At 47.4% G+C, this 57,671-nt stretch carries 55 protein-coding genes and 1 pseudogene (1 of these 56 running past the window's edge); 20 read left to right on the forward strand and 36 right to left on the reverse strand.

The genetic code is table 11. The features are described 5' to 3' along the window. The first annotated feature begins 590 nt into the window (after window positions 1–590). The gene (locus GVJ32_RS18460; RefSeq protein WP_353652900.1) at window positions 591–830 is read left to right on the forward strand and encodes a PaaI family thioesterase; all 240 of its coding nucleotides are present in this window, start codon (window positions 591–593) and stop codon (window positions 828–830) included. A 198-nt stretch (window positions 831–1,028) separates the two neighbouring features. On the opposite strand, the gene GVJ32_RS07065 is transcribed toward GVJ32_RS18460, so the two are convergent. The 28 genes from GVJ32_RS07065 to flgB form a co-directional block, all read right to left on the reverse strand. Beyond that, window positions 1,029–2,348, reverse strand: coding sequence for a hypothetical protein (locus GVJ32_RS07065; protein WP_159239361.1), 1,320 nt, complete (start codon window positions 2,346–2,348; stop codon window positions 1,029–1,031). 525 nt (window positions 2,349–2,873) lie between these two features. Further along, complete coding sequence (locus GVJ32_RS07070; RefSeq protein WP_159239362.1) at window positions 2,874–4,145, reverse strand: flagellar hook-length control protein FliK; 1,272 nt, start codon at window positions 4,143–4,145, stop codon at window positions 2,874–2,876. Window positions 4,146–4,279: 134 nt separating this feature from the next. Next, window positions 4,280–4,741 carry a flagellar export protein FliJ gene (gene fliJ, locus GVJ32_RS07075; RefSeq protein WP_159239363.1) on the reverse strand — a complete coding sequence of 154 codons (462 nt, stop codon included), beginning with the start codon at window positions 4,739–4,741 and terminating at the stop codon, window positions 4,280–4,282. 45 nt (window positions 4,742–4,786) lie between these two features. After that, window positions 4,787–6,127 (reverse strand): flagellar protein export ATPase FliI, encoded by a 1,341-nt coding sequence (fliI, locus tag GVJ32_RS07080; RefSeq protein ID WP_159239364.1) that lies wholly within the window; start codon window positions 6,125–6,127, stop codon window positions 4,787–4,789. Window positions 6,128–6,169: 42 nt separating this feature from the next. Continuing rightward, window positions 6,170–6,880 carry a FliH/SctL family protein gene (locus GVJ32_RS07085; protein ID WP_159239365.1) on the reverse strand — a complete coding sequence of 237 codons (711 nt, stop codon included), beginning with the start codon at window positions 6,878–6,880 and terminating at the stop codon, window positions 6,170–6,172. A 45-nt stretch (window positions 6,881–6,925) separates the two neighbouring features. Continuing rightward, window positions 6,926–7,945 carry a flagellar motor switch protein FliG gene (gene fliG, locus GVJ32_RS07090; RefSeq protein WP_159239366.1) on the reverse strand — a complete coding sequence of 340 codons (1,020 nt, stop codon included), beginning with the start codon at window positions 7,943–7,945 and terminating at the stop codon, window positions 6,926–6,928. Further along, window positions 7,932–9,563, reverse strand: a complete 1,632-nt coding sequence (fliF, locus tag GVJ32_RS07095; protein ID WP_159239367.1) for a flagellar basal-body MS-ring/collar protein FliF — start codon at window positions 9,561–9,563, stop codon at window positions 7,932–7,934. The genes fliG and fliF overlap by 14 nt, the downstream gene beginning before the upstream one ends. Before the next feature lie 39 nt (window positions 9,564–9,602). Beyond that, window positions 9,603–9,950 carry a flagellar hook-basal body complex protein FliE gene (gene fliE, locus GVJ32_RS07100; protein ID WP_159239368.1) on the reverse strand — a complete coding sequence of 116 codons (348 nt, stop codon included), beginning with the start codon at window positions 9,948–9,950 and terminating at the stop codon, window positions 9,603–9,605. A gap of 11 nt (window positions 9,951–9,961) precedes the next feature. After that, window positions 9,962–10,960 carry a sigma-54 interaction domain-containing protein gene (locus GVJ32_RS07105; protein WP_159239369.1) on the reverse strand — a complete coding sequence of 333 codons (999 nt, stop codon included), beginning with the start codon at window positions 10,958–10,960 and terminating at the stop codon, window positions 9,962–9,964. Further along, on the reverse strand, window positions 10,953–11,129 hold the full coding sequence (locus GVJ32_RS07110; RefSeq protein ID WP_159239370.1) for a hypothetical protein: 177 nt from the start codon (window positions 11,127–11,129) through the stop codon (window positions 10,953–10,955). The genes GVJ32_RS07105 and GVJ32_RS07110 overlap by 8 nt, the downstream gene beginning before the upstream one ends. A 343-nt stretch (window positions 11,130–11,472) precedes the next feature. Continuing rightward, a complete protein-coding gene (locus GVJ32_RS07115) occupies window positions 11,473–12,570 on the reverse strand; it encodes a sigma-54 interaction domain-containing protein (RefSeq protein ID WP_235035081.1) in 1,098 nt (365 codons plus the stop codon). A 254-nt stretch (window positions 12,571–12,824) separates the two neighbouring features. Beyond that, window positions 12,825–13,172 (reverse strand): flagellar protein FliT, encoded by a 348-nt coding sequence (locus tag GVJ32_RS07120; RefSeq protein ID WP_159239371.1) that lies wholly within the window; start codon window positions 13,170–13,172, stop codon window positions 12,825–12,827. A gap of 78 nt (window positions 13,173–13,250) precedes the next feature. Then, window positions 13,251–13,688 carry a flagellar export chaperone FliS gene (gene fliS, locus GVJ32_RS07125; protein ID WP_159239372.1) on the reverse strand — a complete coding sequence of 146 codons (438 nt, stop codon included), beginning with the start codon at window positions 13,686–13,688 and terminating at the stop codon, window positions 13,251–13,253. 103 nt (window positions 13,689–13,791) lie between these two features. Next, window positions 13,792–15,189 carry a flagellar filament capping protein FliD gene (gene fliD, locus GVJ32_RS07130; protein WP_159239373.1) on the reverse strand — a complete coding sequence of 466 codons (1,398 nt, stop codon included), beginning with the start codon at window positions 15,187–15,189 and terminating at the stop codon, window positions 13,792–13,794. 150 nt (window positions 15,190–15,339) lie between these two features. Continuing rightward, complete coding sequence (locus GVJ32_RS07135) at window positions 15,340–15,825, reverse strand: flagellar protein FlaG (protein WP_159239374.1); 486 nt, start codon at window positions 15,823–15,825, stop codon at window positions 15,340–15,342. A gap of 138 nt (window positions 15,826–15,963) precedes the next feature. Continuing rightward, the gene (locus GVJ32_RS07140; RefSeq protein WP_159239375.1) at window positions 15,964–17,451 is read right to left on the reverse strand and encodes a flagellin; all 1,488 of its coding nucleotides are present in this window, start codon (window positions 17,449–17,451) and stop codon (window positions 15,964–15,966) included. A 190-nt stretch (window positions 17,452–17,641) separates the two neighbouring features. Continuing rightward, window positions 17,642–18,610: a lipid A deacylase LpxR family protein gene (locus tag GVJ32_RS07145; RefSeq protein ID WP_159239376.1), complete on the reverse strand. Its 969-nt coding sequence runs from the start codon at window positions 18,608–18,610 to the stop codon at window positions 17,642–17,644. Window positions 18,611–18,968: 358 nt separating this feature from the next. Beyond that, window positions 18,969–20,162, reverse strand: a complete 1,194-nt coding sequence (gene flgL, locus GVJ32_RS07150) for a flagellar hook-associated protein FlgL (protein ID WP_159239377.1) — start codon at window positions 20,160–20,162, stop codon at window positions 18,969–18,971. Between the two features lie 56 nt (window positions 20,163–20,218). Beyond that, window positions 20,219–22,108: a flagellar hook-associated protein FlgK gene (flgK, locus tag GVJ32_RS07155; protein ID WP_159239378.1), complete on the reverse strand. Its 1,890-nt coding sequence runs from the start codon at window positions 22,106–22,108 to the stop codon at window positions 20,219–20,221. 10 nt (window positions 22,109–22,118) lie between these two features. Further along, window positions 22,119–22,565: a rod-binding protein gene (locus GVJ32_RS07160; RefSeq protein WP_159239379.1), complete on the reverse strand. Its 447-nt coding sequence runs from the start codon at window positions 22,563–22,565 to the stop codon at window positions 22,119–22,121. 23 nt (window positions 22,566–22,588) lie between these two features. Next, the gene (locus GVJ32_RS07165; protein ID WP_159239380.1) at window positions 22,589–23,722 is read right to left on the reverse strand and encodes a flagellar basal body P-ring protein FlgI; all 1,134 of its coding nucleotides are present in this window, start codon (window positions 23,720–23,722) and stop codon (window positions 22,589–22,591) included. 11 nt (window positions 23,723–23,733) lie between these two features. Further along, window positions 23,734–24,438, reverse strand: coding sequence for a flagellar basal body L-ring protein FlgH (gene flgH / locus GVJ32_RS07170; protein WP_159239381.1), 705 nt, complete (start codon window positions 24,436–24,438; stop codon window positions 23,734–23,736). A gap of 47 nt (window positions 24,439–24,485) precedes the next feature. Beyond that, on the reverse strand, window positions 24,486–25,271 hold the full coding sequence (gene flgG / locus GVJ32_RS07175; protein WP_159239382.1) for a flagellar basal-body rod protein FlgG: 786 nt from the start codon (window positions 25,269–25,271) through the stop codon (window positions 24,486–24,488). 12 nt (window positions 25,272–25,283) lie between these two features. Beyond that, window positions 25,284–26,027, reverse strand: coding sequence for a flagellar basal body rod protein FlgF (locus GVJ32_RS07180; protein WP_159239383.1), 744 nt, complete (start codon window positions 26,025–26,027; stop codon window positions 25,284–25,286). A gap of 34 nt (window positions 26,028–26,061) precedes the next feature. Continuing rightward, entirely contained in the window at window positions 26,062–27,279 is a 1,218-nt protein-coding gene (flgE, locus tag GVJ32_RS07185) for a flagellar hook protein FlgE (protein WP_159239384.1), read from the reverse strand. Window positions 27,280–27,335: 56 nt separating this feature from the next. Continuing rightward, window positions 27,336–28,001: a flagellar hook assembly protein FlgD gene (locus GVJ32_RS07190; RefSeq protein WP_159239385.1), complete on the reverse strand. Its 666-nt coding sequence runs from the start codon at window positions 27,999–28,001 to the stop codon at window positions 27,336–27,338. A gap of 13 nt (window positions 28,002–28,014) precedes the next feature. Continuing rightward, window positions 28,015–28,413: a flagellar basal body rod protein FlgC gene (gene flgC, locus GVJ32_RS07195; protein ID WP_159239386.1), complete on the reverse strand. Its 399-nt coding sequence runs from the start codon at window positions 28,411–28,413 to the stop codon at window positions 28,015–28,017. 3 nt (window positions 28,414–28,416) lie between these two features. Further along, window positions 28,417–28,836 (reverse strand): flagellar basal body rod protein FlgB, encoded by a 420-nt coding sequence (gene flgB / locus GVJ32_RS07200; RefSeq protein WP_159239387.1) that lies wholly within the window; start codon window positions 28,834–28,836, stop codon window positions 28,417–28,419. Between the two features lie 322 nt (window positions 28,837–29,158). On the opposite strand from flgB, the gene flgA reads away from it, so the two are divergent. The 3 genes from flgA to GVJ32_RS07215 are packed head-to-tail and all read left to right on the forward strand — an operon-like array spanning window position 29,159 to window position 30,669. Further along, a complete protein-coding gene (gene flgA, locus GVJ32_RS07205; RefSeq protein ID WP_159239388.1) occupies window positions 29,159–29,869 on the forward strand; it encodes a flagellar basal body P-ring formation chaperone FlgA in 711 nt (236 codons plus the stop codon). 60 nt (window positions 29,870–29,929) lie between these two features. Continuing rightward, a complete protein-coding gene (flgM, locus tag GVJ32_RS07210; RefSeq protein WP_159239389.1) occupies window positions 29,930–30,226 on the forward strand; it encodes a flagellar biosynthesis anti-sigma factor FlgM in 297 nt (98 codons plus the stop codon). Beyond that, the gene (locus tag GVJ32_RS07215) at window positions 30,226–30,669 is read left to right on the forward strand and encodes a flagella synthesis protein FlgN (protein ID WP_159239390.1); all 444 of its coding nucleotides are present in this window, start codon (window positions 30,226–30,228) and stop codon (window positions 30,667–30,669) included. The genes flgM and GVJ32_RS07215 overlap by 1 nt, the downstream gene beginning before the upstream one ends. Here the strand turns inward: GVJ32_RS07215 and GVJ32_RS07220 are convergent. Continuing rightward, window positions 30,666–31,271: a GNAT family N-acetyltransferase gene (locus tag GVJ32_RS07220; protein ID WP_159239391.1), complete on the reverse strand. Its 606-nt coding sequence runs from the start codon at window positions 31,269–31,271 to the stop codon at window positions 30,666–30,668. The genes GVJ32_RS07215 and GVJ32_RS07220 overlap by 4 nt on opposite strands. Window positions 31,272–31,486: 215 nt before the next feature. Between GVJ32_RS07220 and zwf the strand changes: the two genes are divergently transcribed. The 3 genes from zwf to edd are packed head-to-tail and all read left to right on the forward strand — an operon-like array spanning window position 31,487 to window position 35,470. Next, the gene (gene zwf, locus GVJ32_RS07225) at window positions 31,487–32,947 is read left to right on the forward strand and encodes a glucose-6-phosphate dehydrogenase (RefSeq protein ID WP_159239392.1); all 1,461 of its coding nucleotides are present in this window, start codon (window positions 31,487–31,489) and stop codon (window positions 32,945–32,947) included. Continuing rightward, entirely contained in the window at window positions 32,940–33,635 is a 696-nt protein-coding gene (gene pgl / locus GVJ32_RS07230; RefSeq protein ID WP_159239393.1) for a 6-phosphogluconolactonase, read from the forward strand. Before zwf ends, pgl begins: the two co-directional genes overlap by 8 nt. Next, on the forward strand, window positions 33,635–35,470 hold the full coding sequence (gene edd / locus GVJ32_RS07235; RefSeq protein ID WP_159239394.1) for a phosphogluconate dehydratase: 1,836 nt from the start codon (window positions 33,635–33,637) through the stop codon (window positions 35,468–35,470). Before pgl ends, edd begins: the two co-directional genes overlap by 1 nt. Window positions 35,471–35,474: 4 nt before the next feature. Here edd and eda read toward each other — a convergent pair whose 3' ends face one another. From eda to GVJ32_RS07250, 3 genes are all read right to left on the reverse strand, one after another. Then, window positions 35,475–36,095 (reverse strand): bifunctional 4-hydroxy-2-oxoglutarate aldolase/2-dehydro-3-deoxy-phosphogluconate aldolase, encoded by a 621-nt coding sequence (eda, locus tag GVJ32_RS07240; RefSeq protein WP_159239395.1) that lies wholly within the window; start codon window positions 36,093–36,095, stop codon window positions 35,475–35,477. A 589-nt stretch (window positions 36,096–36,684) separates the two neighbouring features. Further along, the gene (locus tag GVJ32_RS07245) at window positions 36,685–37,500 is read right to left on the reverse strand and encodes a hypothetical protein (protein ID WP_159239396.1); all 816 of its coding nucleotides are present in this window, start codon (window positions 37,498–37,500) and stop codon (window positions 36,685–36,687) included. Between the two features lie 259 nt (window positions 37,501–37,759). Then, on the reverse strand, window positions 37,760–38,059 hold the full coding sequence (locus GVJ32_RS07250; protein ID WP_159239397.1) for a hypothetical protein: 300 nt from the start codon (window positions 38,057–38,059) through the stop codon (window positions 37,760–37,762). A gap of 493 nt (window positions 38,060–38,552) precedes the next feature. Between GVJ32_RS07250 and GVJ32_RS07255 the strand changes: the two genes are divergently transcribed. The 11 genes and pseudogenes from GVJ32_RS07255 (at window position 38,553) to GVJ32_RS07315 (ending at window position 51,052) form a co-directional block, all read left to right on the forward strand. After that, the gene (locus GVJ32_RS07255) at window positions 38,553–39,290 is read left to right on the forward strand and encodes a hypothetical protein (RefSeq protein ID WP_159239398.1); all 738 of its coding nucleotides are present in this window, start codon (window positions 38,553–38,555) and stop codon (window positions 39,288–39,290) included. 103 nt (window positions 39,291–39,393) lie between these two features. After that, window positions 39,394–41,406 carry a TonB-dependent receptor gene (locus GVJ32_RS07260; RefSeq protein ID WP_159239399.1) on the forward strand — a complete coding sequence of 671 codons (2,013 nt, stop codon included), beginning with the start codon at window positions 39,394–39,396 and terminating at the stop codon, window positions 41,404–41,406. 195 nt (window positions 41,407–41,601) lie between these two features. Further along, window positions 41,602–41,763 (forward strand): hypothetical protein, encoded by a 162-nt coding sequence (locus GVJ32_RS18465; protein ID WP_353652897.1) that lies wholly within the window; start codon window positions 41,602–41,604, stop codon window positions 41,761–41,763. Between the two features lie 1,001 nt (window positions 41,764–42,764). Next, window positions 42,765–43,397, forward strand: a complete 633-nt coding sequence (locus tag GVJ32_RS07275; protein WP_159239401.1) for a hypothetical protein — start codon at window positions 42,765–42,767, stop codon at window positions 43,395–43,397. Between the two features lie 444 nt (window positions 43,398–43,841). Further along, window positions 43,842–44,885 (forward strand): annotated as a pseudogene (locus GVJ32_RS18335) (hypothetical protein). Next, window positions 44,882–45,172 (forward strand): MmoB/DmpM family protein, encoded by a 291-nt coding sequence (locus GVJ32_RS07290; RefSeq protein WP_159239403.1) that lies wholly within the window; start codon window positions 44,882–44,884, stop codon window positions 45,170–45,172. Before GVJ32_RS18335 ends, GVJ32_RS07290 begins: the two are co-directional and overlap by 4 nt. 23 nt (window positions 45,173–45,195) lie before the next feature. Then, complete coding sequence (locus tag GVJ32_RS07295; protein WP_159239404.1) at window positions 45,196–46,710, forward strand: hypothetical protein; 1,515 nt, start codon at window positions 45,196–45,198, stop codon at window positions 46,708–46,710. A gap of 28 nt (window positions 46,711–46,738) precedes the next feature. Next, window positions 46,739–47,758 carry an FAD-binding oxidoreductase gene (locus tag GVJ32_RS07300; RefSeq protein WP_159239405.1) on the forward strand — a complete coding sequence of 340 codons (1,020 nt, stop codon included), beginning with the start codon at window positions 46,739–46,741 and terminating at the stop codon, window positions 47,756–47,758. Window positions 47,759–47,970: 212 nt separating this feature from the next. Next, the gene (locus GVJ32_RS07305; RefSeq protein ID WP_159239406.1) at window positions 47,971–48,795 is read left to right on the forward strand and encodes an alpha/beta fold hydrolase; all 825 of its coding nucleotides are present in this window, start codon (window positions 47,971–47,973) and stop codon (window positions 48,793–48,795) included. A gap of 113 nt (window positions 48,796–48,908) precedes the next feature. Further along, window positions 48,909–49,739, forward strand: coding sequence for a polysaccharide pyruvyl transferase family protein (locus GVJ32_RS07310; RefSeq protein ID WP_159239407.1), 831 nt, complete (start codon window positions 48,909–48,911; stop codon window positions 49,737–49,739). Between the two features lie 251 nt (window positions 49,740–49,990). Then, on the forward strand, window positions 49,991–51,052 hold the full coding sequence (locus tag GVJ32_RS07315; protein WP_159239408.1) for a polysialyltransferase family glycosyltransferase: 1,062 nt from the start codon (window positions 49,991–49,993) through the stop codon (window positions 51,050–51,052). Window positions 51,053–51,090: 38 nt separating this feature from the next. Here the strand turns inward: GVJ32_RS07315 and GVJ32_RS07320 are convergent, their stop codons facing one another. Together GVJ32_RS07320 and GVJ32_RS07325 are read right to left on the reverse strand one after the other, a co-directional pair. Beyond that, entirely contained in the window at window positions 51,091–52,116 is a 1,026-nt protein-coding gene (locus tag GVJ32_RS07320; RefSeq protein WP_159239409.1) for a capsular polysaccharide export protein, LipB/KpsS family, read from the reverse strand. Window positions 52,117–52,381: 265 nt separating this feature from the next. Further along, window positions 52,382–53,155: a YrbL family protein gene (locus GVJ32_RS07325; RefSeq protein ID WP_353652898.1), complete on the reverse strand. Its 774-nt coding sequence runs from the start codon at window positions 53,153–53,155 to the stop codon at window positions 52,382–52,384. Between the two features lie 197 nt (window positions 53,156–53,352). Between GVJ32_RS07325 and waaA the strand changes: the two genes are divergently transcribed. Then, window positions 53,353–54,669, forward strand: a complete 1,317-nt coding sequence (waaA, locus tag GVJ32_RS07330; RefSeq protein WP_159239411.1) for a lipid IV(A) 3-deoxy-D-manno-octulosonic acid transferase — start codon at window positions 53,353–53,355, stop codon at window positions 54,667–54,669. Between the two features lie 104 nt (window positions 54,670–54,773). On the opposite strand, the gene GVJ32_RS07335 is transcribed toward waaA, so the two are convergent. After that, window positions 54,774–55,682 (reverse strand): glycosyltransferase, encoded by a 909-nt coding sequence (locus GVJ32_RS07335; RefSeq protein WP_159239412.1) that lies wholly within the window; start codon window positions 55,680–55,682, stop codon window positions 54,774–54,776. 275 nt (window positions 55,683–55,957) lie between these two features. On the opposite strand from GVJ32_RS07335, the gene GVJ32_RS07340 reads away from it, so the two are divergent. Continuing rightward, the gene (locus GVJ32_RS07340) at window positions 55,958–56,686 is read left to right on the forward strand and encodes a 3-deoxy-D-manno-octulosonic acid kinase (protein WP_159239413.1); all 729 of its coding nucleotides are present in this window, start codon (window positions 55,958–55,960) and stop codon (window positions 56,684–56,686) included. On the opposite strand, the gene GVJ32_RS07345 is transcribed toward GVJ32_RS07340, so the two are convergent. Continuing rightward, window positions 56,683–57,671, reverse strand: partial view of an NAD-dependent epimerase gene (locus GVJ32_RS07345; protein WP_159239414.1) — the 3' portion only. 49 nt of this gene lie beyond the right edge of the window; only the last 989 of its 1,038 coding nucleotides appear in the window; its start codon lies off the right edge, out of view; its stop codon occupies window positions 56,683–56,685. The genes GVJ32_RS07340 and GVJ32_RS07345 overlap by 4 nt on opposite strands.

Below are 57,671 nucleotides of genomic sequence, written 5' to 3' on the forward strand. Positions count from 1 at the left end.
ACTCCCCTTACTCACGGCGTGTCTAGGGTCTCGTGTGANGGGTNNNGNGTGNCGGGTGNCGGGTGTCGGGTGTTTGGATTAACCCCTAATTTGACAGAGAAGTTGAGCCATGTGCAGGCAAAAAGTAAAGTTTTCTCGGTACGCCTCCCCGTTACTAAAGGGGTTTTAGCTATAGCTCGTAATAAGGGTAAAACGTCAATCGCTGAATCGGTCAAACTCACATTCAGCAGCATTGCGTTCACAAATTCTGGAGAGATTCCGTCAAGCAATTGATTTTTATTGATATATGACTATGCTCAGAGCCTAGGTATTCCACATAGAATGCAGGATGCACACAAATAACGAGATCATGTCAGACTTATCTCCCCCCTGATTCAAATAGAATTCTGCTCAAGCACCTTAAGGCTTAGGCTCACTATGTACACGAGTTATAAAACGCAACGCATTTAAATTTACTGTTCTATAGGGCCTGCAAATCATGAGTGACTTGTTTGAGTTTGGGAAGACAATATTGGCGAGTCAGCCTTTCAGCGCCATGCTCGGTACTGAGCTTGAAATATTTGCACCGGGTACAGCTGCTTACGCTGCTTGTGCGTGATGAGTTGAAACAGCAACACGGGTTCGTTCATGGCGGTGTTGTCAGCTACCTTGCCGACAACGCATTAACATATGCGGGTGGTTCTGTTTTAGGTGATTCAGTTACTTCCGAGTACAAGATCAATTGCCTACGCCCCGCTCTGGGAGAAAAACTAGTGGCTAAAGCTACGGTATTGTCTTCGGGTAAAACCCAGGCAGTTTGCCAGTGTCATTGCAATTGGCGACGACGGTGAACGCACAGTTGCAGTTGCCCAAGGAACCATCAACAAGTCGAATCAAAAGATATAGCCACCAGCACCTGTATATGGCCGATGGCTGCGGGACATGCAGTAACCAGATACTGGCGATCCTGTTAAAGGCTCCAGTGGTGTAAGAGAGTTGCAAGGCAAGACCGGCATAATGCCGCTCCTGCCTTAGAGAGTGATTCCGATTCAATCACGAATAGTCACTGTCGTTTTCCAAACAGTTCCAGCTTTTGTTGCTTCGTTTGAAAAGCTGTTCGAACCTGGATAATGGAGACGAGTCATAGTGAATTGCCGATTGTCTCTATCAACGCCACTATCGTATCGATTCAAATCTTTGGCTGTGCAAGAAGGAAACCCTGGGCACGGGAAGCTCGAATCGCCTTCCGTGGATTGCTGGGCATAAGTGTAGGTATTCGTCTCGGACCGTCCCTGCTCACAAGTGCCTGCGTGTATGGTGTCAGTTCCAACTTGCACGAAATCATTCTCCCTAAAGGTCAATACATACCCCGCAGCATCATCCTCCGTACAATAGCTGGCAGTAATAACCATATCAGCCTTTTCTCCAGCAAGCTCAACGCGATAGTCTTCAAACGCCATGTAGTAACTAGTAACCCCTGCATTATTTACAAATGCCGTGGCATATTCACTTCCCATAGGATGTTTGATCGTAATCGAATACTCCCCATCCTCATAGGTTCGATTCAGTTCGGCAAAGCTGCATTCCGTGTCCCCACATCTCAGCGGATTGCCAGGGCGCGACATGAAATTGGCTACACTTAAAACTTGGTTTTGGTTTTGAACGACACAAAAGTCATCAACGGATTCAGGTCCCACGATAGTCACGCTCCCATTAGAGAAGCTATAAGTTGCGTAAAGATCTGCATCTGGGCATCGACTACTTTTTATACGCGCATAGACTTCTGTTCCAGCAAGATCTTTCTCGGAACCGTCGAACTCTTCGCCAGCAAAAGATATTTCAACATGAGCAGTTGCTTGCGCAACAGTAGGTAGACCACCATTAGAGTTTAACTGCACGAATGAATTTACATCTGCGTCATTGCCAAAATCGTCAGCGCTTTGATTGAAATTTAAGGTGGCCGTGACGTCAGGCAGGTTGATAGTAGTCAGATCACCATCAGTGTCTGCCGCCATGAGGGTACGAACAATATTAATCGCTTTATCTTGGTTATCGTTATCTTCGATAAAGTCAAAAGGAGTTATTATGCTTGAACCATCTACGGCATCAAAGGCTTGACCAAAAAGGGTGAAGGTTATTTTCTCACCTTCAACATACTCGAATTCTCCATTTGAGTTAGTTTTGCCACTTTTTGTTGGAGTACTGAAATCCAAGCCTGCAACCGGAGCATCAATAAAAACGCCAGTTTTGGTAATAACTGGATTGTTATTGCCTCCGGGCTCAGACGAATCGCCTGAGCTTGAGCCTCCACCGCAAGCCGTCAGTAATACAATAGAGGAACAGTACAAAAATTTAGTAACACAGTTCATATTTAATCATCCCTAAATAACCCATTTCTAAGCGAACAGTCTCCTATCCAAGCTTTCCTGCTCGAACATCGTTTGTGGATTTAAGATATTTACCCAAATGACCGCTGAGCACTATAGCCTGATGGCTAAGATATAATCAAAATTCCTTTTTTCATTATGATTCAATCCATTGACGCTAACAATGTCACGGTGAGCGAAAAATGTAAAATATCAACTACCTTTCTTTAAGGCTTGTAATTTCGCGACCTGAATAGGTAGGAGTGATATGAACATTGAGCATACATAAAAACCTAAGGCTTTCATTAGGTTTCGTATTACGACTGCCCGCCAATTATCAAAAAACTGCCATGCTATGGGTTAATCTACAGACGAGGGAGCGTGGAGCGTGGAGCGTGGAGCGTGGAGCGTGGAGCGTGGAGCGTGGAGCGTGGAGCGTGGAGCGTGGAGCGTGGAGCGTTTAAAAGTAAAAACCTAGGCTCGGAGACAGGCAAGCGTCAGACTTCCGACACCCGACTCAAAAAAGCCCTACGCATAATAATCCACACCACTACCATTCACCGAAATGCTTGCAGTTAAAGCCTGCTCATCATCAGCAGCCCCGTTAGTGTCGATGTTGTTTTGAGCTGTATTTCCACGGCCATTATTATTGGCGTTTGCGCGCTCTTCGGCAGATTGCCCAGCAAACTGCTGACCGTTATTTGCCGCAGAACCATCATTTAAGTTTGGGTTGTGAGTAACCTTTACTTCTTCCAACTTCAAGCCTTGATTTTCCATACCGCTATGCAAGCGCGGCATCATTTTCTCTACTAATTCGGACGTGTCTTTATTCTGGGCCTGTATTTGCACCGAGGTACTATCACCGTCTACCGATAATTGGACATGGATGCTGCCCAACTCCGCTGGGTGAAGCTGCATGGTGGCCGTGTGTACACCACTGCCCGCCATCCATGAAATTCGGGCAGACATTGCCTGAGTCCAGGCCGGATCAGTCAGGGCATTTTGAGTCACGGCGAATGTCACCGGTGCTTTTGGCGCAGCATTGTCTGACGCCTTTAGTTGTGAGCTAGCAGAAAACTCCAAGCCAGTTTCAGCCTCTGTCACAAGCTCAAGCGACTGACTCGCGGTCTTAACTGTAGGAGCCACAACAGCACTAAGCTGCATTGCGGTGGCGAACCCTGTCGTCGGTTTCGCTAAATCTCCAGCCGTTGTGGCCACGGTATTCGCCTGTAATTTCGCTTCTGCATTTTTATCATTGCTGGCTAACAAAGATGGGGGCATATCCCCTGTTTCATCACCCGCTTGAACATCAATGCCAACGCCATCTCCAATGCCAGCTTGAGTATTCAACGGAGTCACAAGCGCCCCGCTACTTGGTAAAGGCGACGAACCAAGCAAAGTCGATTTTCTAGACCAGTCAATTTGCGACTGCTGCCAAGTAACAAGTACTTCGCTTTCATCGCCGTCTTGTAACAGAGAAGCCTCATTTACATTTTCATCTATAAGCGGCAATTCCTCGCCGCTTATACGCGCATTCTTTCCGCTAAATCCCACGTCGGCTAGCGAATCAGAAAATATATCTATATCAGCGCTAAGTTGATCATTAGTCGAGGCATCAATCACCCCCATATAATCTATCGCTACAGCACGTTGCGCGGTGCCAAGCAGCGTATTGAAGGGTGTATCTGCCTGAGCCTCACCATCAGCTCTAGCGCTACCGGAGCCGCCAGCAACAGTGCTTTGATTCACTTTCGCGCCAGCATCCATTTTTGGCAAGGCCGGACTAATACCGTTCTGCATGATTGATGACCTATTTCCTACGTCAAGTAATGTCATTAAGGTCAATGAATACAATGACCTTTTGAGGAATTTTTAAAAATTCTTCTGCTATTACACGATGATTTTAATTCTTCAATAATAACTATGAGCAATGTTTATGCCATTGCATTACTTTGTCGCATAGACCAAACAAAGCGTTGGCTACTTAGGTCATCGGCTAAGCGTTGCTCCGTTGCTTCTGCCTGACACAATTCTTGATGAAGATAACGCTCGGTGAGTTTTTGCATACTCATGGCGCGCCGACGACTGTCCATCCAATGCTTGCGGGCCTCATTCATGAGTAATTCAGCCTTGCGTATAATTTCGCTTTGCTGAGATATCGCAGTAGACAATTTGGCCATAAAAGCGCGAGATTCCTGCAGACGACTGATATCTAAATATTCACCGCTCACCTTGCGGCTGGCATCAGCGTATTCTTGATAATATTGTTTTAATTCTGCTAATTTTTGTTGTTGGGCTTCGCAATGCTGCTGACTTTTCGCGAATTTATTAGCTTGTTCCTGCTCTTCTCGTTCCGCAAGACTATTGACGGTTTGCATGCGTTTGGATTTTTTCATTGTCAAACCTCGTGAAAACCTAAGCGAAAATTTTAAGTCGTTGCCTTATTCTTCTAGCAACACATTTAACTGATCTAAAGAACTATCAAAGCCTTCTGACTCGTCATAAGGCTGCTGCAAAAACTTCACCATTTTTGGCCATACCGATACCGCCTCATCTAAGCGTGCATCGCTACCACGCTGGTAGGCACCTATCGTGATCAAGTCTTTATTCTGCTGATATAAAGAATACATCTGCCGAAAGTGGCGAACCTGATCTTGATGGCTTTTGTCTGTCACATCATTCATTGCGCGGCTCACTGATCGCTCAATATCTATCGCCGGAAAGTGCCCTGCATCGGCAAGTGCGCGTGACAACACCACATGTCCATCTAAGATTGCTCTGGCTGAATCCACAATCGGATCGTTCTGATCATCGCCTTCTGCAAGTACGGTATAAAATGCGGTAATTGAGCCGCCACCTGCGGCACCGTTACCCGCTCGTTCTACCAATGCTGGCAAGCGCGCAAATACCGATGGCGGATAACCCTTGGTAGCGGGTGGCTCACCGGTAGCCAGTGCAACCTCACGTTGAGCTTGAGCGAAACGGGTAAGAGAATCCATAAGTAGTAACACCTGCTTACCCTGATCTCGGAAGTGCTCAGCCACCGATGTTGCCAACCACGCACCGCGCATCCGCATAAGTGGCGGGTGATCGGCTGGAGTGGCAATCACTACCGCTCGCTTCATATCTTCCGTACCAAGAATACTATCTATAAACTCTTTTACTTCACGACCACGCTCGCCAATTAAGGCCACAACCACAACATCGGCTTCGGTAAAGCGCGTCATCATACCTAGCAAAACACTCTTACCAACGCCGCTGCCCGCGAATAAGCCAAGGCGCTGACCGCGACCAACGGTTAATAATGAATTTATTGAGCGAACACCAACATCTAATGGCTCGCGAATTGGCTGCCGTAATAAAGGGTTTATCGGCACTCCAGAAATAGATCGGGTTTCGCTGCACTGCAAGGGGCCGCGCCCATCAAGCGGTTTTGCGGCGCCGTCTAAAACCCGACCTAACAGGCCGTCGCCAACAGGAAAATCTGAGCCTTTCGCAATGGGTATCACACGGGCGTTAGGCATAACACCACGCAATTCTCCGGTAGGCATGAGCAGAATTTTATCTGTTGCGAAGCCAACTACTTCGGTTTCTAACCACTCGCCATCAGCCGCCTCAACCAAGCAATAGCCGCCTACCGGCGCTTTACAACCCACCGCCTCTAACATAGTCCCTACCACACGTTTTAATTGTCCTTCAACAACAGGGCGGTCTGATCCACTAAGGCGCTGACGATACTGGGCGAACTTAGCGGTTAAAGGACTATGGTCAGATGGTGTCATTCGCTTCTCTTTATTATGGTGAGCTAGGTATACCGTCTACTATTACGTAGACGACAATTCAGACTGCTCACCGAGCATTTCGGCGGTAATACGCTGCATACGTGTTTCTAGTTCTTCGTCAATTCTGGAGCAATCATTGCTGATCCGACAGCCACCACGGCTAACTGCCTGGTCTTCCAGTAACACCCAAGAGGAATCGATGGCTTCTCCCCGTTCTTCGGCCAAGTTCCGTAATACCTCTACATCAGCAGGGTTAAGATAGATATTTAAGTCACCACTACTCACAGGCAAGGCCTCTATAGCTTGGTGTACTAAATTTTCTATTAACTCCGGCCTAACGCTTAATTCGTGTCGTAAAAGTTGACGAGACAAGCTCAATGTCATCGAAAACAACTCTCTCTCTAACTCGGTATCAATCCATTGCTTAGGCTCACGCAAAGCTGCCATCGCCAATTGCAACTGCTGGCTTTGCTCAGCAAGAATTCGCGTAGCCTCAGCCTGCCCCTCGGCCAAGCCTTGCTGATAGCCTTCGTTTTTCGCATTTTCACGGGCAAGTGCCAGTTCGTTCGCTAACTCGCTTTGGACTGATGTATCGTTTTTGGGGGTCGATTGATTAGCCACTGCATTGCTGACTCGCGGCGGCACCCAGCTTTTATAGGCAGGCGCCTCACTAGATTTAAGCAGCTCTGGTTCCGCCGCGATAAGCTCGTCTGAAATTACCCGGGGATTAAAGACCTGAAACACATCTGCCATGACCACCTCTTATTGCGACTTTCGCGTTAAAACTTTTTTCAAACTTTATACGTAGTCATCATCGCCACGACCTAAATCAATCTGACCGGCGTCTGCCAATTTTCTCGCCACTGCCAAAATATCTTTCTGTGCGGCTTCAACATCGCTAAGTTTCATAGGACCACGTGAGTCCATATCTTCTATGAGCATTTCTCGGGCGCGCTTAGACATATTGCCCATTATTTTTTCTTTTACCTGCTCGTCTGCACCCTTGAGCGCCAGCGGCAATACGTCTGAGCCGACTTCACGCAGCAGTAGCTGTATGCCTTTGTCAGGAATATTCACGAGATTACCAAACACGAACATAAGATCTTGTATGCGTTCAGACAGGGTTTGATTTTCTTTAGCGACCGCCTCTAGTATCCGCGTTTCGGAGTCTGGGTCGAGGCCATTCATAATACCGGCGACCGTCATAGCCCCGTCGATTTTGCGATTTTTAAACGTCGCCGTGACTGACAACTTTTTCTTGAGAACGGCCTGCAACTGACGCATGGCAGATTGCGGAATAGTTTTCATATTCGCTATGCGCAATACAATGTCGTCTTGCAATGCGGGTGGCATTTGCTTGAGTACTGCCACCGCCTGAGCCTGATCCATATGCGCCATGGTAATAGCAATAATCTGTGGATGTTCATCTTGCAGCATATGCAGCAAGGCTTCTGGCTCTAACCAACGCAGCGAACTCATTTCTTGAGTTTCTTCATCACCTAAAACCCGATCCGCCAAGGTTGTGCCTTTTTGATCACCCAAAGTTGAGGTAAACAATTTGCGAACATAACCCTGCACCCCAACACCCAGCGATGTTTCTTGATGCAATGCACTACGAAAATCGTCAACCACGGCCTCCGCCAAGCGATTGTCTACACTGCGGATAGACGCCATTGCCGTTCCAATTCGCTCTACCTCGTAAGGCTCTACAAACTTCAATACTTTAGACGCCTGCTCCTCGCCCAGCATCAGTAAAAATAAAGCCGCCTTCTCGCTTCCATTACCGCCGGAGTTACTCGCCATTTCAGGATTTGCCATTTTCTTCTGCCACCCATTTTTTCATTACTTGAGCAACTCGTTGCGGATTCTCGTCCACCACTGAGCGCACCTCGGTCATCTTGTCTTCAAAACCCATACGTCCGGCCATTGGCGGTGCACCTAGCGCCGCAATAGCTGGGTGTAAGACCTCGCCACTCACTCCGTCTGTACTACCATCAGGCAGCGCACGTGGCGCTGCCTGCGCGCCATTAACTTGAGCTTGCATTAGGCTGCGCATGCCTGGGCGCAAAATCGCAAAAATAATAAATAACACCCCAATTCCAACCAGAGATTGCTTAACCAAATTTGCAAACCACGGTAGCTCCCAGAATGCAGGTTCGCTCATGTCCATCTCGGCACTTTCTACCGGTCTGAAATCGGCAGATACCACGGTGACTCGATCACCGCGCGCCGCGTCAAAACCAATCGCATCACGTACTAACAAATTCAATTTCTCAAGCTCTACCGGCGACACCTCGACAGTGGCAGCGTTACCCTGTTCATCGGTACGTTGACGATTAGCCACGACAACAGCGACCGAGAGACGACGCACCATACCCGTCGGTGTAGATGAGTGATTTAAGATCCGCTCTATCTCATAATTACGCACAATAGATCGATTGCCAGCTTCTGTTTTGGCGTCTTCCGTCGTGGCGGCAGCACCTGGCGGCTGATTACTTAAGGCACCCGGAATACCGCTGGCATTGGCATTTACATTGCCTCCGGTCTGCTCATTTATTTGCTCGCTGCGTACAACCTTGCTGTCTGGACTCCAGCTTTCACGACTTTCTTCTACACTCGAAAAATCGATGTCCGCCGCAACTTTAACTCGGACCTGCCCCGCATCTGCTAAGGGCCCAAGTAATTCCTCAATACTTTGTTGATATGACTCTTCGATACGTTGACGATACGTAAATTGGCGAGAACTAAGGCCTAAATCATCCTTCTCACCTTGATACGACAACTGCTGCCCCTGTTGGTCAACCACCGTGACTTGCTCCGGCGCTAAACCGCTAATACTAGACGCGACCAAATTCACAATCGCACCAACGTTTTGCTTATCAATTACGCTACCAGGAAAAACATCCAACATAATTGATGCACTGGCAGCCTTGCGGTCACGCACAAATACCGATTGTTTAGGAATCGCCAAGTGAACTCGGGCTTTGCGAACTTGATGCATACTTTCAATTGTTCGTGCTAGCTCTTGCTCTAAGGCATAGTGAAATTTCTTAGACTGCATGAATTCACTCACGCCAAAACCTTGCTCCTGCTCTAACATCGCCATACCTGAACCGTCACGCATCACCCCCTGACCGGCCAGTTTTATGCGGGCATCGTGCAGTTGCTTTGATGGCACCATGATAGAGCCAGTACTGTCTTGAATCTTATAAGGGATACCCGCAGCGGTAAGTGCGTCCACTACACCGGCTGCGCGCTGCGGTTCCACATTGGCGTATAAGGTACGGAAGTCGCTACCTTGCGACCACATCACTGCTGCGACACCTACGGCAACACTCGCCGCGATTCCCACCAGTATCAACAATTGACGTAGTACATCGTTACTCGCCAGCTGAGCCAATAAATTGGCGGTCGGATTTGCTTTGGTTTCAGCCATGATGATTCTCCGGCATTTCTCTTACGCTAATCGCTGCCATTACATCGACATCCTCATCACTTCTTGATAGGCATCCACAAACTTATTCCGCACTTCTACCATGGCTTTAAAACTAACTTCAGACTTTTGCAGATTAACCATCACCTGCGTCAAACTAACGTTGTCATCACCACGTTCGAACGCTGCCGACATGGCACCTGCATTTTTCTGAGTTTCATTAACCGCATCAATAGACTGCTTAAGCATCGAACCAAAATCGACTTTCGGCGTAGCACCAACATTAATTGCGCCAAGGCTATTAACATCGCCTTCTGGCCGTGCAATCGCCGTCTGGTCGCGGAGCGAGCGAATTTGGGTGAGAATCTGATCTACTTTCATATCCGACATCATTCGTCTCCTTAACCTGCGATATAACTTTGTTCACGTAGACGCGCCAATTTGTAACGCAAAGTACGTGGACTAATACCGAGGATTTCGGCTGCTTCTTTTTTCGACCGACCAGCTCTAAGTGCATCGCTGATCACTCGACGCTCCTGATCTCGCATATAACCATTAAGCACACCACTACTGTCAGTAGAGATATGATCTTCAACGCTAGATCGTGGCGCGTCCATGCTATAGCACTCGTCATAATCACTGATAAAACTCAAGCCGGTTTCAAACTGAATATCGCGATCAGTAATGTGGTCTTGCTGACGAAGTATCAACGCGCGCTGAATCACATTATCTAGCTCTCGTACATTACCTGGCCACGCGTAGCCGAGCAGCTTATTCACGGCGTCTTCGCTTAACATCGCAGCGGGATCGATCACACTACTGTCGCGACTTAGAAAATACTGCGCCAAGGGAATAATATCGCCACGACGATCCGCAAGACTGGGAATAAACAAGGGGAAAACATTCAAACGGTAAAACAAATCTTCGCGGAAATCGCCGTCACGTACCGCAGCGCGAACATCGCGATTACTGGTAGCAATTACCCGGACATCCAGTTTCAATGTCTTGCGACTACCCAAGCGCTCCAATTCACGCTCTTGCAATACTCGCAACAATTTACTTTGCAGACCAAGATCCATCTCAGAAATTTCGTCTAGTAATAAGGTGCCGCCCTGCGCCTGTTCAAACTTACCCGTATGACTATTAATAGCGCCGGTAAACGCACCCTTCTCATAACCAAACAACATTGCCTCTAGCATGTTTTCTGGAATAGCAGCACAGTTCAGGGCAATGAATGGCCCATCAGCTCGACTTGACTCTGCATGAATATAACGAGCGTACACCTCTTTACCTGCGCCGCTTTTACCACTAATCAATACTGTGGCCTCGGTCTTTGCCACTCGAGCGGCTAATTCCCTAACCGATTTCGATGCCTTATCAGCCACTATCAAATCAGCCATTTTTACGACCTCCAACAACCACAACATTATTCGCAGCCATACTCTTTGCGACCAATAGTTCGGCAGATAGCCGTTGTGTGGCATAAATTACTTCTTGATGACAGAGATCTAAATAGCGACTACTTAAAGCCGCATCAAAATTACCGTTCTTGTTGTTGTCTCTGTTCATAACCGTAGACTCTTAATTATTACCTACGAACAGTAAAGCAATCGCCATGCCATTAAAAATAACCCTTAAAATACAACACCTTACAAAACAAAAAAGATGTTATGACGGTTTTTTGGCGGGTGTATTTTTAGAGATTTATAAATTCTGAAAATAATATTTTTTTCTTATACAAAATAATGATATTAATTTTAATACGCGAAGAATTCTGCAAACAGTTTTTGCATACCGTAGAATTATGCGTATAAAATTACGAAAATAAGGTAAGAGAAGAAATTACGTCTGCTTTGCACAAAGCGTCTATATTTGGCTAAGGGTTATTATTATTTTAATTGGCTTACTAGTATTACAATACGCCAAGCTTCTTCATTTTTTCTGCCAATGTTGTACGTTGCAATCCGAGCAACTGGGCCGCGCGGGTTATTACCCCATCTTCTTTGCGAAGTGCTTCAGAAATAAACCACTGTTCAATATCTTGCAGATACGATTTCAAATCGATGCCGTCTGCGGGGAGTGGTGGCTTGCCATTGCTAGACTCGACCGAAAATACCACCTCAGAGTCTTCTTCATGAGAAGGACGGGCTAGTAATGAGGTCATCAGTGCATCTTGATCTTCACGCTCTTCGTCGGCATCGAGATCAACTACACCCATAGTGCGAAATTGTTTCGGCAGATCATTCATACTCACCAGCTTACCGCTATGAGTAATAGCGAGGCGCTCCATCAAGTTTTCAAGTTCGCGAATATTACCCGGCCAACCGTAAAGCTTTAAGGCCCGCATAGCGCTGGCAGAAAAACGTGGCGTGCGCATACCTTTGGCTTCAAGCTTTTCCATAAAGATCGACATCAAGGTCGCCACATCTTCCGTGTGCTCACGTAGCGCTGGAACTTCGATAGGAAATACATCTAGGCGATAAAATAGATCTTCGCGGAAAGTACCCTCTTTAACCATTTCTTCAAGATTGCGATGCGTTGCCGCCAATATGCGAACATTGCAACGTTTTGTCTCGTTACTGCCAACACGTTCAAAACAACGCTCTTGTAAGACTCGCAACAATTTAACCTGCATCGGCAAACTCATATCGCCGATTTCGTCTAAAAATAAGGTACCGCCTTCAGCCAATTCAAAGCGCCCCTGACGGGTCGCAATAGCCCCGGTAAACGCGCCTTTCTCATGGCCAAACAGCTCGCTCTCAAGTAGATCGGCAGGAATGGCACCGCAGTTCACGGGAACAAAGGCTTTGGTAGCACGTGGCGATGAGTCGTGAATACGGCGGGCCACAACCTCTTTACCACTACCAGATTCACCGCGAATAAGCACTAAGGTGTCGAATGTCGATACCTGAGAAATCAATTCATCAAGATCGCGCATCGCTGGTGACTCCATCGTCTTCTTGGCAATCAGATCGTAACCATCAGAGATCAATTTATTATTCTGCTGCATTGAAGGTCCACTCGTTCAATGAAAATAGCACCCGAAACGTCTGTAAATGGGGCTCGAAACAATGCGTAAAGTGATGAATGCATTGCCAGTGCTGCTATGATGCAAAAAAAATGGCGGTGATGGGTATACGGGAATGTCCTAGGTTACTATTTTTCAGCAAGAAGATCGTGCAGGGGAATGTAGCGGAGATGAGGCCATTTACTCATGGCATACAGCCTACTTATCGATAAACGCAATACATGCGTGGGAATGTTTTACACCGAGCTGTTGCTTAAATAGCGATCTACATTGCGAATATTACGGCAAGACTGATTCGCTTCCTGCGACAAGGTGCCACGCTGGCGATACAACATGTCGGTCACGTCTTTATCTACCAGCAGCATGCTCTCAATTGCACTAGCAACGGCACTACTCTCAGCCGGACTGCAGGGCATTGCAAAAAATTTATCAATCATTGAACGGCGACGACGCTGCTCGCTAAGCGCCCCAGCCCAATCGTTTTGTTCAGCCAGCTCACGAATCTGCTCAGTAAGCATAAGCAAGGCCTGCAAACTCTGCTGCCTGACAGTAAGTGCGGTCGAGATATTTTCAATATTATTCATTATCCACCTTTGAAGTTGCTCCACCCGCAACCTGCGCGCCGCAGGCAGAGCAAAACTGAATCCAGCACAACGCCATTCTTACATCGTTAATGAAGCCAAACCGTTACTCATCGCTTTCTCACTCTGAAGACCATCAGGTATCGCATCCCATGCTTCTTTTAGCTCGCGCAATAGTGATGAAACCTCATCTATACCGGCAATATCATTATTTATGTTTGCCAGTAAAAGACGCCGATTCATATAATCATACAAGTTTTCTAGGTTATCACTCATTGCGGGATCAATATTGTGATCTAAACTCATCCGCAAACCATCAATTATCGACATTGTTCTATTTACCGCGTTAACCTTTTGCGGCACATCACGGCGTTGCATATGCCCCTTAGCGATTGCGAGACGATCAAGCGCGCCATCCATTAAAAGCTGAATTAAGCGGTGTGGACTCGCCGCCGACACCATAGATTGTGCACCTACTGATGCATATGCTTGAGTCGCCCTACCTGCTGAATAGCTCATATTATTTCCTCTTGATAAGCCCCTTTGCTTATCCTAATTGACGACTTTTCGGCGTTTTTCTTTAGCGTTTTATCCGCGTACTTATACGTATATAGCCGTGAAATTAAGAATCTTTATAAACTGAACCAGGTAAGTTGGCTAACTGCTGACTAAGAAAATCACCCGTGGCATTTAACTGGCCCAGCAAACTATCTAAGGCACTAAACTGAGCTTGATATCGCGCCTCAATACTCGCAATTCGCAAATCTAAGGCTTCACGCTGGCTGGCAATACGATCCACCTGACTCGACAAACCATCGGTACGATTTGCTAATACCCCATTACTACTTGTGAGATCGCCGATCAGGGTGTCTAGGCGAGTGGCATAGCCGTTCTCTCCAGAAAAAATTCCGCTTAGATCCTCAAAATCCGAATCGATAATGTCATCCAATTTACTCGAATCAATGACTAGCTTACCTTTATCACCCGTCGTCACACCAATTTCAGCTAGAGAAGCTAGCTCACTACCCAAACCACCAACAATCGTCCCCATTTCTTGGCGCAAACGGTTTGCAACACTTCGCATCGCAGAGTCGCCCTGAAGCAAACCCGCTGTATTTGCCTCGGGGTCATAAGCAGTCAAATCGTTAATCGTGGTCATTAGGGAGTTGTAGTTCTTCACAAAACTTTCAACTGCTTTTTTAACGACCCCAGTATCTTGGGTGATATTTAAGCTAAATACATCACCTGGTGATGCCTTAAGTAAGTTAAACGAGACGCCCTCAATCATATCGTCAACTTTATTGGTTGAACTAGTTTGAGTGAAACCATCCACAATCACTATTGAGTCCAAAGCCTCGGTCTTTTCCACCATACTACTCAGCTGATTTTCCAATCCGGTATCAAAGGCTAGCTGACTAAGGTTACCCGATGCACCATTAACGACGCTGATGTTAATGGCATTTTCGACACCCGTCTCCGTTGCAGAAAACACCAAATGAGCACCATCTTGATCATTAACAATAGAGGCACTGACACCACTATTATCCTCTGCCGAATTAATGGCATCTCGTATAGCTATTAAGGAGTCTTCGCCTTCAGCAAGGGTGATAGAAAACGCCTCGCCATTCACGCTCACCGTCAGTTCACCACTCCCGACACTGGTATCACTGTCTGCATATGCTTGAGACGCAATTTTATGGCCAGACGCAAGCTGCTCGACCTGAACAGAATAGCTCCCTGCAGAAGCACTCGTTGTAGAGCTAGCGGAAAATATGGTGGAATCGGATACCGTCGTCGTATGTTTAGAAAATGTATCTGCATTCTTGAGCGTACTAAGGCTAGACTGAAAATTAGTTAACGAGGATTTCAGTGATCCAAATGCAGAAAGCCTCGCCTGAATAAGCGATTCTTTAGAATTTAATCGCGTTTCCACGGGGCTGCGTTCGGCGGCAACCAATTGCGACACGATACTATTAATATCAAGCCCAGAACCAATTCCTGACGCGGTTACAGATGCCATATCAATTCCCTAGCGCTACAGCAGCAATAAGATTTAACCTCTTTTACTACGCAGCCGGTTAAAATATAAAACGTATCAATTAAGAGCCAAAAATACTATTTTTGATAACAAGCTCTGCCTATTCTCACAACAATGCAGGTATCGCGCCAATTAGGCTTGATCCTCAATCAAACTGCCGGTTCCTTCAATAAAGACCCGCGCAATATTCAATAATTCTTCTGGTGGTATTTGTCTAATCACCTCGCCTGACTCAGCGTGAATGACTTTTAAAACAGTTCGTCCCGTGTCTTCATCCACCGAAAACTCAAGGTCTCGCTCACGATCTTTAAGTATTTCATTTAGTTTTGCGACGGCTTGTTCGGTGCGCTCAATATTCCCTGGCGTACCCAGTTCAGTAACCAATGCAGCAGCAAGTCGGCTTAATTCGCTACCGGAACTCGGTTTCGAAAACTGCACCGCGCTTACTTTTTGATCTAACGACACCGGCAATCTCGCGGCATAATTCGTCTGCTGAGGCAAGGCATTGCCGGTCGCAGAACCAGCAGCCAACGCCTGACCATGAATGCCGCTTACTGTTCCGACAACGGTCTTAGCAAGACCCCCGGCAGATGTCTGTACGTTTACATTTATGTCCATAATTCAACCTATCACCCTTTCAAACAGCCATTCGGAAAACACAAATAGGGCCATTTGGCCCTTAAGTCTCTCCCTTTAACTCCCTTTTAGGGCCGAATAATCCTGCGCCCTAAAGCGCAGGATTATTCGGGTTTTAGCTTATTGCAGCAGACTTAAGGCAGCCTGTGGAAGCGAGTTAGCCTGAGCGAGGATGGCAGTACCAGCCTGCTGGAGAATCTGCGCCTTCGTCAGGTTTGCGGTTTCCGCGGCAAAGTCAGCGTCTAGAATCCGACCACGTGATGCAGACAAGTTCTCAGAGATTGTCTGTAAGTTAGTAATCGTAGACTCGAAGCGGTTTTGAATCGCACCAAAGTCACTACGACGATCACTAACTGTGGTCAGTGCCGAATCAATCCGACGAATCATGTCGTTTGAGTCAGCGACCGTCAGTACACTACTGCCAGACAAGCTACCTGATACAGCAGCGTCAGTTAGCCCCGCAGTTGTTGTGGCCGCAGTACCTGTAAAGGTGACTGCCTCATTAGCGTAGATGCTAAAAGTACCGTCTTCGTTTGCTTCGGCGGTGCCGTTGCTACCAAGCGCAGTATTAATCGCTGTCACAAGCTCTTCAGTAGATGCGTAGGTACCATCGGCAACCGCCACCGCGTCAGCGTCACCAATTGCAATGCTAAAGTCACCGTCAACCGTCAAACCTCCTGCCACAGCGGCTGTCAGATCAGTACCATCTGTTCCAACACCACCAGCAGGAAAGGTCGCTGGTGCTGTTGTAGAGTCAGCAACAGTATCTGGATCAATATCATAACCAGAGTTTGAGACTTCAGTACCAGCACCAGTCAGAGCACTAGTAACGGTGACATTATTGCCATCGTTTGTGACTACAAAATCAGCCCCTAAACCTGTCGACAAATCACTCACTAACGCATCTATATCGCCAGTATAATCTGCATTTAATGCCGCGGTGTTATCTTCTGTCCCATCTGTAAATGAGACCTCGATACCATCAGTGCCGCTTAAGTCAACCAACATACTGCTCGCATCAAAGGTAAATGAGCCTGATGTAGCTGCAACCTCATCGCTGCCAGCCAAACTTACTGACGTCGCCGATGCCGTTGCACCCACTGAGTCAAGACGCGTGCTAGAAGAGAGGTCAAGACTAATTGTCTCGCCTACATTGGCACCAATCTGGAACTGGGCATTACCAAACGAACCATCTAAGATCTTACGACCGTTAAATGAAGTCTGTGAAGAAATACGATCAATCTCAGACAAACGTTGCTGAACTTCCGCATCAAGTGCGTTGCGGTCAGAATCAGAGTTAGTCGCGTTAGCTGACTGTACCGCCAACTCACGAATACGCTGTAGGTTGTTGGTCATTTCATCTAATGCAGACTCACCGGTTTGCGCTAGTGAGATACCATCGTTAGCGTTACGTACCGCCTGGTTTAAACCATTAATTTGGGTTGTGAAGCGCGTAGAGATCGCCAAACCTGCGGCGTCATCTTTCGCGCTATTAATACGCAGGCCAGTAGAAAGGCGCTGCAGTGAAGTGTTCAATGTTTCTTGCGACTTTTGCAAATTACGCTGTGCATTCAGTGACGCAACATTGGTATTGATGCTTAGTGCCATGGTAAATCTCCTTTCCACTCTATGCGGTATAAAGACAAGTGTCTTTGATTAAGCACCAGCCTAAATGGCTGTATTTTGCTTTCACCCCATATAACGGAGTTTCAAGGAAGATCTTTAAGTTTATTTAGTAAGTAGATGTACGCATTTGAGTCGGTATTAAGCATCTGAACTTAACGGCAAATAGCGCCTTCTACAACTTATAGGCAAAGGTTAAACGTCCAAACTGCGTCAAATCCTGCAGTTCACTGTTCACTATATCTAGGTCGCTCAAGGCAAAAGTTAAAGAATATCGTTGTAGGGAATAGCGAACGCCAACGGTAGCTCCCAACCTACTATGTTCATACTTTATAGAACGACTATCACGAAAGGTGTTTCCATCGGTATAGATTTGATTGAATATATATTCCAAGTTTAAGCCGAGATATAGATTCCAACCGACACCAATTGCCCGTGGATTTGTAATTCTCGCACTATCTAGTAGCGTTGTGCCATATGAGCTCGCCAGCTGTGTTCCGTAACGAAGAAAACCGCCAAGATTTATTCCGCTGGAAATTGTTCCTATATTAATCTCATTGGTGGCGATAAAATCCCAATCCATACTATCAGCCACCCATAAGCGCCTCGCCCTGCCTCGGTCAAATTGAAATACTAATTCATTCTTAATCTGAGTATCCCAGCCTTGCGGCTGATCTGATGACAATAATTTATGAATGACTTTCTGCGAATTCTCTGCCATAGAAAGAGGCCCAACGAAGCCGAGAGACGTACTTACTTTTTCCACATACTTATCTGCGAACAACAGGTAGCTACTATTGACAAAAAGCAAGCCAGAGTATGGCAGTTCGTCTTCTGGAGGGTTCGGTTCTGATATATTTTGAGGCGTTATCATCGACTGCCCCACCGAGAGAATGCTAACTGCACTACTAAAATGCTCGTCAGAAATAGTCCACATTAATGGCCTCAACAACCATGTGGCCTTAGGATGCCGCCCGTCATTTCCTGTATCGTAGAGAGACAAATACAGTCCATTGGTATAGCCGCCGTCGCTACCCACAAAAAAATCATTATCAAAAGCAAAGGACACCCAGTCTGTCTCTGCACGCACAGAAAAAGCCAAAGACCCAAGGATAAGAAATAGACCACAAACAGATAAGCGCATAAACACCGTATTACATATACCGCCAAGAAAGCGTTGAACTGACAGTCGATAAAAATTATTCCGCCCCACGCAATACCCGACACCATATACTACTCAAAATCGTAGCAGATGACGGCCAGCAGCCATGGCAAAAGATATGAGTAATATACCACTTTTAAGAAATTCAGCACCGCACTGAATTCCAAAACGGATACTTATGAAGATACACCTAGAGGTTTTAGTGTAAGCAACGATGAGGGTATATATGGTATTAACTCGAAGAAAGTCCCGACGTGGCCATCCCTAATTTAAATAGCCGAAAATCAAAAGCCTAAAGCGCCAGCGTCGCCAGATCTAATGGACCGTCACCACTCCCTGTTTATATGTAATTAAACAACGACAAGCCCTGAGTTTTAGCAAACGCTTGCTGCGCAGCCTGCAATGCCGTTTGCTGCTGGCTAAACCGAGAGATGGCTTCAGCATAATCTAAATCATTAATCATACTTAGGTTTTCGGATATTTGCAGACTCGCGCCATCGTTAATATCGACTTGGCGTTGCAACGATTCCATTCTTGAACCGATATTCGATTGGATTTGAATTAAATGATCTAAGGCTCGATCAAAGCCGCTAAGGGCCGTATTTATCTCGTTGTGTTGTGCCGCTCGCTGGGTTTGATCGTTGCGCGGAGTTTCTAAAGATTGGGCGAGAGCTTCAACCATTGAGAATATATCTTGTCGACCTGACGGCGCCAGTGCAAATTCGTCTCCAGCAGCGGGGTTCCCTTTTATGCTAACCGCCATTCCGCCAACAAGAATATCGCCACCGCTTAGGTAGTCTCCACTATCAATTATCGCGCCGCCGTCATCAACAATGTCGTATTGGCTAGTACTACTAAACCGAATCGTGACATTGTCGTGATTAAACGCTTGTACATCCGCCACGCTGCCAGCGCTGATAATCCCCGTTCCGGCATTGGCACTTGCGGCGCTGGCAATAAACTTACCATTGCCATTAAGCATCCCCATGAAGACCTCTGAGCCTGGATCACCATCGGCCATCCGACGTGAGGGTCCAATTTGCAACTCTCGCCGACCATCATCGCCGTTATAAGTATAGCCGTTTGTGGTTTTAGAGAATGGTGCAACGTCTTCTTGATAACCCGCAAAAATAAAATGGCCGCTACTATCTTTGGTATTAGCGTAGCTCACTAAATTCTCTAATTGCTGACGCAATTCCGAGGCGATTGATAGGCGCGATTCGTTACCCTGAGAATCATTGTTAGCTTGAATAGTCAGCTCACGAATACGCTGGACTACATCTATACTACTATCGACAACACCCTCTTCTAAGCGAAGGCGACTATCTAGTAAATCGGCATTACGCAAATACTGTGTAGTTTGATCTTGGGCACGATTTAACTCAAGGCTACGCACTGCTCCAACAGGGTCGTCAGAAGGCGTTAATAGACGCTGTCCTGTCGACAGTTGTTGCTGAGTTGTTGCCAGTTTAGCTTGCTGATTTAGCATGCTAGTCAGACTATTACTGTACATTTGACTACTTGAGATTCTCATTTCATCGCTCTCAATTATCTACGCCTGTATTTACTTATGGTCGCCACGCTAACTATTTAGCGAAACGCGCCCATTAAAGCCTGAAATAAATCATTTGCCACACTGGCGGCCTGCGCCGCGGCTTGATATGCCTGTTGAAATTTTAATAAATTAGCAGCTTCTTCATCTAAATTAACACCAGAGACAGACTGATGATTACTCAGCGTTTGATTCAACAAATTTTCTTGTGACTGGTAGTTGATCTGCGCACTGCGCGTGGCTACAGCAATATCACCAACTAAACCATTCACAGTATCTTGAATACTAGCACTGCCACCATTGAGTACTTTACTGCTTTCTGCAGCAGCCATTTTTAACAAGTTTCGGTTGTCACCGATCGCATTGGTGTTTGCAGTAATACTAAATTGATCTCCTGCTACTGGAGAACCACTAATAACAACTTTATTACCGTTGATCGTAATATCGGCCCCAGATGTAAAGCTATAACTCCCCGCACCATTTATCTGGTACGTCGTTGCCGATAAGAATTGAACATCTATTGGATCTAGTAAATTAGGGTTATTACTATCAACCACATCGGTTTCTGATATTTGTCCCGAACCAATATTATTTAAATCAGTAGAGCTACGAGTTGCCGCCGCTGCCGCGATACCCGCTGGGTCAGTCATCACGACATTTAATTCGTCCGCCGCGCCTTTGGTAGAACGCAGTAAAAACTGGTCACCGACCGCCGCAGCGGAAGTCAAACTCAACGACACCCCGTCAACAATAAACGGATCTATTGCACTACCACTACCAGTAACCGATGTAAGCTCAGCGCCGCTGCTTTCGTCATAGAATCGCCAGCCGCTGCCATCTAAGCGAATAAGGGTATTACTGCCGGTCAGCGCCGACACGTCAGTTACCTCAGCATTAAATTGAGCATTACTACTATTATTCTTACTCCGATACACATCTGGATCTGGAACTGAAAATATATCCCCCCCCTGCACGCCGTTTAAATCCATTCCGGAGCGATTAAGACTATTTAGGGTATCGGCTATAGCCACGGTAAGGCGGCCCAATTCATTGTTGGTATCGCTAAGCACACCGTCTCGAAAATTTAAGGTGCCGCCCAAGCTACCACCGCGCAAACTATCGCTAATCACAGCGGGGTTACCGCCAAGATCGATGGCGACTTCTATACGGCTTGGATCAAATTCATTCGCCACTGCACGCATTGAGATTGCCCGATCCCCCAGCACTAACGCTTCGCCATTGCCAACAAATACGCTTATGCTGCCGTCGCTTTGCTCTACCGAGGTGGTACCTACAAGCTCGTTAAGCTGCAGTAATGCTTGATCGCGCATGTCCAGTAAATCATTTGCTTCCGTGCCAAACTTACCCTGGGTTTTGCTGATTTTTAGATTGATGTCTGCAATTTGTGCACTGAGATCATTAATATCACTTACAGTTGCTGTAATACGAGTGTTTACGTCACGATCTAAGCTAGCCATCTGCGATGACATATCGGCAAAGCGATCACCCAAGCCCTGTGCCTCAGCCAGCATCAGCTGCCGAGCTGAGATTGACGAGGGATTATCTGCAACATCCTGCAAGCTATTATAAAAACGCGATAGCGAGGCGCTTAATCCAAGTTCGGTGTCAGCCAAGGTATTATCTACTTGGCTAGTGAGTTGATAATACGTATCCGCCTGAGAGAATGCGGCTTGAGAGTAACGTAACTGGTCTACTGTAAAGCTGTCGTATACGCGACTTATCGACGATACTTTAACCCCAGAGCCAACGGTGATGCTCCCAGACTGCTGGGGTATACGAGTGGCAAAATCAACCCTCTGGCGGCTATAACCCTCGGTGTCCGCGTTGGCAATATTATGACTGGTGGTTGCCAAAGCCCGCTGATATGAAATCAGTCCCGACAATGCATTACCTAACATATCACCCATGACTTACCCCTTATTTACTGTAGGACTTATCGGCCGACAGACTAAAATCTTGAATACTGCGTTCGATACCACCGAGTTGCTGCAAGCGATTGCGCAGCGCCAAACCTTCACCGCTAAGCGCCATAGCGTCGTCGGAGAGTGATTCTGAACCTTGACCAGCGGGGCCTTGTATTTGTTTTACGATGGCATCTGCCATGCCTATGCCGCCCTGACCAGACAAAGTTACCGACAACTGGCTGTCGAGCATTTCTTCGTACATGCCGACACTACTTTCAGTAAACAGACCACCTTCAGGTACGGCAGCCCGCATGCTCTTTAGCATCATTTGCAAAAATAGCGCTTCAAACTGCTTGGCAACCGGCTCAATCGCTTCTTCTGGCGAGCTTTCGGCGTCGCGACGCAATGACGCTAAGCCCGAGAAGTCGTGGTAATTACCTGCTGCTTTAACGTCCATCATGAAGCCCCCATTGTTATCAGACTTTAAATAACCAAAAGCTCAGCGCGCAAAGCGCCAGCCTGATCTAAGGCTTCAAGAATGGCCACCAAGTCACTTGGCGAGGCCCCCACATTATTAATTGCCTTTACGATGTCTTCTAAGGTCACGCCAGCGTCTAGCAAAAACATCCGCGAGCCGCTTTCTTGCACAGCGATATCTGATTTTTGGGCGGCAACCGTTTCGCCGCCACGAGAAAATGCGCCTGGCTGAGACACCTCAACACTTTCCGAGATCGACACAGTTAATGAGCCATGACTTACCGCCGCTGGCATAACCCGCACATTTCCGCCGATAACAATGGTGCCAGTTCGCGAATTAACCACTACCCTTGCGCCCGCTTCAGACGGCGTTATCTCTAGACCTTCGAGCATAGATATAAATGTAACACTGCGGTCAGCATTGCTTGGCCCTAGAACTTTTACCGTAGCAGAGTCCATCGCGCTTGCCGTGCCTTCACCAAATTTTGAATTAATTTCTTCTGCCAAACGACGAGCAGTCGTAAAATCTGATTTTTTCAGATTCAGCATAATTTCACCGTTAGCTGACATCACGCTGGGGGCCGCGCGCTCAACAATGGCCCCATTGGGAATACGGCCCGCACTGGGAATATTTACCGTCACCCTTGATCCATCGGCACCAGACACACCCAAACCACCCACTAACAAACTGCCCTGAGCAACCGCATAAACCTGCCCATCTGCCCCATTCATGGGTGCCATTAACAAGCTGCCACCGCGCAAACTAGCCGCGTTCCCAATAGAAGAAACCGTCACGTCTATGGTTTGACCGGGCTTAGCGAATGCGGGCAAACTGGCATGCACGGTCACTGCAGCTACATTCTTTAATTGCGGATTAACGTTGTCTGGCACCCTTACACCAAAGCCCGTCAACATATTGCGAATACTCTGAATAGTGAATGGAGCTTGGCTGGTTTGATCACCCGTGCCACTTAGTCCCACCACTAAACCGTAGCCAACCAATTGGTTTTCGCGCACACCAGCAACATTAACTAAGTCTTTAACTCGCTCGGCATTGGCCGCAGGAATCGTGCAACTAAGCATCAATGCCACCACTGCAAGTACTTTGCGAAAATGTGTAACGCGATTTATTACCAGCATATTGGCTAACCTCAAAAGGGCGACAGTACAGACTGAAACAAACGTCCCAGCCAGCCCATAGAATTTGCGTCTGCCAATGCACCTTTACCACTGTAGGTAATGCGCGCATCAGCCACTTTGTACGATGGCACTGCGTTGTCGGCACCAATATCTTCTGGGCGCACAATGCCTTTAATGCGAATAAATTCTTCACCTTGATTTATGGTTACCCACTTTTCGCCGCGAACTCGCAAGCTGCCATTACGCAGCACTTCAGACACGGTAACGGTAATGCTGCCGGTCAAACTATTACTTTGACTGCTGGTGCCCTGCCCCGAGAAATCTTGATCTGAAGACACACCGGAATTGACGATGGGGACGCCGTTGTGGGTTACACCACGACCAAGTAAGGTCACCGTGGGGATAGCAAGATTGCTCTCTTTACCCGTTGCGGTACTTGACGATTTTGAGGCATCGGTTTTTTCTTCTAGGTTAATCGTAATAATGTCGCCAACTTGGCGTGCGCGACGATCAAGAAACAAGCTCATGCCGTAACCGGAGCGATAAATCGAGCCCATATTACTAACGTCTTCCGTTACCGCCGTCGGTGCAGCCGATTCATAATCCGCAGACTTATCTTTAGGAGGTGCTGAGGCACAGGCCGACATCAGACTAACAAGCGTTAGCGCTATAATTGTTTTTACGAGCCGCATACTTATTACTGAGGTGTTGATCATGTCAATCGTCCCGTTTGCCCTGCTAGCATCAGCCTTATGGGTATTTATTAGAGATTGTTATTTACGTATTGCATCATTTGGTCACTGGTCGCGATAGCCTTGGAATTCATTTCGTAGGCGCGCTGGGTTTCAATCATATTCACCAACTCTTCAACCACATTAACATTTGATCCTTCTAAGGCACCTTGCTGAATACTGCCTAAGCCGCTCAACCCCGGTGTTCCCGTTTGCGGCGCACCACTGGATGCAGACTCCATATATAAATTTTCGCCACGTGCTTGCAGGCCAGATGCATTTACGAAATCGGCCAACTGAAAGCTACCCAACTGTACTGGCGAAGCATTACCTGCCAGCACCGCGCTCACCACACCGTCTGATCCCACCGTGACACTTAAGGCGCCCTGCGGAACGGTAATACCTGGATCAACAATATTGCCGGTATTGGTCACAATTTGGCCTTGGTCATCTAACTGAAATGAGCCATCGCGAGTATATGCCGCAGTGCCATCTGGCATTTGTACTTGGAAGAAACCACGACCGTTTATCGCTACATCCAATGAATTATTGGTTTGAGTCATGGTGCCCTGAGCAAAAATCTTTTCAGTGGAAACCACCCGCACCCCGGTACCTACGTGCATACCGCTTGGAGAACGAGTTTGCTGTGATGTCTGCCCACCAACCTGACGCATATTTTGATATAGCAAATCTTCAAAGGACGCACGGTCGCGTTTAAAGCCGGTGGTATTGGCGTTCGCCAAGTTGTTACTGACCACCTGCATACGCGTTTGCTGAGCGTCGAGTCCGGTTTTGGCAACCCAAAGTGATGAATTCATAATTAATTCCTCTTATTCCATGCGCAGCAAACGGCTGCCTGATTCGGCCATTGTGTCGGCGGTACTCATGACCTTAACTTGCATTTCAAACTGTCTTGCCAATGCAATCATGGTGACCATCGCGTCTACCGTATTTACATTTGACGACTCTAAACTACCCGCGCTAATTCTAATTTCGGCAGACGTTTCCGCCACGCCGCCATTGCGCATGCGCATTAAACCGTCGTTACCTTTTTCTAGATCTGCCGGTGCCGCATCGACTAAACGAATTCGATCGACAGTGGCAATAGATTCTGGCCCTTGACCAAGTGGCACGATGGAAACGGTGCCGTCTTCGCCAATCATCAAACTTTCGTGTTCAGGTATCGCCACTGGGCCGCCATCCCCCATTACCGGCTGGCCTGCCCCGTTAAATAACATCCCGTCTGCGCTAATTCTAAAGTCACCACGACGTGAATAAGCTTCGCTACCGTCGGCGGCCTGAACTGCAAACCAGCCTTGGTCACCGCGAATAGCGACATCCAAATCACGCCCCGTGGTGGTCACAACACCGGTAGAAAAATCACTAGCCTGTCCTTCAAGAACAGGATTAAAACGGGTTTCCATACCAGGGCCGGCAACCTGACGGGACAGCAAATTTTGAAAGTCACCACGAAAGCCCGCCGTGCTCACATTCGCCAAGTTATTGGCGTTAGTTGCCTGCGCTTGCTGGGTGCTTTTAGCACCCATCATGCCGATGTAAAGTAACTTATCCATAAACCCTCCCGATCAGTCTGTGCTTGTCGTATGACTATCGGATATTAATAATGGCTTGCGTTACCGCATCCGCCGTGGAGATCATTTGCGTGTTCGCTTGGAAGTTTCGCTGCGCCGTAATCATTTCGACTAGCTGAGAAGTCAAATCAACATTGGAGCTTTCCAATGCGCCAGACTGGAGTAAACCAAAATCTGATGAGCCCGCTTCACCGACTCGGGGACTACCAGAGGCATAGGTTTCTGCCCAAGAGGTATCACCCTGTTGCTGTAGACCGTTAGGGTTTGAGAAGCTCGCCATAGCAACTTTACCCAGCTCTTTAGACTGACCGTTGGTAAACCGTGCAGATACAATACCGGTATTACCTACTTCGATACCCGTTAAACGCCCAGTTGTATACCCATCTTGTTGTAAGTTATTAACCCCAAACTCGGCCCCATATTGAGTAGTCGCCGTATAATCAAAATTTAAGTCTAGGTTAGATGCGCCAGTACCGGGATCGTATGATGGGTAAGTAATGACACCAGAAGCTGGGGTTTGCAATTCACCCGCGTCACTAAACACCATTGGGTTAGGACCACCTACCGCATTGTTATCAACATACAGCTGCTGATTCCAGCTATTCGCCGCGGCGTCCTTCACAAAATACATGGTTGCGGTATGTTGAGCACCCAATGAATCGTATATAGTCATTGAGGTCGCATGGTTATAGCTCGTTGGCACCGAAGGGTCGAAGGGCGTCGCAGAAGGCACAGGTGCATTCGCAGGCAAATTAACACCAATATCACCACTCGCCGTACCTTTGGGAGCATTCTCAGACACTTCCAACTGCAAATCACTTAATGAGCCGGTAGAAAACCCACCAGTACCGTTAGGAGGAAATACCTGTAAACGATCAAGGCTGTTATTCACCACGTAGCCGTCACGATCGACACTAAATGCCCCTGCGCGCGTATATGTCACACCGCTGGAGCCTTTCATGGTGAAAAAGCCTTCACCAGAAATCGCCAAATCTAAATTGTTGTCAGTAAAGTCGATATTCCCCTGGGAGAATTCTTGGGTGATGGTGTTCAAACGAACACCCGCGCCAGGGGTTGTCTTAGTAACATCATTGTTAGATGTTGCATAAACATCGGCGAATGCAGCGCGCGACCCTTTAAAGCCTGTCGTATTTACGTTGGCAATATTGTGTGCGGTTACATCAAGATGTGCCGATGCGGCGTTTAATCCACTCAGTGCAATGCGAAAGCTCATAGGGCCTACTCCTAGTCTACATACTTCTATTTAAGGTCAAACGGCGTTATTACCGCTTAACTAATTTCAATAATTTTTGACATACTAACGGTGCCTAATCCCTGCACCTGTATCTGCGGAGATCCTCCGGCTGCCGGTACACTGACGCTCAATACTTCGCTACGTATTTCGGTGGCCGCGGCTTCCAAGGTATTTCCATTTAAATAATTTGCGCGAATCTGATATGTCCCAGGCGGTATACGCTCGCCATCTAGGCCCACACCATTCCATTCAAAATTTACTGCACCCGCACTCTGCGGGCCGAGCGGAACCTTACCAATGACCTCGCCGCTGGGCGCAAGAATTTCGATATCTAAAGCCGTAGTACTCGTTGGTAAATTCACCTGACCTTTCACATTGCCACTTGATGGCAACGCGGCAAAATCAGTTTCTAACAACACATCTTTACCAATCAATGACGATGCATCTAGCAATTGCGCGGAATATAAAGACTTGGTTAAACCTGCCAAATTTTCATTCATTTCACTAATACCGCTGACCGATGTTAGCTGCGCCATTTGGCTAATAAACTCAGTATTATCAGTGGGCTTAAACGGGTCTTGGCTTTTAAGCTGTTGGAGCATAAGCGTCATAAAATCATTTTGATCTAACGACGAGGCATCTTTTTTTGCCTTACTCGCGGTGGTCTGCAACTGCAGGTCTTCTAGGGTGCGAAGTTCCATAATTTACGTCCTACTACTGACCGAGCTGCAATGCACGCAGCATGAGTGTTTTAGTGGTTGAAAAAACTTCGGCGTTGTTTTGATACGCTCGTGACGCAGACATCATATTGGCCATTTCTTCCATAGTATTAACGTTAGAGCTGTAAATATAACCTTCAGCATCTGCTTGTGGATGGCCGGGTTCATAACGCTTAGCAACCGGTGCATCACTCTCGACCACACTTGTAACAGCAACGCCAATAACTTCGCGCTGTTGATCCATAACGGTTGCAAATACCGGTTGACGTGAACGATAGGCGCCCTCTTCGGTGCCACTCACGGTGTCAGCATTCGCCATATTGCTAGCGACGGTATTTAATCTAAGCATTTGCGCATTCATAGCCGATGCGGCGACACTCAATGGATTAGCCATAATTTAGCGACCTCCCTGCAAGATTGATTTCATACCACTGAAGCGACTCCCCAAGAATGACAACGTGGCTTGATAGCGCATGGCATTGTCGGCAAACTCCGCCTGCTCCACATGGGTGTCGACGGTGTTACCATCTTCCGAAGGCTGAGTAGGCACTCTATATTTAAGATCCATCGACAAAGCATCCGCACTGACATCGGTAGCTACCTGCATATGTCCACTATTTGTAGTGCGCATCGCCAACTGGGTAGATTGAGTAGCTGCGGCCGACTGCGACAACACAGCTTTAAAATCTATGTCTTGCGCCTTGTAGCCAGGCGTATCGGCATTCGCTATATTTGTAGCAAGCACTTCGTTGCGCTTGTGACGCACTTGTAAAGCTTGCTCGTGTATCCCTAGCGCTTTATCAAAGTTAATAGACATTTTTAAACCCATTCTTTCTAAAGTTTTTATGGCCGCCGCCGATGTATTTAATGGCCTTGGCACATATCGGCTTTCATCGCCGTGTACTAACGAGCAAGGCAAGGCTCGTGCCAAAAATTTTAATTCAATATTTTCAATAACTTAAAAACCACTTTCTTTGATGATGCCAAAAATACGGCGCTAGTTTTCCATAATCGGCAAAATTCCGGCAGGCCTTATCCTCCGTATAAACCCTTATATTTTCCGTTAAGAAACGTCTCAACACTGGCATAGCCATTGCTACCTCTAAGCAAACGACAAAACTTTGACGTCTTATACGATTATGAAAAAACAAAGAATTCACTTTGCACTTTTACTTGCTGCCTCGATGCTCAGTGTCGTCAGTCCGCCGCTTGTGGCCGAGGGAATGGAAAATCATGCGCGGATAGCTGAAACCGCTCGCGCCTATATCGCTAGCCGCCACCCCTGGCAACAAATGAAAACTAAGATTACTGTGCAGTCTTTAGACCCCCGAACTAAACTTGCTCAATGTCCGGTCAAGCTCGAAGCATTTTTATCTGCTGGCGCAAAGATAAAGCGCCGCACCACCGTCGGGGTACGCTGCTCTGGTGGTAAGCCTTGGAAAATTTACTTACCCGTCACTGTGGAAGCGTTTGCCAAGGTGATGGTGGCGCGCCATCCTATCGCTCCCAATACCGAAATAAGCGAGCGGGATATTAGTTGGAGTCAGCGCGACATCTCGGCGCTGGGCTATGGTTACTTGCGGTCCTTGGGTGATCGCGGTGGCTATCGCAGCCGTCGCAGCATTGCCCAAGGAGCTGTGCTTACACCAAACATGGTTGAAGCCAGTAGCATTATTAGCAAGGGCCAGCGCGTGCAGCTAAACAGTAGTACGGGGCCGATTGCGGTAAGCATGGTGGGAATCGCCTTGCAGAATGGTGCGCTGGGCTCACGAATATTGGTTAAAAATCTCAATTCCGGCAAGCAGTTAGAAGGCGTAGTGGAATCAGAAAATATTGTGCTGCTTAATTAAAGTTTTAGCACTGGCTGCCGATAGCATTGGCATAGACATAGCAAATACGAGGATTCTGACATGGTCGACCGATTAGATGGCTCATCACTGAGTCAGCTCCGCAAATTAGATGGCGGGCGCGCTGGCGACAGCAAATCAGAAGGCGTCGGCGCCAATACAGCGCCAGCCAACAATGCACCGCCTATGACGGAAACGCCTTTAATGGAGCGTACTCGCGGGCAAATTAATAGTAGCGACGGCATAGACCGCCAGAAGGTTGACGCTATTAAAACGGCAATTCGCAATGGCGAATTTAATATTGACGCCACAAAAGTCGTAGAAGCGATGATACATATGGAATCACTTACAGGCGCGTAATGACGATGACGGAACTCAACGATGTAATTCGACACATTCACAAGCACGCAGGCGAACTTGAATCGCTCTTGCTTCGTGAGGCCAGTAGCCTTAAGCAGGCAAATTCCGCCGAACAAATTGAAGCCGTGGCTATCCAAAAAATGGATTTAGTACAGACCTTAGATCAACTAGCTGCACGCAGAAAGCAGTTAATGCAAAACACTTCCGATGCGCTTCCTACCGACGATACTGCCGAGCGAAATGATTTGTGGCAGGATGCCCTCGCTATCTTGTCTCGCTGCCAGATGCTAAATAATCAGGCTGGTGCTGACATTGCTGTGCAATCACGTTACAAACAGCGGGCATTAGAAATTCTCGGTACCACCCAGACTGGCACCCCACTTTATAGTGCCAAGGGCGCTCCACAGTATGCCGGTGCGAAGCAGGCGCTGGGTAAAGCTTAATCGATATGTCTTAAATCTAACTCCATATAAAGGTGGTTATCTAGTACTTTGTTATAGCTCATATTTCTTTGTATCACCTTGAACCCCATTTCCTGATACAAACGAAACGCATTGGTATTTTTTTCGGCTACATCCAAACTTAAATAGCGATAACCACCCTCCCGTCCTTTTTTCATCATGAAATTAATCATTTGTGCTGCAATTCCCTTACCGCGACTGTCGGCCCTTACCGCTATATGACATAAATATAAGCATGCTTTACGTGGTGCTTTTACTAATCTCAACTCAAAGATCAGGCCTTTTAAAATCCCTCGCACACCATAATGTCTAAAAATCGCTTTGGCATTACCTAGAAATGTAGCACCGTGACTAGCCGCGTCGAAACTACCTATACTTGCCATCACTTCACTGCCGAGGTCATAAACGAAATGATGGCGATGACTAAACATAGTTCGATTTTTAGCAAATTCTGCATTCAGAAAATTGATAACCTCCGGCCCATGACTACGACTAAAAATATACTCAAACGCTACCGGTCCAGAAGACAATATCAAAGGCGCTATTTGTGAGGCATCACGACTCTCTGCTTTGCGTATCGACATTCTATTTCTCTAACTCAGTGGTTCAGACTGTCTTTATATAGCACGTCACGGTCACAAAATACTGCTTAAAAATGTGTAACAGTGGTATTAAAAATTTTCTAAAACCACTATGCTCAAAGACAGCTAAGGCAAAGTTTCCCGTAAATACTGCCCCAGCCCGTCAGTATTTGCTCGAAATTTTGTCATCGGTCCCATCCACAACCACGAGTATGGCGATGACCAGCACAAAATCTTCTCAGCTAGTTATTTTTGGTGGCACAGGCGACCTTGCGCTGCGAAAACTGCAGCCAGCCCTGTATAAGCTGCAGCGCGAAGGGCTAATGAACGATGTGTGCGCCATTATTGCCTTAGGTCGCGGCGACAGTAGCGACGCCGATTACCGCTTGCTCGTACAAGAAAAGATGCGCGAATTTCTCCCCGCCCACTTTTGGGACGAGCGGCACTGGGAAACCTTTTCTGCCAAGCTGCACTATATTAGCTTAGACGTAAATAGCCTTAAGGATTATCACAATCTGGCTGATACCATTCATAAACACCCCAATAGTCACGCGGTATTTTATTTGGCCACCTCGTCGACGCTATATACCAGCATTTGCAGAAACCTTCATAGCATCGGCGTGGTAACCGAACAGTCTCGTGTCGTGCTCGAAAAACCCTTAGGGCATGATTTAACAAGCTGCACCGAGATCAATCACGAGGTTCTGCAAGTATTCCCTGAGCGTAATATTTTCCGCATTGATCATTATCTAGGAAAAGAGACCGTTCAAAATTTATTGGTTCTGCGATTTGGCAACGCACTATTTGGTCCGCTGTGGAATAGCCAATATATCGACAATATTCAAATTACCGTAGCAGAAGAAATTGGTGTGGAAGGTCGTGGTGATTTCTACGCCAAAACCGGCGCCCTTCGTGACATGGTGCAAAATCATATTCTGCAATTACTGTGCTTGGTCGCGATGGAGCCCCCCGCCAACTTACGCGCTGACACTATCCGCGATGAAAAAGTGAAGGTACTACAAGCCCTACGTCCCATCACCGCCGACAATGTAAAATCAAAAACCGTGCGCGGCCAATACACCGCCGGCGCCGTAAACGCCGCGCCGGTCTCGGCATTTTTAGATGAAACTGGCTTTGAAGACAGCAATAACACCGAGACATTTGTCGCTCTGCAAGCTGATGTGCACAACTGGCGCTGGGAAGGCACACCATTTTATCTACGCACCGGCAAACGCTTGGCTCGACGCTACTCTGAAATTATCGTTGAGTTAAAAAAACATCCCTTCAGTTTATTTGAGGGCGATCCCAACGACCTTCCCAATAAATTAGTGATTCGCCTACAGCCGGAAGAAAACATCACTCTATACAAGGTGAATAAAAAGCCGGGCCTCGGAAGGCAGATGAAATTGGAGCAAGTTGAGTTAAAGCTCGACGCCGACTTACATAATCAATTACAAGCTCACGAAGCCTATGAACGCTTATTGCTAGACGTGCTAGAGGGCGATCAAACCTTATTTATGCGCCGCGATGAAGTTGAGGCCTGCTGGGCTTGGGTCGACAGTATTATCGACGCATGGCAGGCCGCAGGCATTAAAACCAAATCCTACGCCGCCGGTACAATGGGGCCAAATTCATCACTGGCCTTACCAGAGAAGCACGGCAGGAGCTGGCATGAATAACAAGCCCACATTAATATTGCTACCCAATCGCGACGAGCTAGATCAGCTACTGAGCAAAGACATCGCCAAGATATTAACTACCGCCCTGCATAATCACGGTAGCGCAAGTTTGGCGGTTTCGGGCGGATCAACCCCTCAAAACATGCTAAGCCTTCTTGGCCAAGCACCGCTTAACTGGCCCCTAGTACAAACTTTATTGGTAGATGAGCGTTGGGTAGCCAACAATCACGCCAGCAGCAATGAGGCCATGCTACGAAAAACCTTACTCAAGGGTGCAGCAAGTACCAGCCAATATTTACCACTCAAAAACAACGCTGATTCAGCCGAAAATGGACAGCATCCACTAGAAACTGAGCTCGACGCGCTAGCTTGGCCCCTGAGCCTAGTTCACCTGGGCATGGGTGAAGATGGGCACACCGCATCTTGGTTTCATGATGCACCGGAGTATCAATCCTTATGCGCCGCCCACACCCAGCACTGCTTTGCGGTACAACCGAGCAGCGCACCCTACCCTCGGATTACGCTATCGCCAAATGCTGTTTTCAATAGCGAAAAAATTGTGATTCACATTACTGGTCGCGCCAAGCGCGAGGTACTAGAAAAGGCCTTGAGCCAGAACGCCGACTATCCAATTTCTATGGTCTTGCATCAACAGCAAGTGCCAGTCGATATTTACTGGGCACCGTAATGAGTACAGCATCTAAAACCGTCCTCCACCCCGTAATCGCCAGTGTTACCGAGCGAATTCGCGCGCGAAGTATTGCCAGCCGCGCTGCCTATTTAGAAAAATGCCAAAGCATGCGCCGCAAAGGTACCCAGCGCGGGCAGCTTTCCTGCAGTAATTTAGCCCACGGTTTCGCCGCTTGCAGTGGCGAAGATAAAAACCGCATTCGCTTAGAAGAAGCCGCAAATATTGCAATTGTCAGCGCCTATAACGACATGCTGTCGGCCCATAAACCACTGGAGTATTTCCCCGACCTTATCCGCGAAGCCGTTTCTGAGCTTGGCTGCACCGCGCAATTTGCCGGCGGCACACCGGCGATGTGCGACGGTGTCACCCAAGGCGCAGAGGGTATGGAGTTAAGTTTATTTAGCCGTGACACTATCGCCATGAGCACCGCTATCGCCCTCAGCCATAATATGTTCGATGCGGTTTTATGCTTAGGTGTGTGCGACAAAATCGTCCCTGGCCTGTTAATTGGCGCGCTGAGCTTTGGTCACCTGCCAATGATAATGGTACCCGCCGGCCCAATGTCTACTGGACTCAGTAACGACGAAAAAGCCCGCATTCGCCAGCTCTATGCGGAGGGCAAGGTTGGCCGCGAGGCACTTTTAGACGCCGAAGCCAGCGCCTACCACGGCGAGGGAACCTGTACCTTTTATGGTACCGCCAACAGTAATCAGATGCTGATGGAGGCGATGGGCTTGCACGTACCTGGTACCGCCTTTGTTCCACCCAATGGCGCTCTGCGTGAACAGCTCACCCGAGCCGCCGCACAACAGGTTTGCAAGATTACCGCCCTCACACCAAATTACACGCCGCTATGTGATGTAGTAGATGAACGCAGTTTAGTTAATGCTATTGTTACCTTGCTTGCGACCGGCGGCTCCACCAATCACAGCATTCATTGGATTGCGATTGCCCGCGCAGCGGGGATCATTATTGACTGGCAGGACTTTGCAGAACTGTCTGAAGCCACACCCCTGCTTTGCCGCATTTACCCAAATGGCAAAGCAGACGTGAATCACTTTCATGCGGCGGGTGGCACAGGTTTTATTATCGCAGAGCTACTCGCCGCAGGCTTACTTCACGCTGATGTGAATACCGTGTGGGGCAAAGGTTTACAACATTATAGCCAAGCCCCCAGCCTTGCCGGCGGCAAATTGCATTGGCAGCAAAGCCCACCTATTAGCGCCGATGATACCGTCTTACGACCTAGCACTGAGCCCTTCACCCCCCACGGCGGCATGGAGCTTCTCACAGGCAAACTGGGGCGCAGTATTATTAAAGTATCTGCGGTAAAAGCAGAACACCGCTATGTGAAAGCACCCGCCGTGATATTTGATACTCAAGAAGCCCTGAAGGATGCTTTCGATGCAGGAAAGTTAGACCGCGATTTTATCGCCGTGGTGCGCTTTCAAGGTCCTAGAGCAAACGGCATGCCGGAGTTGCACAAACTCACTCCCTATTTAGGGATTTTGCAGGAGCGCGGTTTTAAGGTCGCCCTCGTCACTGACGGGCGCATGTCGGGTGCCTCGGGCAAAATTCCGGCGGCAATACATCTGTGCCCCGAAGCATACAGCGGCGGCCCCATAGCGAAAATTCAAAATGGCGATATGCTGATATTAGATACCGAAAATAAATTATTAGATGTATTGATATCAGAAGATGAATTACAAAAGCGGGAGGCGGCACTCTATCAACCAACATTTGCGAGCGACAATTATGGTCGCGATTTATTTGCCGGCCTACGTGCCAATGTCAGCACCGCAGAAGAAGGTGCGGCAACATTCTTACTCTAATATCCTAAGAAGAATACAGGCCTTTAAGCATCGCCAGAAAGCTCTCGCGGTCTTTTTTAAGTGCGACTTCACTAGGTACAATCCAACTACCGCCAACACAGGCAACAGAATCTAAGGCCAGATAATCATGGTAATTTGCTTGAGAAATACCACCAGTCGGACAAAACGTTACGTCGGGGAATGGCGCCGACAGTGATTTCAATAAGGCAACGCCACCAATAGCCGCGGCGGGAAAACACTTGAATACTCGATGCTCCTCGTTCATCGCCGCCATTAATTCACTGGCGGTTGCGATTCCCGGAATGTAGGGCGTTAAGGTTTTTCTCGCCAAGATGGATAGTTCTGCAGAAAAACCTGGACTGATAACAAAGTCGGCCTCATCTGCCGCCCGCAGCATTTGACGACGATTAATCACGGTGCCCACACCGATCTTCGCAAACGGCATACAATCTTTAAATATTTTTACCATCTGCCATGCTTGTGAGTGACGGAGCGTCACTTCTACAGTAGGCACTTTCGCTTCGGCAAATAGCTCGGCGCAAGCCTGCGCATGCTCAAGGGAGTTAAAATGAGCAACCGGCATAACCGGCGCAGCTCGCTGTAAAATTCTCAGCGCATCGTTCATAAATCACTCCGTATTTTTACAAGGATCAATTCGATAAGACAGCTTTGTGCGACGACNATATTGCCAACCACACGCTTTTAGGAAAACTCATCATATCTCGAAGATAATTCAGGCTTTGCCCTTGCACACCTGTACCTAGCAAGACGAAGCTGCCTACAAAAGCGTCCCCTCAGCAGTTTACGTACAGCAATCCTTAAAATATATAAATGCGAAAATTTAGAAGCTACTAACACTCTACACGCTAGCGGATGATAGGATCAAAGAAAATGCGCTTAATCTAGTATTCGTATATCACAAAATAAAGCAAGAACTAGGCACCGCAATCATAAGGGCGACAATTCCAGTCAATCAGCCGCGCCACCAGCTGCCACCAACACTGTGAGAGGATTCTGCCGAATATCGCTCACCCTGCCAACTTAAAATAGCGCTCATCACAGGGCCAACGCAATCGCTCCATTTATTTAAGAACACCTTTAGGGCATCGACATACGAACTTATAAGTCCATAAACCAAAAAGAGCCAGACCGTCGCCGGTCTGGCTCTTTTATATCCAAGTTATGTTATCCGTGGGATAAACCCACAACATCACTTAGATAGGAAGAGGCAATGCATCTAAGCCTGGAAGTGCATCTAAACCAGGAATTGGAAGTGAATCCAAGCCAGGTAAACCACCACCTGCTCCACCGCCAGCGCCAGGAATTGGCAGACCAAGCATAGAAAGAATATCTAAACCTGGCAGCGCATCCAATCCAGGAACCGCTCCACCACCGCCCAATGCCATCAAATTAGAGGTCAAATGGTCAACAGTTAGCTGAAGCTGATCGCCAATCAAGAACGCACCAGCCTGAATCAAGTCTGGATCTGCGCTAGGCAAGGCATCAACAAGGTCAGTCACTTTATCAGTTACACCGTCATTACCGGCTACGTCATTAAGAGCAGTATCCAAGGTAAAAGTAAGCTGGAACAAAGGGCTCACGTCAAACGGCAAACCACCGGCTCCACCACCGCCGCCAAGGCCAGGGATAGGAAGTGCATCTAAACCAGGGATTGGCAATGAATCCAAGCCAGGAAGACCGCCACCTGCTAATGCATCCAGACCAGGAATGGGTAGTGAAGGCACGCCACCTGAACCACCACCAGCGCCAGGAATTGGCAATGCATCTAAGCCAGGCAGAGCATCCAAGCCAGGAATTGGCAGTGAATCTAAACCTGGCAGACCACCACCAGATGCAGCGCCAAGTTGGTTATCAACTTGAATCAATTGCACCACAAGTACATCTAAAGGTGTTCCGCCAACAGCACCAGCGAGGGGAGTTATAACAACCGCTAATGGACCTGCATGCGCGGCGCCAGCAGTCGCTAATAAGCTTGCCATCAAGGTTTTTCTAAACAGAGAATTTTTCATAATTAATGCGCTCTTCCAGATTGTATTTATCGTTCTGCGCTCAACATAAAATATATGACTGACGCTTATCCTGAGCTGCGATGGTACGGGTTTATACCTACACAAAAACGTGCCGTAGTTCACACTTTCTTAAATTCGTGACCAACCACGGACCAAAACAATCAGAGATAACGCCATTTAGACTATGAATACCTCTCGAAACTCAGCCATATGTATCCCATACATAGAATTGCACAAAATAAGCGCCATAAACCTCAATTTAATTTTTAGGGGCCATTTTCAAGAAAGCTGACTGATAGCTATTAATGGTCTTGGAAACAGACTCCGCCGAGATTACACCCCGCTCATCCAGCATTGCCAGACTTTCGCCACCACCCCCGAGTAGTGATTTCAAGGTTCCAAGAAAACGGTTTACAACTATTGATCGGCCGGGATAAAACACCGCATCAGGTTTTTCCACCAAGGTTTCTTCCAAATCAAGCTGCATAGCCTCTAACAAAGGCATATATAGCTCATAGTCTTCTGCAGGAATAAGCTTATCATTTTGTGGGTACGTCATATTTTCTATCCAAACTGCGGCATCAAACACCGCTAGTATTATTGAGTTCACAACGGAGCTGATAGCAGATTAAATTCACAACAAATACCTACCGGCCAGCAAAATCTGAGCCCAATCAAAAAAGTGTATACAATTTAATATATTAGGTATTAATATAACTATCAATAATAAATTTAGTAGCCCCATAGAAAGTACAATAATTGTTGTGGCAACCAACCATACACCACTCCGATAACCAGAGTTCAGATGTAAATCAAATACGTAGATAACAGAAGCTGTTACGCGAAAACTAAAGCCTATAAATAGGCTCAGCTAGCTATTACGTGACAAACCCAGCTACACCTACCGCTATAAGGTATCCACACAATCATACTGACAACATTATCAATATCCCTGTTGACAATCCTATCAATATGCGTAGAATTATTTTGACCGCCACTCAATAGCGTGGCTTGACCACTCATAAAACACAAAATAAGGTGAGGGTAAAAAGATGCACCTAGGTTACCTATTAGATAGTCCCGAAGAACTTGATAAACTTGAAGAAAAAAGCCGTCGCGCCTTCATCAGAAAAGCTGGAGCAGCGTTCCTAGTGGCAGGTGTATCTCCAGCCATCGCTTTCAACGAACCAAAATCTAAAAAGAAAAACGGTGGTGGCTTTGACGACAAAGGCCGCATGGGGATGTCTACCGGTGAAGACTGGATTGATACATTCTTTAATGGCGGCTCCAAAGAAATCATTCATTACTACGCCGATGACTTCGTTTTTGAAGACATTACCTTCTTCCAAACCATTCAAAACAAAGAAGAGCTATACCGCGCCTTCTTACCATTTGATAACAACGGTCCAGATTCGCCACTAGGAACCCATCAGTTCGATATCATTCGCTACGATGGCGGGCCAGCCGGCGATAGAACCGCCCTGTTGCGCCAAAACATTCCTGAAGGCTACACCCAAGAAGAATGGGCGCTGTGGTCATCTGATGCCATTACCGGCGCCGATCACGACTATGATGAATGGGCTGTTATGAACTGGGTTTGGAAGGCCACGCACAATATGGACTTCCTTGGACTTCCTGCAAAAGGTAAAACCACTCATACTCGTGGTATCACCTTTCATTGCTATAAGAATAGAAAGATCGTCCGTGAATTCACTTACTGGAACTTCCGTGGCGTAGCAATTCAGCTTGGCGCGTTTCCGCCTCCTAATCAGTTCTGGTTAAAAAAATAACAGCATTGCGACGGTAGTCTTGCTAAAGAGATTACCGTTCCTTGCCTAAAAATAAAGTAACGAACTAGCGTTTTACGCTAACAATCTAAATGGGTGTTTCATAATGACAACGTTTCGTTTTAAGCCGATTGTACTTGCTATTGCAGCTCAATCACTCATACTTGCGCTTCCCGCCAATGCACAAGTAGAAGAAGCCGCCAAAGAAAAACCGAAAAAGTATTCGCGCGCTCTTGAAGAAGTTGTGGTTACCGCACAAAAGCGTGAAGAAAATGCCAACGACGTTCCAATTTCTATCCAGGCTTTTAGTCCTGGGCAGTTAGCGGCATTTGGTGTACAAAACACCACTGACCTAATGAAAATCACCCCCGGCCTAGATATGGGTACGCAGGCAGGTGACTTTACCAGCGTATTTATGCGCGGCATCGGCTCTGAAGCATGGTTATCATCAGACCCCAGTGTTGCCACCTACGTAGACGGTGTTTACTACCCATTCTCCCCATCTGTTGCCCAAAATTTGAAAGGCGTTGAGCGCGTAGAAGTACTAAAAGGGCCACAGGGCACGCTATTTGGCCGCAACGCTGTCGGCGGCGCAATTAACGTCATACTTAAAAAACCTGATTTTGAAGACACTTGGACGGAAATTTCTGTTTCCGCAAGCCAAGCAGAAAATCGTGATATTTACGAATTTGGCATGTTTGTTAACGTACCGTTAACCGACAATTTTGCCATGAACTTTGCATCTACATTCCAGCAAGACGACAAAATCTATACCGATGACAGCACCATAAATGGCAAACCTGTCCCGGCTGATAAATTATTTGGCGGACGAGTGATGCTCCGTTGGCAGATATCTGACCGAGTTGATACCCGCCTAACCCTACAGGGCGCGAAGCGTGATGGCACGTCAACACTTGCAGCAAATATCAACCCGACCCCACTCGGTACTGCGGTAGGTATTGATGGCGTAGATGGCAACAATTACAAAGTAGATCCAGATCTTCCTATTTTTGGCCATCTTCAGTCATTCGTCATCTCTAGCCAAACCGACTGGTTTTTTGACAGCTTTGACATGAAACTATTGCTTAGCCATCAGGCACACAGCAATCCCTACAACTATGATTACGATGGCACCTCAGTACCTGGCGCGTCTTTCGTCGTACATAGACACGAAGCCGATATCGATGAAGCAGAAATACAGTTTCTATCTAACGAAGGCACGCCATTCTCGGACTGGCTAACACTAACTGGTGGCGCGTTCTACTTTAAAAATGAGCAAGGTTTTGACCCAGTAGAATTAACAGTGGGCGGACTAGATCCAACCAACTTATCCTCAATTGGACTCACACTCCCACCGGCAATCGAGGACTTACTTTCGTCAATTACCGAACCATTGTTAGGCGGGGTAAAAACCCCAGTTTACGCACTATCTAATATCGGCTTGGTAGAAACTGAGTCTTGGTCAGTATTCTTACAGGCCACTGCCAACATTACAGAATGGATGTCATTAACATTAGGCGGCCGCTACCAGAATGAAGAGCGTGGCGTAGCCCAATCAGAAACCTCTGTTCGCCTACTTAATGGCACCCAGATTCCTTTGGTGAAATGGACCGAAGCCCGTGACGAGAACAACAATCCTCACCCACTAAGCGACGTGACCAAAGGCTTTACACCAAAAATCTCCTTGGACTTCACCCCCCTCGACGACGGCACACTGTTCTACATTTCTTTCCAAGAAGCGGTTAAAGCGCACTCGTATAATGCATTCGCTTTCTACTTAGCACCTGCTTACGTGGAGGCAGAAGAAACAACTGCCTATGAGATCGGCTTAAAAACCACCCTATTCGACGATACAGTTCAATTAAACTTAGCCGCTTTCCGCTATGAAATTGAAAACCTACAAACACAGTCAATCTCGCTTACTAACGGTGGCGCGCTGTCACTTGATACAGCGGGTAGCTCTGAGTCTGTGGGCTGGGAATTCGACATTAAAGCCGATATTTTTCCGAGTATCTTTGGCAACTTAGTGGGTACCATCAACGGCACCTTCCTCGACGCCACCTACACTGATTATGTAGACGGTGCGGGTCATGACCCTGTAACCGGCATTTTCACATAGAACAATGACTTCACTGGTAACAACGTTACCCGTTCGCCTGAGTTCACCGGTTCGGCGTCTATAGCAAATACATGGTTAATCCCAGGTGGTCCGCTAGAAGCAACCGTTAGCTATTATTACAACGACGGCTTCTTCTATGCAGCAACGAACGACCCACGCTACTCCCAACCAAAGTACGATCTTTGGGGCGCTCATTTGAGCTACCTATTAGAAGAATCAAACTTACGCATTACGCTCTCGGGTCAAAACTTGATGGACGAATTTTACACGGCAGGCATGCTTAAACTCGATTTTGGTGCATTGGCCTCACTCGGCACACGCCGCACAATTGGCCTAAAACTAGATTACGAATTTTAAGGCCTAACCATGCAACTACATATAAAAAACGAAGTGAATCAAAAAGTTCAAAAGGTGAGCATTGTGAAAAATTTGATAATGAATATTGTCGCTCCAACAAGCGTCTTTTTGCTACTAGCATCAACACCGGCATTGGCTCAATACGGCGACAGCGGCGGCTCAACAGGAGCAGGTAGCAGTACCGGCTCCACACGCACGTCGGCTTTCACTAGCTACGTTGACGTGATGTACAGCCTGCAAAATAGTGACGATGATGCCCGTGGCACAACCACCACCCAAGGCGGCGGTGGCCTAGGCGGGCTACTCGGTAGTGGCGGTAATAACACTGATCCGGTACGTGACCCCGCATTAGACAAAGGACAAGGCTTCGCCGTTTTAGCGGGCTTTAGACGCAAAGGCTGGTATGGCTTTGAATTTGGCGGTAGCTACGCAAAGGACGAAGATGTTCAAAAGCAAAGCTTGCTGTTTAATACGCTAATTTATCCCTTTGAAAACAACTTCTACATCAAGTTAGCAAGCGGGGTAACTCGCTACGTAGAATACCCACTTGCTCAAAGTGTCGATTCATTTGAAGATAGTGACGATGATTTTATTACTATTAATTATGGCGCAGGCATAGGCTACGTATTCCCCTTAGAAATTGGCGACACCCCTATAGGTATCCGTGCAGAAGCGGTTTACCACGTAGCTGACCGTTTTCTAGAACGCGAAAACGACTTCGAAGAAGACATCNACGCGCCGGGAAATCTTAAGGAAATTCAGTTTAACATTGGCATCCGTTTCCCATTGAAATAATAGGTTTTGGGTGCGCTGCAGCCCCCGCAAGGGGCCCTGCCGCAAAACTATGTCGCAGACCACGCAACACATGCATTAATGTGTTTTATTACGGCAGGCTGAAACTGTGACGTAGTTACGTCTTTTAAATTGACATAAACATTAATAACGATTTTAATTAGTCGTGAGATTTAGCAAATCGTCAAATTCAAATAACGAGGCTCAATATGACGTCAACAAAATTAAAAAGTACGCTGCTTGGAATGGCCTGTGCAACAGCCTTAGCTACTGCGCCATTCACAGCATCCGCACAAGTATCAGGTATCGCCCTACCTATCGACGGCCTAACTGGACTCCTTGGTTCAGCCGGCGGTCTTGGCAGTCTAACTAGCCTAGGTGGTGGTTTGGGTGGCCTAACCAGTTTAGGCGGTGGACTTGGAGGCCTTTCTGGTGCAAGCGGCGGCTTAGGTGGCTTAACCGGCCTAACAGACGGGTTAACTAGCTTAGGGCAAGTCACTGTTCTTCTAAATGGCTTAACAGGGGCCGGCGGTATTGAACTACCAGATCTTACAACCGGCCTTTTAGACAGCGGTCTTCAAACATTGAGCGTTCTTGGCCTTGACATACTAGATGGCATCATCGGTGGTGGCCCTGCTGGAATACCACTGCTCGGTGGTGATATTGCCGCCTTCCTGACTCCTGAAGGTCTTATTTCTGGCGTAACAGGACTAGCAAGTTTCCGACTACCCATTGCCATTCCAGTAGTTGGCCCCGAGCCACTCAAACTGTACGCCCCAGTAGTATTGGCGATTCTAGACACGCAAGGACTCCCCGTAGGCGGCATTCCTCTGCCGTTTTAATTAGTATTTGGTGTCGTCAGCGCGATTGGCGACACCCTCACTTACGCACCACCCTTTCAAATTTGCTTAACTTACACAGAGTATGAAACGCCATTGGCGGGACATACTCTGGCTTTTTCATGTTCAGCACGCTCATCATTAAAACATCTTCCAACTAAGACCTACGCAGGACCTAGCTGTGGCTGAATACATTTACAAAAACTCACCACAATATCGAACCAATCAGCCCGCACAGCGACAGCATATCGAATTAACTACACCTTACGCTCAGTCATATTCTATCGAGTTAATTTAATCACTCTTACGCATCTAAAGTTAAATATTCAACTCTAATATTGACAAAAAAATTAATATCTATATCCTTTATTGATAATCATATCAATAAAGAAAATTCAGTTTAACCCGGCGCTACCGCTAGGTACTAATTAGAACAAGGAGAACACAATGGGTGCAGAATCCGGCGCACGAGTTCGCACAAGTAAAAAAACCGGTTTTGTTTACATTAAACCCGCTAAGCGCAAACCGTCGCAGTATGAAGAGATTACCCTTCACACCCAGTGGGATCCACGAAATTTTGCCGTCGCAGGTTGGTTTAACCTAGACAAAAATGGTCAACCACCTTGGCGTGAAGATGCCACTTTACTGAAGGCCAGCGACTGGTGGGAATACCGCGACCCCAACGCTGAGTGGTTTCGCCCCTTCGTTAAGCGCCAAGCTGACATTGGCCGCTCCATCGAGCAAACCATTGCGGGTGCAAAGCGGGCAAAAACCTGCGCCGCCTTTGACGCATCTTGGACTGAGTTTTTATAAACCCACTACGCTGCCTACCGCTTTGCGGAATACGGCCTTTTTCTCATCCTGTGCCAAGCGCAACGAGAAGCGGGATCAGACGTAGTCGCACAGCCTATGATTTTCCAAAGCGTCGAAAAAGACCGCCACGCGCAAGATATTACGCTGTACTGCATGGAGCTTGAGTCGCAAATCGAAGGATTCAGCGATGCCCGCGCCAAAGACACGTGGATGAACGCGCCTGAATGGCAAGGTTTACGTCGTGTAACAGAGTATTTATTGGCCTGCCGTGACTGGGGAGAAATTTACCTTGTAGTGAACTGCTTACTAGAGCCGCTCGTTTCAAGCCTTATTTGCCGTGAACTCGTACTGCGCAACGCCCCACGTCATGGCGACGTTATCACCTCAGTCATTGCGCAGGCAGCAGAATCCTGCCGTGAGAATAGCACTGCCAGCACCAAAGCCTTTGTAGAATTACTTCTCAAGCAGGAGCCTGAACACAACCTCGCAGTAATTAAAATCTGGTTTGAGAAATGGCTGCCACTAATAGAGCAAGCCGCCCAAGACATCACTCCACTCTTTGCGACTTTAGATTTGTGCAATATGGAAGGTAGTGCTGCGCTAAGTAATGTTAAAACCGACTTCAATAAATTTATTGCAGACATCGGACTATCTACAGTTTTAGAGGCTGGAGCATGAGTATTATAAAAGAAAACCACACGGTATCAGCCAAACTCATGGGTGGTGAACAGTCCGGCATCATTTGCGATCTGATGGAAGAACTTCATGAGCACGTCGATGTGATAGATAGCGGTGCTTATGTCTCGATTGAAACCCAAGAACCAGAACTCATTTTTGATATGGCTGAGATATCCGAAGTCATGGGTCACTCTTATTCAGTTTCTAATTTTCTCGCCATTCTAGCCACCTACAAAGGTTTCATTGAAGTTAACGACGACAACGTTGTAATCCGCGATAACGGCTAAACAAACAGAACAGGAGCATTCTAATGAAAATAAGCGAAGCTTACGACCGCGTTAAAGCCATCGACTGGGAACCCAGCTACATTAGCCCAGAGGAAAAAACGGTCGAGACCACTAAATTTCATATTCATGAAACAAAGCCCAACGATCCATTCAAAACCTTTGTTCGCGAATACTGCGAGCAGGAACAGGAAAAAGACGACCGCCACTACGCGCTTTTAGAAGCCTCTGCGCGTTTAAACACCGGCGAGCCAGACGGCCGCTGGATGGAAGGCATGAAGTTCGGCTTATCCAACCTTGTTGGCGTTGAATACGCCGCCGCCCGCGCAATGGGGCGTATGGCCAGAACCGTAGCACCTGTCGAGTTGCGCCAAGGCTATATGATGCAGATGCTAGACGAAATGCGTCATTCCAATTTAGAGATGAACGTCATTCGTCACCATATGCGCTCATGGAAAGACCCCGTCGGTTTCGACGTGGCCGCCAAAGCTGGTGCGAGTAGCGTAGGTAGCAGTATTTTTCGCTCTATGGTTGAAGACTTAATTACCAGCGACCCTGTAGAAACCTCTATCGGTTTGCAGGTATTTGTAGAGACGGCCTATACCAATCTATTCTTCGTTGGCTTGTCCTCCCATGCCTCAGCACACGGCGACGACATGCTCGCCTCTACGCTGCTCACTATTCAGTCCGACGAAGCCCGACACATGGCCAACGGCTGGTCCACGCTGTCGTCATTACTACAAGACGACCGCAATATTCCGCTTATCCAAAAAGCAATGGATAAATGGTCTTGGCGCATTCACTGCAGCTTTGGCCTAGGGAATATGTTATTTGGCGATTACTTTGTAAGAAAGCGTACCGAATCCGCCAAAGAAATGACCATGCGCTGGGTGTTCGATGACTTTTACGGCGGCTTCTATCAAAAACTGGAAAAATTCGGCATAAAGCCACCACCACACCTAGACGAAATGATCAGCGACTTAGATTGGATGTCCCACTCCGCCGCTATTTATATCTTCGGTGCATGGCCAACCTTCTTCCATCGCTACGACGGTTTGAACGACGACGACTTTGAGTGGTTCGAGAAGAAATACCCTGGTTTTTACGAGCATTTTGGTGGCTTCTGGGAAGCTTATGGTCAATGTAAAGACCCCGAGGAAGGTCGAATAGTCTTGAAGGAAATGGGTGGTTTACCTAATTTCTGCCAGGTCTGCCAGCGCCCAACGATCTTTCCGCGTCCAGATATTAGCAAGCAACGCGCGTTTAAGATTCAAGACCAGACTTATATCTTCTGCTCTGACGGTTGCCAAGAAATATTCGTGGAAGAACCCCATCATTATGTGGGCTTTAAAAACTTCTATGATTTGTACGAAGGTAAAGAGCTGTCGCAAGTCATTCAAGAACTCGGCTTTGTTCGCGATGACGGCAAAACACTGATGGCACAGCCAGAACTAGAGCCCAAGCGACTGTGGACCCTAGAGGACGTCCGCAAAGCAAACTACATTGTTGAACGCCCTGCGCCGCCAGCATTTCTAAAATAAGGCAATGAGTGACGGACGGAGATAAAACGTGAGCTATACCATTTCTCTAGAACCCTTTGGGGTCGAATTTGAATGCGGCGAGGATGAAACAATTCTCGACGCCGCATTCAAAGCGGGATTATCGCTTCGCTACGGCTGCAAACACGGCGGTTGCGGCGGCTGTAAGCACCAGCTTAGCGAGGGCGAAGTCGATTACAACGACCACGCCAGCGCGATATCTGAAGAGGAGCAAGACGCAGGTATCGCCCTGCTCTGCTGCGCCTACCCAGAAGAAGATATTGTCATCTCACTAGACGATGACTACAAACTTGAAGACCTAACACCAGAATATCCGGTGCGGATATTCGACGCACAAATTTCTGGCATCAACTTTGTCACCCACGATACCGTGCATTTAAGCATGCGCGGAGTTGGTAGTGATCAATACGGCTTCCATCCCGGCCAATACCTGGAAATTCAAGTTCCCGGCGCAGATGATTTATGGCGCTGCTACTCAATGGCGAACCTGCCATCGGATTCGGGCGAGACCGAACTCGTTGTTAAAGTCATACCCAATGGCCAATTCAGTGAGTATTTAAAAACCGCCAAAATCGGTGACGATGTCATATTTCGCGGCCCATACGGGCAGTTCCAGCTTTCTGAAACCAATGCAGAAATTATTCTCATTGCCGGCGGATCTGGCATGGCCCCAGTCATGTCTATGTTACGCCAATTAGTCGCCGCGAAATCCGATCGCAAAGTGTCGTTCTACTATGGCGCACGCGGCGTTAAAGACCTGTACTTTGTTGAAGAAATCACCGCCCTAGGTGCCCAGCTAGCCGACTTTAGATTTATTCCTGCGCTGTCTGAACCCGCTGCGGACGATAACTGGGATGGTGAATGCGGCTTTATAACCGACGTACTCGCGCGAAATACCGAATCATTGCGCGCAGCAGAGGGCTATCTATGCGGCCCACCGCCAATGATAGATGCAGCTGTAGAAGTCTTGAAGCAAAAAGGTATGTTTAACAGCCGCATTCGCTTCGATAAATTTGTGCAAAACAGTTAGACCCACAGCTCCGCAGCGTTACCTCAAGCGCTAGCCGAGTTTTTTTGGGGTGGCTTGCCACCCCTTTTTTATATTTACAACACAACACTCCTGCCCCAAAAATCAGCCTGCAGCAGCGCAACCAAGCCCCTCTTTTAATCAAGCCCTTAAATATTGGTCTTTTAACGGTACAATGCCACGCGTATTTCAGATTAGCGACAGAGCATTTATCTATGATCAAACTACAAATTAACAATGGCATGAAGCTAGCCATTGATTTTGCTGGAAATTCAAACGATCAAGCAGTTATCTTTTTTCATGGTGGTGGACAAACACGTCACGCTTGGGGCGAAGCGCTAGAGGTACTTGCCAAAGCAGGATATTTTGCCGCCACGGTAGACTTACGCGGCCACGGGCATAGCGATTGGGCTGAAGACGGAAATTATCGCCTAGACGCCTTTGCCGACGACATCATCAAGCTTTGCGCTATGTTCGACCACAAGCCCATACTCGTCGGTGCCTCACTCGGCGGTCTATCTTCCCTATTAGCCATTGGCAGCGCCGATACCGATATCGCCCGCGCTTTAGTGCTTGTTGATATTGTCCCCAAAGTGAACACCGTCGGCACAGACCATATAAAAGATTTTATGGCCGCCAACCCCGACGGCTTTGCAAGCTTAGAAGAAGCTGCGGACGCCATCGCCGCTTATACCCCGCAACGCAAGCGCCGCAAAGATTTAAGCGGATTAAGCAAAAACCTACGTCTGCGAGACAACGGCCGCTATTACTGGCACTGGGACCCACGATTCCTAGCCTCTAGCAACCAGATCAACCCCGAGAACACCCTCGAAATCGCCACCGACAATATCCGCGTCCCCGTCTTACTGGTGCGTGGAGAAAAAAGCGATGTTGTTGACGATAGTGGCGTGGCAGACTTTTTACAGCGAATCCCCCACGCTGAGTACGTGCAGGTAAGCGGCGCAGCCCATATGATCGCAGGCGACAGCAATCAACAATTCAACCAAGTTGTATTGGAGTTTCTCAACAAGCATAAATAGCAATGCAGGAGCACTGTAAAAGCCATTAAACAAGCTCTTTACGCAATTTACCTCGTCGAGTTCAATAGTGATTTTGTGTAGACTTGCTACTACGCATACAAGAGCAGCTAGAAGTGTCAAAAAAAACCTATTTTGTTGTCAACGACACCCGCTATGATAATCATCACGGCGGTTGGCGAGTGATGGCAAATCTTCACTTGGGTATGGAAAGGCGCGGCTGGCAATGCAGCGGCTCTTTACCCGTTAGCGCTCAAGTACATCATCTTAAAAAGCACAGCAAGGCGATTAGCGAGTCGAACTTAATATTGGTCAATGGCGAAGGTTCACTACACCACAATAGCCGCAACGCCATGCGCTTGTTTGACGTCATGAATCAACTCCGCAAACAACGCCCCGTTGTTTTGCTGAATGCCCTATGGCAAGACAACGACCCAGAACGCTGGCACCCATTATTGTCGGGCTTATCCGCCGTTTATACCCGTGATCGCCGCAGTCAGTCGCAGCTTGAGACCATCGGCATCAATGCCGCTTACGCTCCAGACCTTACCTTTTACAACTATCCTGATTATTCTGGCAGCCAGCAATCTCGCTATTTGATCACCGACTCCGTTCTAAAGAAGTGGGATGAAACCGCATATACAATTTGCCAACGCGACCCCGAATGCGACTTTAGAACCTTACTCACACGGCGCCCGAAATTCTCCAGAGGCAGCAGAGATTGGGGGCGGCAACTTAAATTTTCACTATACCCGTATTTATTTGAACACTTTGGCAGCCATGTTCCCCCGCGTTATAAGGTGGTGGCTAAAGCAACAAACAATAGCGAGCAATTTCTACAGTCTCTGGCAGCTTATCGAGGTGTGTGCGCGGCACGTTATCACGCATTGTGCTTTGCCATACAACAGCAAGTCCCCATGCTTTTTGTTTCTTCTAACTCCCATTAAAGCGAAGCCTTGATTGAGGAGGCAGGCCTGCCTCCTAGAATTGTTTAAATTCGACAATTCACATACAGGCAACATTAAAATTCAATTGCAATAAGTGGCCAAGCAATATGCAGATTACACTGAACGCGTTAAATCCTTTATTATTGAGGCCAAAGCGCAAATTGAAGCAGTGTTTGACCATGTTGTTGTATGCAACTGAGACTCAACACGTTGAATCCATGTATCCGCTAGATTGATAGACCGAGAAATTAATGCATCGTTATTATTTTATTTCCTCTCCCTTGCATTTCTGCGTGGCCAGCAGCATTGCTCTGCAACACCAAAACGACTTTAATATTGCGGTTATGGTGCCGGGGTCGCAAACTTTTTTAAAGAAATATGGTGGTGCTGCAGAGCAATCGCCAGTGATTTTCGGCAAGGTAGCATACTTAGCTGAACGTACCGGTAAGCTCAATATTACCGTGCGTAAAACCTGGTTTGCGAGTTATCAAAAATTATTTGGTGATCAACAAGAAGTCGCAATTTATACCGGCAACGACCGCAGACCTGAATTTCAATCTGCCATGTATTGGCTAGTAACACATGGTCAAAATCCCGATGCTTACTACATGGATGAAGGCATCATCACCTACATTGGTCACAAATCCATGCACTCTGTTCAGCACCGCTATATAGATCCATTACTAAAAAAAATGACCTACGGGAAGTTATGGAAAAATGCCTTAACCACAGGCACGTCGCCCTGGATTACTGCAGCCTGCGTGGCGTTTCCTGATTTGGTTCATCCGCTCTTGAAGGAAAAAACCTTATTGCCCATCGACATTACCGCTTTCAGCGATGAGAAATTCTTAGGCATAGCCCGCATTATCGCAGCACTAGATGACGAGCAACAAAAGATGCTTGATCGTGTAAGCTTAGTGCTAACGCTACCCTACGAAGCGTATTTTATTAAACAACGCCATCGTTACGCCGAGCTAGCCACGCAACTTAAAAACAAGTATTCCCTTGATCAAATGGCGGTTAAGCCCCACCCCCGCATTAGCAAGCCTGAACTACTCAGCGAAACCTTCCCCGGTTTTCAAGTGCTAGACAACAGTGTCGGTATGGAGTTATTAGTGCCTTTACTCAACTCTGAATGCGCCATTGTCGGCGATGTGTCCTCAGTACTGCTAACTGCAAAATGGTTGCGACCAGACATACCTATATTTGCTTTAGCGCAAGATGAAGATACCTCGTCCAAACTAGATGATATTTATAAAAATCTTTGCATACCTGTTTTATCAATGCCTCAACTAATTGCAAGTCTTACATAAATATACTAAAAATCTGTAGCTCACTGCGTATTAACTTGTCACGTAATTTCATTTCTAAATTCCCATGGCGTTAGGGAGGTGGGAGCGCTAAACATTCTATGAAGCAGAACGGGATCCATAAAATCAGTAAGCTCCCACTGATTCAGGAATAACATAGAAAGGTAGTTGTTAATTTTGGATTCGTAATCAGGAACTAAATTGTTTAGCATTCCCTCCAAATTTGAATAGACTGGTTTATCATTTTGGTTATACATAAGCCTACCGTAAGCACAAACTCGCTTATTCTTAAGCATTGCTTCATGCATAAGGTTAGAGTTGACCGAGACAATACCAGCACAATTTTTATGTGCTGCTAAGTCAATACTACGGATATTGTCGGTGGCTTTTATTAAATGTGTATGCTTCGGTAGCGATAGAGGTTTGCTTAAGCGGCATTTTTTTGCAGGATGTTCAGTAACAATGATTTTTATGCCAGGATTTTCGAATTCGATTCGTTCAAGCAAAGCAGATGCTAATTTATCATTTGCACCTGTTTCTCCAAAAATATAGTCGAAACCAGACTCAGAAAACTTTAAGTTAAAGTCCCCCCCCCCTTGTAAAGGGACAAGACAAAAAGGTTGATCCGTTAACTCTGGAATATCCAAAGAGTTACTTGACTGAACGAACCTCAAAGCCCTTGATTTGCATTTTTCAAATTCAACACTACCAAGTAACTTCATGTAACTAGTTTCGGAATTGAACACCACATGACTGCGTGCATTTGCACCATAAGGTGACATTTGATAGCTACATCTAGGTAACCAACCATGTTCAAAAACCAGCTTAGATTCTGCGTTTCCTACATGCCGTTCAGACCAGTGAATTTCAAGAGGGCTTAGATCATTAAACAGCGCCGGATGCGACGAAACTGTGCGATTTATCGTTGTAAAGAGCAGAGTCTTAGCATGAGAACCTTGCTTTAAATTCAGAACCTGTTTTGCAGCACTCGAGTTAGAACGCCGCACATAGCGAATGAAAGCAATATTTTTATGGGGGCTAATAATTTTAGGGATTCTAATAATCAAGGGCAAAAACCAATAAGTAAGGGGGCAGCTGACATTTAATTCTAAGGTATATAGGCAAGCGTATCTTGTTATGTTCTCAAATATCTGAACAATTAAATCCTAACGATCAGAAGTCCTGATAAAGTGACTCTCGAATCAAGATCCCCTACCTTATCATAACGTCTAAATTTGCTGTTTAAAAAGCACACCTAATAGTGCAAAAATTTATGACGTGGTAAAAAAATCATAAGCTCTTTGACTTATAATTTGAGTCTAGTGAAAAAGATTAAACCAACTCCGAAACAAGTGCCTGAATACGCTGATAAAGAACATCCACTTTCATCTCGGCCTTTCGCATAAAATGGCGCCTTGGCAGCAGCCAAGCAGGAACACTACTGGAATAACCAATATCGTCAATGACCACGAGTCGCCAAGGCTCTCCATTACGATCTTTCTGAACAACTAGATTTTCTAATCTAAAATTACCGCGATAGGGAATCGCGACTTCCAGCCAAAATTGACTAAAATCATCAACTATAGCTTGGCACGCGTTATCGTAACCAAAATGTTCGATATGGTTTCTCAAGGAACTCGATATCTGGCCATCTGCATCAGTAATCAGCTCACAGACGAGTCCCGCGCCCAGGTCCGTTTCCTCAAAGCCATAACAGTGATTAACATGTTTATATAAAAAATTTCCTAATTTGCTATCCAGCTCTTTCATTGTACGGTACTCCTTCCGACTATCGTCAAAAGTCGCAAGCGGCATAATACTCTTGGGGAAGTTTCTGCGGCTACGCAAGTACTCCAACGGGCGATCTGGGCGGCGTACTTTAATACAGCGCTCATCATACTCTGGATGTATATAACACTGCCGACGCCCCCCTTCTGCGAAAGGAGAAAGACCCGAAAGACTATAAACCAATGACAAGCCCTCATTCTTTGTGTATATCTCAATTACATTTGAGACTGTAGTTATTTGAAATTTATCAGAGGTCAATCCGAAAGCCAACTCCCAAACTGTCTTACATTTTTGTATATTATACCCCCTTCCACTCAAATACAGTTTTTGTGGACATATTCCAAATGCTCAGCCAGCTTTTTTCTGGATTGAAGCAGATAGCATATTTATATTTCCTACCTCCTGTTAGAATTGGCGGCTTAGAATAACAGTCATCTTTGATGCCAACTTATTTTTATGGGCTTACTAAAAGGATCTCTCCGGCCACAATCAAATATTAAGCTGGTATTGAATTAATGCACGATTTGTACACTTGGTTATTTCGCCTCGCCCTGCCACTAATGCTTTTTTATCTCTGGTGGCGGGGGCGATCAGATATTGCGTATCGCGAACGCTGGCGCGAGCGCTTTGGATCAGTAATCTCGCCCCAAGATCCACAGGAAGGCGCTCATGACGCAACAACAAGAATCTGGATTCACTCAGCATCGGTTGGCGAAACACTGGCCACTATTCCGCTCATCAAAACCTTGGCTGCGCGTCATCCGCAATGGCAGTGGTTGGTAACTACCACCACGCCTACCGGCTCCCAGCGTGTGCATGAAGCCCTTGGGCCAATTCTCAATGAGCGTCTTTTACACTACTACATTCCCTTCGATCTACCTGAATTTCTGTCGCCGTTTATTGAGGACCTACGCCCAAGTATTTTAATCATTATGGAAACTGAGTTGTGGCCAAATCTACTCGCGGTCTGCCATAAGTGCAAAATACCCACAATCTTAGTTAACGGTCGCCTGAGCGCCAAGTCAGCCCGTGGCTATGCCCGCTTTTCTGGCTTGAGCCGAAAAATGCTGGGGCACATTACGCGGGTGCTCACCCAATATCCGACGGATGCCGAACGCTTTGTCGACCTCGGAATGCCCATAGAACGCATTAAAGCTGTCGGCAGTATCAAGTTTGACCTGCATATCAACGCCGACATGATCAGCGACGCAGAGGCGCTTTCCCATCAGTGGCGCGGCGAAAGTCACCGGCAGGTTTTGTTGGCCGCCAGTACCCACGGCGGAGAAGATGAGCTGCTATTGGATGCCTACGACATTTTGCGCAAGGACTTCCCAGACCTCTTACTGGTTTTAGTACCGCGGCACCCTGTGCGCGCCGACAGTATTGCACGTCTATGTAGAGGCCGAGGCCTGAATACGGTGCGCCGTAGCGACGGCATTGCCCCCAATATCGACGATCAGGTATTACTAGGGGACACCTTGGGCGAACTGCTGTGTTTTTACGGCGCCTGTGACGTGGCTTTTGTAGGGGGGAGCCTAGTCCCTGTTGGCGGACATAATATGATCGAGCCAGCAGCTTGGGGGATACCCGTTGTGTGCGGCCCTCACTTACACAATTTCAGCACCGTATCCAGCTTAATACAAGAATCCGGCGGTCTAGTGGTAGCTGAAACACCGCAGCAGCTAGCCGATAAAGTCGCTGCTTGGCTAAACAATAAGGAACAACGTGTCGCCGCTGGCGACAACGCGCAGCAAGTCGCATCGCGGAATAGCGGCGCCCTAGGGCGCACCGTAACGGAAATAGAAGAACTCATGTGCGCTAAGCTCTCTTGAACATTCAGCTTTCGCAAGCCCTAACAAAAAAGACCGAATACAAAATGCATTCGGTCTTTCCACTTACTAAAGCCCTAGCCAATTAACCAAAAGGGACAGGATGCTTAGTGCTTATCCGTCGCCTTGCGCACACTGCTGCGAAACCGAGTATTCAGCTTGCTGCCAGTGTAGCGGCCTTTGCTAATGTGACGAATACGATACACCCCAGGAATATCCAAAGGCTCGCCCTGAGTACCCAGCAGCCAACGGAAGGCCCTGTCTTCGTGGGCTTTGCACCAGCTCGCGGCGGGCTTTTGATAGTAAGCCAAGCTATTGCAATAACCTCCGGCGCGACTGGTATCACCGTGGGCAATCTGCAGCGGGCCGGTAGCACGGTCGCGGGTCTGCTCGACAAACATGGTATCGTTTATATCGATGACCCGCAGATCCTGGGGATCGAAATTCAACATAGGATCGTCGTCCTCCAGCAGCGAAGTGATACGCTCCCGCAGAGGAAAAACCAAGCTGTCACTACGCCCCTGCAGCAGCTCTGCCAGCTGATCTATACAGTGCTTGCGAAACATCAGGTCACAATCGGTAAACCAGATCCAGTCAGCCTTGGTCGCCAACGCCGCCCGGTTACGACCAATGGCACGACGAAACAGGGACTCTTTCGGCTGCTCGCACCAATTCCACCTCACACCTGCGACCTGCTGTTTAGCAAAAAAATTGAGAACTGTGACCGTGCGAGTATCTTCGCTGTTGTAATACACTGTCATGGTCACTGTGGCTTTTGTCGGCGGAAAAAGCACTAATGAGCTCAATTGGTAAATAAGGAAGTGGGAATACTGCCAACAGTGGCTGACAATTTCGATATTCAGGCTACCAGTGCGGGCGGCTCTCTGGGCCTTACTTGGCAGCGGCTTTTGAAACAATGATGCAGGCACCAAGCCGCTAGCGGCAAGGCGCAGAAAACGACTGACGATAAAGTCCGACCAGTGCGTCTTCGGGTCGGTATTGAGAATATTAGGCATGGCGCTATCTTATATTGTGGAGTGGCGGTCCCTGTCAGCTCACCATCGCCCCAAATGCACGATGATGTTACCGAGCGGAACCGTGGTGAGCCAGAAACTAGCAGCTGCCCACCCTTTTTCGGTTGCGCAGAATTATACCTCAAGATTAACCGGCTCACCCCTTCTGGGGTGGGATGAGGGCATGATTGACGATAGAATGTACAGAGTTTACATCTAATAGGGTGATGTCACTTGTATGAATGAACGCATACCCAATACAAATTTAAGGATTACTCGTGGGGCATAGGGAGTTCAGAAGTAAACTGGCGACGGTCATCTACGATGATGAGATGGTTGATACCGATTGCGAAAATCTGTTTCACGACGATTGGCTGAAAGAAAATACTGGCTGTACTTCACTGCAACGGGGCACGGCGGTTATGTTCGAATACCGTGGGCTGGAGCTAGTATTTAAACGCTATCATCGCGGTGGTCTAATTGGCCGTTTAATTGCAAAAACCTACCGCTATCGCCGTCTGAAAAACACCCGCGTGTGGCGAGAATTCCATATGCTGCACGCTATGCGCAAATTAGGACTACCGGTGCCACGGCCGGTAGCAGCTCACTGCCTCGGTATACCACCACTAGTCTATCGCTGTGCCGTCATTACCGAACGGGTAGCCGACTCAAAAAACCTTACCGAAATACTTTGTGAACACGCACTAGATAATGAGCTTTGGGAAAAACTGGGGGCCTTGGTCGCGCACTTTCACAATTTGAACGTGTTTCATGCTGATCTTAATGCCAGCAATATTTTGCTAACCGGCAGCGGCGAATTTTATCTGGTCGACTTTGACAAAGGGGCTATCTGCACCCCACTTTCACGCCAAAATGCAGAAGCCAATGTAAGCCGCCTGCTGCGCTCGCTAGATAAACTCCAAGGGCTTCATAGCAGCTTTCACTTTTCTGAAGAAAACTGGCAGGCGCTAAGCGCCACTTACCAGCGCGCAATCAATTACAATTAAACCGAATAGTAATCTCGATACCACGCCACAAATTTTTGCACTCCGTCACGCACGCTAGTGTTGGGCTTGTAACCCGTCGCCTGCTGTAACTTACTAGTGTCTGCGTGGGTGTCAGGAATATCACCAGGCTGCATCGGCAGCATCTCTCGCTTGGCTTTCTTACCCAGCGCTTCTTCTAGGGCATCGATATAGTCAGACAATTGCGCGGGATTGCCATTGCCAATATTAAAAATGCGAAACGGCGCATTGCTATTAGCGGGTCTGGGCTCTGCCGCCGACCAGCTTGTATCTGGAGTGGCGATCTGATCGCTAGATTTAATTACCCCTTCAACAATGTCGTCGATAAACGTAAAGTCGCGGCTGTGATGGCCATGATTAAATACCGGAATCGGCTGTTCTCGCAGTATCAACTGGGTAAATTTAAACAGTGCCATATCGGGTCGACCCCAGGGACCGTACACGGTAAAAAAACGCAATCCGGTGGTCGGCAAATTGAAAAGATGGCTGTAACTGTGCGCCATCAATTCATTCGCCCTTTTGGTGGCGGCATAGAATTGCAAGGGGTGATCTACCCCGTGATCCTCACTAAAAGGCATTGTCGTGTTGCCACCGTATACGCTGCTGGTGCTGGCGTAGCTAAGGTGAGGCGTTTTGGCGTTGCGACAGGCTTCAAGTAAATTAGAAAAACCGATTAAATTGCTTTCGACATAAGCTTCTGGGTGTTCAATGGAATAGCGCACCCCCGCCTGGGCAGCAAGATTAATCACGCGATCAAACTGATGTCGACTAAAGCAGTCATCCAAAGCCGTTTTATCGGCGATATTAGCGCGTATAAATTCGTACTCGAGCTGACCGTCGGTTTCACGGCCTTGCTGTGCGAGCTTTTCCAGTTCGCGCAGGCGGGCTTCCTTTAAACTGGTTTCGTAGTAGTCGTTGACATTGTCTATACCGATCACCGAGTCGCCTCTAGCGAGCAGGGTTTTTG

The organism is Zhongshania aliphaticivorans (assembly GCF_902705855.1).
GTDB lineage: Bacteria > Pseudomonadota > Gammaproteobacteria > Pseudomonadales > Spongiibacteraceae > Spongiibacter > Spongiibacter aliphaticivorans_B.

Bases quoted from the DNA above. Each gene is read 5' to 3' on its own strand.
- GVJ32_RS07260 (WP_159239399.1), top strand. From the start codon at position 39,394: ATGACAACGTTTCGTTTTAAGCCGATTGTACTTGCTATTGCAGCTCAA.
- GVJ32_RS07070 (WP_159239362.1), bottom strand. From the start codon at position 4,145: ATGCAGAACGGTATTAGTCCGGCCTTGCCAAAAATGGATGCTGGCGCG.
- GVJ32_RS07110 (WP_159239370.1), bottom strand. From the start codon at position 11,129: ATGAACAGAGACAACAACAAGAACGGTAATTTTGATGCGGCTTTAAGT.
- flgE (WP_159239384.1), bottom strand. From the start codon at position 27,279: ATGAGCTTTCGCATTGCACTGAGTGGATTAAACGCCGCATCGGCACAT.
- fliF (WP_159239367.1), bottom strand. From the start codon at position 9,563: ATGGCTGAAACCAAAGCAAATCCGACCGCCAATTTATTGGCTCAGCTG.
- GVJ32_RS07140 (WP_159239375.1), bottom strand. From the start codon at position 17,451: ATGGCACTAAGCATCAATACCAATGTTGCGTCACTGAATGCACAGCGT.
- GVJ32_RS07250 (WP_159239397.1), bottom strand. From the start codon at position 38,059: ATGACGTACCCACAAAATGATAAGCTTATTCCTGCAGAAGACTATGAG.
- GVJ32_RS07180 (WP_159239383.1), bottom strand. From the start codon at position 26,027: ATGGATAAGTTACTTTACATCGGCATGATGGGTGCTAAAAGCACCCAG.
- GVJ32_RS07215 (WP_159239390.1), top strand. From the start codon at position 30,226: ATGACGATGACGGAACTCAACGATGTAATTCGACACATTCACAAGCAC.
- GVJ32_RS07245 (WP_159239396.1), bottom strand. From the start codon at position 37,500: ATGAAAAATTCTCTGTTTAGAAAAACCTTGATGGCAAGCTTATTAGCG.
- GVJ32_RS07165 (WP_159239380.1), bottom strand. From the start codon at position 23,722: ATGCTGGTAATAAATCGCGTTACACATTTTCGCAAAGTACTTGCAGTG.
- fliJ (WP_159239363.1), bottom strand. From the start codon at position 4,741: ATGAAAAAATCCAAACGCATGCAAACCGTCAATAGTCTTGCGGAACGA.
- flgG (WP_159239382.1), bottom strand. From the start codon at position 25,271: ATGAATTCATCACTTTGGGTTGCCAAAACCGGACTCGACGCTCAGCAA.
- flgM (WP_159239389.1), top strand. From the start codon at position 29,930: ATGGTCGACCGATTAGATGGCTCATCACTGAGTCAGCTCCGCAAATTA.
- GVJ32_RS07295 (WP_159239404.1), top strand. From the start codon at position 45,196: ATGAAAATAAGCGAAGCTTACGACCGCGTTAAAGCCATCGACTGGGAA.
- fliD (WP_159239373.1), bottom strand. From the start codon at position 15,189: ATGGCATCTGTAACCGCGTCAGGAATTGGTTCTGGGCTTGATATTAAT.
- GVJ32_RS07315 (WP_159239408.1), top strand. From the start codon at position 49,991: ATGCATCGTTATTATTTTATTTCCTCTCCCTTGCATTTCTGCGTGGCC.
- GVJ32_RS07115 (WP_235035081.1), bottom strand. From the start codon at position 12,570: ATGCAGCAGAATAATAAATTGATCTCTGATGGTTACGATCTGATTGCC.
- GVJ32_RS07305 (WP_159239406.1), top strand. From the start codon at position 47,971: ATGATCAAACTACAAATTAACAATGGCATGAAGCTAGCCATTGATTTT.
- flgB (WP_159239387.1), bottom strand. From the start codon at position 28,836: ATGTCTATTAACTTTGATAAAGCGCTAGGGATACACGAGCAAGCTTTA.
- flgL (WP_159239377.1), bottom strand. From the start codon at position 20,162: ATGAGAATCTCAAGTAGTCAAATGTACAGTAATAGTCTGACTAGCATG.
- GVJ32_RS07105 (WP_159239369.1), bottom strand. From the start codon at position 10,960: ATGGCTGATTTGATAGTGGCTGATAAGGCATCGAAATCGGTTAGGGAA.
- pgl (WP_159239393.1), top strand. From the start codon at position 32,940: ATGAATAACAAGCCCACATTAATATTGCTACCCAATCGCGACGAGCTA.
- fliS (WP_159239372.1), bottom strand. From the start codon at position 13,688: ATGAGCTATTCAGCAGGTAGGGCGACTCAAGCATATGCATCAGTAGGT.
- flgA (WP_159239388.1), top strand. From the start codon at position 29,159: ATGAAAAAACAAAGAATTCACTTTGCACTTTTACTTGCTGCCTCGATG.
- flgK (WP_159239378.1), bottom strand. From the start codon at position 22,108: ATGGGTGATATGTTAGGTAATGCATTGTCGGGACTGATTTCATATCAG.
- waaA (WP_159239411.1), top strand. From the start codon at position 53,353: ATGCACGATTTGTACACTTGGTTATTTCGCCTCGCCCTGCCACTAATG.
- edd (WP_159239394.1), top strand. From the start codon at position 33,635: ATGAGTACAGCATCTAAAACCGTCCTCCACCCCGTAATCGCCAGTGTT.
- fliI (WP_159239364.1), bottom strand. From the start codon at position 6,127: ATGACACCATCTGACCATAGTCCTTTAACCGCTAAGTTCGCCCAGTAT.
- GVJ32_RS07190 (WP_159239385.1), bottom strand. From the start codon at position 28,001: ATGGAACTTCGCACCCTAGAAGACCTGCAGTTGCAGACCACCGCGAGT.
- GVJ32_RS07120 (WP_159239371.1), bottom strand. From the start codon at position 13,172: ATGAATAATATTGAAAATATCTCGACCGCACTTACTGTCAGGCAGCAG.
- eda (WP_159239395.1), bottom strand. From the start codon at position 36,095: ATGAACGATGCGCTGAGAATTTTACAGCGAGCTGCGCCGGTTATGCCG.
- flgC (WP_159239386.1), bottom strand. From the start codon at position 28,413: ATGGCTAATCCATTGAGTGTCGCCGCATCGGCTATGAATGCGCAAATG.
- fliG (WP_159239366.1), bottom strand. From the start codon at position 7,945: ATGGCAAATCCTGAAATGGCGAGTAACTCCGGCGGTAATGGAAGCGAG.
- GVJ32_RS07160 (WP_159239379.1), bottom strand. From the start codon at position 22,565: ATGATGGACGTTAAAGCAGCAGGTAATTACCACGACTTCTCGGGCTTA.
- fliE (WP_159239368.1), bottom strand. From the start codon at position 9,950: ATGTCGGATATGAAAGTAGATCAGATTCTCACCCAAATTCGCTCGCTC.
- GVJ32_RS07275 (WP_159239401.1), top strand. From the start codon at position 42,765: ATGACGTCAACAAAATTAAAAAGTACGCTGCTTGGAATGGCCTGTGCA.
- GVJ32_RS07255 (WP_159239398.1), top strand. From the start codon at position 38,553: ATGCACCTAGGTTACCTATTAGATAGTCCCGAAGAACTTGATAAACTT.
- flgH (WP_159239381.1), bottom strand. From the start codon at position 24,438: ATGATCAACACCTCAGTAATAAGTATGCGGCTCGTAAAAACAATTATA.
- GVJ32_RS07085 (WP_159239365.1), bottom strand. From the start codon at position 6,880: ATGGCAGATGTGTTTCAGGTCTTTAATCCCCGGGTAATTTCAGACGAG.
- GVJ32_RS07135 (WP_159239374.1), bottom strand. From the start codon at position 15,825: ATGGACATAAATGTAAACGTACAGACATCTGCCGGGGGTCTTGCTAAG.
- GVJ32_RS07290 (WP_159239403.1), top strand. From the start codon at position 44,882: ATGAGTATTATAAAAGAAAACCACACGGTATCAGCCAAACTCATGGGT.
- zwf (WP_159239392.1), top strand. From the start codon at position 31,487: ATGACCAGCACAAAATCTTCTCAGCTAGTTATTTTTGGTGGCACAGGC.
- GVJ32_RS07065 (WP_159239361.1), bottom strand. From the start codon at position 2,348: ATGAACTGTGTTACTAAATTTTTGTACTGTTCCTCTATTGTATTACTG.
- GVJ32_RS07145 (WP_159239376.1), bottom strand. From the start codon at position 18,610: ATGCGCTTATCTGTTTGTGGTCTATTTCTTATCCTTGGGTCTTTGGCT.
- GVJ32_RS07220 (WP_159239391.1), bottom strand. From the start codon at position 31,271: ATGTCGATACGCAAAGCAGAGAGTCGTGATGCCTCACAAATAGCGCCT.
- GVJ32_RS07335 (WP_159239412.1), bottom strand. From the start codon at position 55,682: ATGCCTAATATTCTCAATACCGACCCGAAGACGCACTGGTCGGACTTT.